Raw genomic sequence first — 56882 nt, forward strand, 5'->3', positions numbered from 1 at the left:
TCGGTGTACAACTGGATCATACGCTCTGCGACACCAAGGGAGACCGCCGAAAAGCAGCTGGCAAAGACGTAGATGAACGGCACATGATAGGTTGTGCTGTCGGGGTAAAGGTCCCCCCCCGCCGAGGTCAGCGTCATCAGCGCAGGCACGCTTTCGATGCGGTGTTCGGGGACGAAAGCGTCCTTGACCACGATGGTCTTGGACCCGGTGCCGCGCATCCCGGCGGTGTACCAGGTATCCTTGATCTCGTAATCCGCGCGCGGAACGATGGCAAAGCTGTAGACCTTGCCCATCTCGGCGTCGTCGCGCAGGAAGCCGAGGATCGCCCATTGGCCATGGTCGCAGCCCGACGACCAGCCGAACTCCCCTGAGAAACGGATGCCGCCCTCGACCTCTTGGGACTTGCCGTAGGGCGCGATGGAGGAGGAAACCACCGTATCGGGATCGTCGCCCCAGATCTCTTCCTGCATCTGCTTTGAATAAAGCGCGATCTGGTGCGCGTGTTCGGCCAGCAACGAGAAGGCCCATGCGGTGGACCCGCAGGCCGTGGCGATCAGCGCGATGCAGTTCTCGAAATCGGGCACCGCCATTTCGAGGCCGCCGTAGTCTTTGGGCTGAAACGCCCTGTGCAGGCCGGTGCCCTTGAGCAGGTCGATGTTCTCCTGCGGCACCTGCCGCATTTCCTCTGCCTTGGATGCATTCGCCGCGATCTGCGGCAGGACCGCGCGCACGCGCTCGATCATCGGGGTGGTATCGTCGAACATGGGTCTTCTCCTCCCTTGGTGTATCAATCAGTCAGGAATGCGATGGCCGCCTCGCAAAAGCGGGCATCGGATGTGAGCGCCACGTGGCCGGGGCCGTCGATCAGCTGGTGGCTGGCTTGCGGCAGCGCCGCGCGCAGCCGGTCATCGGGTTGCGCCACAGCGTCGTCGCGGCTGTTGAAGATCAGGATCGGCGCTTTGGCCGCGCTCAGTCGATCTTCGGTCAGGACCGGGTTGGCGGGCCGCTCCAGCACGGCGGCCAGACAGGCCGGGTCACTGCCGCTTTTCTCGGCGTAGGCCAGCAGGGCTGCGACCTGTGGCGGGTGATCGGTCGTCTCTGCGCGCAGGGCCGCGACGATGGCCGGGCCAGCGGCTTCCGGCGCAAAGAGGTTGTCGCCAATGCCGCCCAGAACAAGCCGGCCGTTGGCACCGGGGGTGCGGGCCTCCAGTTCCAGCAAAAGTTTAGTGCCGAGGGAAAAGCCGATGGCGCCGTGCAGCCCCTTGGGCAGCTTGCCCGCCAAGTCGCTGGCAAGATCGGCGTAGTCGGTCGGCTCGTGCGATCCGCCCCCTGCCCCGTGACCGGCAATGTTCACGCCGACAGGCTCGAACCCTGCGCCGCGAAGAGCCTCGGCCCAGCCGTCTGCCTCCCAGGTCGCGGCATAGGAGCCACCCCAGCCGTGGATCAAGGCCACCTGTTTCATGACGGGTCTCCCTTGGCTGCTGCGGCGGCTTTTTTCAGGTCTGGCGTGTCGCTGCCCGCAAACACCAGGGCGCCGTACACCGCGCGAAAACGCCAACCGTCCGACGTTTCGACGCACTCAAAAGTGAAGTCCGCCAGTGAGGACGGCGCTTCCAACGGCAACGGGCGTGCGCCGGTGCCTGAAAAGACCGTCACGGTGGCCGCCATCCGCACAGCTTCTCCGGGCAAGAACCGGAGGTTGCTGCACAGGTGCCGGGTGCCGCGCTGGCGTTCGACGGACAGGGCCCGGCGGGCGGTGAAGTAGCGGGTCAGCTCCTCCGTGCCGGTGGCGCGAAAGCTCTCGATGCCGAGCGTGCCGTCGGCACTGAAAAGCGACGCCCCGAGCGTGTCATCCACCTCGTCCACCACGGCCCAAAAGCGCAGGACAAGGTCCTGCACCTCCAGATATGTTTGTGCCGACAGGCTCATGAGCCGACCGTCATGAAGGTTTCGGCCATCTCGTATCCCCAACCGTTCATCACGTCGGTCAACTGCTCCGGCGCGATGTTGCAATCGAGCGGTGCCGCATCGTCCGCGAACTGCTCCATGCCGGAGGAGAACTCGTTGCGGTTGCCGAACGGGTCAAAGACATAGGCGTAATTGTTGGTGCCAAAGCCGGAGGATTTGCCAAGGCCCGCGTTGTGGCGGCCCGGACCGAATTCCCAGCGGTGGCCGGTTTCCATCAGGCGGTCCGAGAGGCGGAAGTAGTGGTTGCCGTCCTCCACCGCGAAGGCCACGTGGTGCAGGCGATCGGCTGGGCGCACGGCCTTCATGTAGGCGATATCGTGATCGTAGGCCGAGCCGCGCAGCCAGATCCCCGCGAGCTGACCGCCCACAGAGATGTTGAGCGAGGATTTGAAGCCGATCATCATCAGGAAGTCGCGCATCACCGCCGGATCGACTTCGCCCAGCAGGTTGATGTGGTCCATATCCGTCGGAATGTGCGACCCCTTCGCATCGAAGTCACAGATGCCCGCGCGGCGCTCCGCACCGCCGGTGCATAGCCGCAGCTCGTGGCCTGACGGCAGGTGGAATTTCAGCGCCGCACCTTCACCCGGACGACTGTCACCGGTCAGACGTTCGGAGGCGACGCCTTCCTTGGTCAGGATGCTCTCGACGCGGTCAAGATCGTCCTGATCGTCCACGCCGAAGGTGAAGTTCTCCAGCGATTGCGTGCCCTTCACCAGCGTGATGTCCGCCGCCGTGCCACGGCAGGCAAGGTGAACGGTGGTGTCGTCACGGGACAGGACGGTCAGGCCCAGCACGTCTTCGTACCAGGTCAGCGCCTTGCCCAGGTCGCCAACTTGGATTGCGGCGTGGTCGATGCGGTTGATCCCCATGGTGTGATCCCTTTCTTCAGACAATGATGTTTCGGGCGGCGACCGACGCGGGTCGCCACAGGTGCACGCCCGCAGCTCCGGGCGACGGGTGTCGGACACGACGAGGCCGGTCGGACAAAGGTCCGCTGCCGGGTGGCGTCGCGACATTTGATGGGTCAGGTCAGGGCGCGCTCATGGCGGCGCCGCACCGGTCAGCCCGGTGGTTGTCGTCTTGTCATTTTGCAATCCTCCCTGTGGGCTCTCTCAAGCCCGAATTGAAAGCAGCCCTCCTGCCGCCTTGACCAAACACTACGCCAAATTCCAATTTGAACAAATAGTCATTTTAGCAATTTCATTTGGTGGAATTCGCACAGCTACACGTTGTGGGGTGGCACTTGCTTCGCAGCTGCGGCATATTTTGAGCGTTCCGCACCCGAGGACACGACAGAAGGCCCCGCCCCGCTCATGGCAGACAACATAGAGAACGCAGACGACGCCATTGCGCGGATGGGCTATCGCACCTCCCACTCTGGCAGGCGTGCGGAAATCGGCGCGGCGCGACGGGCGAAGTCGCGCAACACCATCTTGACGGCTGCGTTTGAATGTTACGGGCGCGAGGACGGACGCATTGTGCGGATCGAGGATGTCTGCAAGGCAGCCGGCGTGGCGCGCGGCACCTTCTACAACCACTTCGACGATCTCGAACAGCTTCGATACCATCTGCTTGAAGAGATGACCGGGGAATTCGACCGCGCCGTCCACCACATGTTCAGCGCGCTGGAAAACGCAGCCGAGCAAAGCGCGGTCGCCATCCGCTACTACCTGCACGCTGCCGAAAAGAACCCCGCATGGGGCTGGGCCATGATTCACTCAAGCGCGCCGGGGCACACCTTTGGCGAATTGGTCTGGCACAATTCACTGGTCACGATCCGGCGCGGCGTGGACGAGGGTCTGTTCACGATCCCCACCGCCGAGATCGGGCGCGACATCCTGATGGGGTCGGTCACCGCGGCGATGGTGTCGATCACGCGCGGCACCACGCCCGCAGACTACCCCGAGCTGATCTCGACTCATGTGTTGATGGGGTTCGGCATGTCGGCACAGGCCGCACGGGAGTTGTCCTATCGGGCCCTGCCCGCCCTGCCCGCCATCGCCCATGACACCGTCGTCATCGCCTCCATGCCTGCGCTGGGCGACATCGGCGATTGATTATTCGATAGAGGTCTGCGCGCGCGGATAGTCGGCGGCGTTCAGAACCCAGTCGTCCTTCAACGAAAAGTCCATGCGCGGCGGAGAGAAGATATCCACGATCTGCGTCTCCTCCGACACCCAGAGCGTCGTGTGAATGGCCGGGGGCGGCAGCACCGCCATGGACGGGCTGGCGCAGCGCAGATGCATGTCCTCGCGCCAGTCAGACATGTTCGCGGTCCAGGGCCAGCGCAGGAAATGCTCAAAATCGCCGTCCAGCGTCAGGCTGATCTGTTCAAAGCTGGCGTGGTAATGCGGAGAGACCTTGGCCGTATCGCGCGGCTTTGTGAATCGCGGCAACACGTTCACCATCATCGTGGTGCAGCGGAAGATGCGGCCGAAGCGTCCCGGCGTGTCCGGCACATCCAGATCATAAACCCGCAATCTGTACCCGCCCACCGGGTCAGGCCATTGCTGAAACGGCGGAATGACAGGATTGATCGGAACCTCGGGGTTGCTGCATCGCGCGACAAGATCCGCAGACCGGGTCGTGAACAGAAAGGTCGCGGAGCCCTTGCCGGAGATCCGGACGCGGCTGTCACCGGGCGGGATGATGAACAGATGGTTGCCGGGATGGTCCGCGACTTCGCCCGCGTCTGTTTCAACAGAGAAGCGCAGGTCCGGGTCGGTCGAAAATACGACGTATTCATCCCGCTGACCGTGCCGCGCAAACTCTGCCACGCCATCCAGGGCGACCAGCCGCACGACAAGGTTCGTGGACCGCATCATCCAGGCGCGCCAGCCGTCCCCGCGTTCCTGGGGTTCAGTCTGCGAAAAATGGCCGACCTCGGGACCGCAGAATGGGCCGGAGAACGCCTCAGAGGCGCTCTGATCCGGTTTGCGGGAAAGGGACTTGCGCGGGTCACTGTCGTCGAACATTGGCCATCTCCTTCGTCATTGGTGCGTCGGACGTCGCACGCCGGGACCCGCTGCGCACGCGATACGCGCACCGATTTCGCACCGTGAAATTGGCAAAAGCCTTGCTTGTGGCGCGGTCGAGGAATGCGCCACCTTTGCGCGCAGGAGGACATCATGACCAAAACCCTCGTCATTGCAGCGCATCCCGACATGGCCCACAGCCGGGTCAACGCACTTTGGTGCCAGACGGTGCGCGACAGCGGCACGATTACGCTTTGCGATCTCTACGCAACTTATCCGGACGGGCGTATCGACGGCGCCGCCGAACGCGCCCTGCTGGAGACGCACGACCGGATCATCCTGCAATTCCCGCTGACCTGGTATTCTTGCCCGCCGTTGCTGTCACAGTGGCAGATCGCCATTCTGAAACGCGGTTGGGCCTACGGTCCGGGCGGGCGGGCGCTGCGGCTCAAGACCTTTGGCATCGCGTTCAGCACCGGGTCAAACGGGGCCGATTACCAGCCGGACGGCCGCTATGGGCGCACTCTCGAAGAGGTGACGATCCCCTTTGAGCTGTTGGCCAAGCACACCGGGATGCACTACCTGCCGCCATTCACGCTGACCGGCGTGCGCGCGCTGGACGACAGCGCCGTGGCGGCCTCTGCGCAGGACTATTTGCACCATCTCAGGCATGCGGAGCCGGTCATCGTCGCGTCCGGCACCGACGACAATCGCGCCACGACCGTTTATCCCACAGGCTGATAGGCGCTGCCTGCCGCGCAGGCCTCTGCGGCGGCGCTGAGCTCTGTCTTGAGGGTGTTCACATTGACCTGCGCTTTCGCGAAATAGGTTATCCCCAATGTGCCAACCAGTTTGGCGCCCATCCGCAGGGGCGCAGCGATGGAATGCGTTTCCGGCTGGATGTTGCCGGTGCGCTCCCCGAAGCCGCTTGCGCGAGTCAGGGCAACGACCGCCTCGGCGCGTTGCGCGATGGCGACGGCCTCTTCGTTGGTTTCCGCCGATTGCTGAAGCAAATTCACCAGATGTTGTCGCTCTTCCTCCGGGCAAAACCCGAGATACGCGCGGCCATGGGCGTAGTCCAGCAGCGTCATGCGCCGGTTGATTGTCGACTGGTAGTGCGACAGCGGGCTCATCGGGATCGTACTGAACCGAATGACCAGCGCATCCACGTCCAGCGTTGCCACCGCCGTCGGCCAGAGTGTGTGCGTGGTCAGCGCCTCGGCCGCCTGACGTGCCACGTCGAAGACCTGAGGCAAACCGTGATGCCCCGCGCCCAGCGATGCGACCTTTTCAGTCACGCAATAGCCCGCCTGCCGCCCAATCTTGCGCACGTAGCCAGCGGCCATCAGCGTCTCCAACAGGCGCACCACGGTGGGGGCCGGCAGATCGGTCTGAGCGGCGAGATACTGCACCCGAACGACTGGCGCCCGGTTCATCAACTCGAGGATTTGCAGCGTGCGCTCCACGGAACGAACGGTTTTGGGGAGGTTGGTCATGTGGCCTGTAACGAAGGAAGCGTGATGACCCATCTGACACTGGTGCACAGGCAGGATCAAGCCACCAAGCGTCCGAGGCCATCCCAAGCGCGTTTTGTCCGATATTTCAGAAGCCTGTCATCGGTTCATGTCTGTGGCGGCAAAATAGTCCGGGTTGCTGATCGGGCCGGTATGAAGACATTGCTCCGCGGCGTTTTATCAATCCGGGCTTCTCTGCGCGCGGCTTTGACATCGGCTGCGCCCTCGACGCGGACACGAGCCACCGCGCCATCGCGGACGCCACAGGTGCAGAGCGATGGACGCCCGAGGCGGCGGCCGGAGTGACTGAACGCCTGGCCGGTTTTGTTGTGCATGCTCTGACTTGGCGAAACAAGACAGGTCTTCAGAAGACCTTCCGGCGACTGCGCACCTTTGTACACAAGGTTGACCATCTGGTCTGAAGCGTGAGCTGCGCAACCCAAGGTCCAAGGCGATTTCGTTCGAAGTGCAGGCTCCAATACTTCACCCTGACGTGTTCCCACAGCCCGTTGTTAAAAGCTGTCGAACCGGGCCGTCGCCGCGCGAAGGATGAAGCTCTCCTCCGCGAGACCACTCCAAGGGTTTTTATGGGAGGCAGCTTCCTCTGTGTGGTATGCGTGGCCTGTGATCACGATCAACCCGATGTCGTTAATGAATTCCTTGAGAGGGAGTTTTCGGAACAATGCGCAAGCTGCGGTCTATTGTGCAAACTCTAAGCCATCTCTGGACGTCAGGGCGGCAATGCTGCGCATGAATGCACCCGCAGGGGAATCCAATACATTTGCAGGTGGCATTGTCTTTTCGTGCCGCTCTACGCGGCCGCACTTTCAGTAGCCTGATAAGTGTTGGCTCGGTCGTCATCTATCTTGAACCGTCGAATGAGCGCCGCCAGTTTCGCGGCCTCCTCTTCCAGCAGCTGCGTCGAGGCCGAGGTTTCTTCCATTACCGCGGCATTCTGCTGTGTATTTTTATCGAGTTGGTTCATCGCGACGTTCACCTCGCTTATGCTGTCGGCTTGCTCGACTGTTGCACTGGTCACCTCATCGACGACGGTTACCATCCGGTCCATACTGCCGACGATCTGTGCAAGCGCGGCCGAACTGCGACCAACCTGCTCGACGCCGCTGGAAACCTCTATTTCATTGTGTTTTATCAGCTCGTTGATGTCGACGGTGACGTCTGCGGACTGTTTGGCCAAGGTCCGAACCTCTGACGCCACCACGGCAAAGCCCGCGCCCGCCTCTCCGCTGCGAGCGGCCTCGACCCCGGCATTGAGCGCGAGCAGCTGGGTCTGGAAAGAAATATCCTCGATGACGCGCATTGCCTTGGCGATCTTGTCTGACACCACCTTGATACGCATGATGGAGCTGGTGGTTTCGTCGCCAACGGTGATTGCCGAACGACCGGTCGCTTGCGCGCTCTTGACCAGTGCATCGGCGCTCTTTGCGTTGGCAGAGGTTTGCTTGACCTGGTCGCTCAGCATCTGGAGCGCCGCTGTCGTCTCTTCGAGCGACGCGGCGTTAGACTCGCCGCGGCGTGACGCATCCATCGAGGCCGCGGCAATCTCGTGTGACGTATTCTCGAGCATCGAGCTGCTTTCCGCGAGTTGGCGGATGATCCCTGCCAAGGTATCGGCCAGTTCGTCGGCGGCCTGCGCGATGTCTGCAAAAACCCCCTTGTGGCCGCCGTTCATACGCTCGGTCAGGTCACCTGTTGCCAGCGCCGCCATTGTCAGGCGCACGTCGGACAGCCCCGATTCCACGATTTCAGCAATTTGGTTGATCCCTTGTGTCATCTTCGCGGAATCGTTTTCTGTTTCCGACACATGGATGCGGCTCGAGAAATCCCCTTCGGCGAATGCGTCGATGACCACGGCCATCTCGGCATTCAGGCGCTCGCGCTCTTGCTGGCTTTGCCGTGAGACATGGACGGCATGGCTGATTGCGGCCACTTCGCTGATGCGCGATTTCGGCAGGAGCGCGTCGAAACGACCATCGGCCATGTCCCTGAGCGCCAGTCCGATTTGCCTCATGGGTCCCGAGATCAGGTGGCTGAGGTAAAAGGCGATGACCATAAAGACGACAATACCTGTTAGGCTGGCCACGATCGAGCGGCGCTCGGTCAGGGCTTTTTGCTGTTCGCTCTCGGTCACGAAGGCGTCGGTAAACTCCCCCACCGAGGCGATCAGTGCTTCGAGGACCGGTTCTGCGGCAGCGAACCGGTCGGACAGATCGGTGGTCAGGTCATTCACTTGAAGCGTGCGCTCAACAAAGGCGGCGAAAGCCGACTGGTAGGTTTCCATCAGCGCCTGAATTGTCGCGCGCTGCTCCTCGTCCCTGTACCAATAGGCCGGGAAAGCCTCGAACTCCTCGACCCGCGCGTTCAGCCGATCGAGGTACTTGGTGTCCTCACGCATAATGAAATCCTTTTCATGTCTGCGCATCATCAGCATCTTCACTTGCATTTCCGGTCGCGCGAGTTCGTCGAGGGCTTCCTCGACCTCTTGCACGGCGCTGCGTAAAGTTCCTTCAAGACCGAGTGTCTCATCGAGCCCCAGATCAACCTTGGCCGCGACCAATTCGGCAAAGATGCCAGTGTAGGCGTCGATTTCACTCTCGATCCTGTCAATCTCGGAACTGGCGGCTGCGAGGCCATCAACGGCCATCACCCGCCCGCGAAGGGTTTCGAGCAGAGCTGTCAGGTCGGTGCTGATGGCGGCGTGGCGTGCGATATATTTCTCGTCCTCGCGCAGCAGGAAATCCTTTTCCGCGCGCCGTGCACGCAGAAATTGGTTTTCGACGTCTTTCAATGTGGCCTGCAGATCAGCCATCTCTGAAAGCGCGGCCTGATTGGCATCGCGCACATCGCTTGTATAGACAGAAAGCCCGATCAGCGCGCCCATGCCGAGCGTGGCCAGAGCAACGAGCGATAGCACCGCAAAGCGAATGGAAATCTTAAATGGCATTGGCCTGCACTCCGAACCCCGCAATCTGTCCATCAAAGACCTGGCATGTGAGTATGAAAGATCCCCTAAATGCGTTGGTGGGTTTGGCGCGTTGCTTGCTTAATAATGTAAGCGTCTACTGGGACATCGCGGAGGCGACGGTTTCGCACGCGGGCACTGCTGATCTTACGAAAGCCGACTTTTGCCCGGTATCGCGTGCGGGTTTGGGGTGGCAGCGCCATGGAAAGTGTGGATTTTTCCAGAGCTTGCGACATCCGCTTTCACGAGGAAGCGCCGTCTGCATTCAGCGCAATCCGGCCAAAAGCGCCGTCGTGATCGACCACAAAGCTGAGGTGTGGGGCCGGCGCGGAAAAGCACACGCCTTCGCCCCGGACTGTGGACTTGCCGCCCGCCGATTTTCAGGAATGACCTTTGTTGGCACAGGTTGGCCGAAATCGGGGGAGCAGGGATGCGGGAGGACCGCACAGCAGGCCGGTCTGCTTCAAAGTCGTGCAGCCCCGCCGAAACAGGGCTGCACCGTCCTGAAGATCAGGACCAGGGCGTAACGAGGTATTTTTCGCCCGTTTTCATGGCGCTATAATCCATCAAAGCGTCTTTGGTCAGCATCTCTTCGAGGTTCACCCGCTCTTTGTAATGGCTGGCGAAGGTCGTCGTGAGGTTGTCGCGAACGCGCTGACGCATCCGGCCCATGACGTCTTGTCCGACCGATTGCAGGAACGGAAACAGCAGCCAGCCCGACAGAGTCCACCCGAACCCGTAGCCGGGCGTCAGAATGGTCGCGCCGGTGTCCAGCCGACCGTAAATGAACATGCGCTTGGGCTGGTTGGAGCCATAGCGCGAATATTCGGTCATTCGCGAGACAGCGACGCGCTCCATCGCCTTGAAGGCGGTGTCCACAAGCTTGCCACCGCCCACGGGATCATAGCCGTAAAACGCGCCCGTCGCGTCGATGGCGGAGGTCAGCTGATCCATGAAGTCGTCATCGGAAGAGTTGACCACATGGGTCGCGCCGATGTCTTTCAACAAGTCCACCTGGTCGCTTTTGCGCACGATGTTGACGAGGCCGATCCCGTCCTCCTGGCAGATGCGCGTCAGCATCTGACCGAGGTTGGAGGCGCCAACCGTGTGCAGGATCGCCTCCTGCCCGTCCATTTTCGCGTTTTCGACGAAGCCGAGCGCGGTCATCGGATTGACGAAGGCGCTGGCGCCCTCTTCGGCAGAATGATCGCCGAGCGGCAGACACATGCCCGCATCGGCGATGCAGTACTGGCTGTAGGCATTGCCCGGAACGCAGGACACGCGCTGCCCCATCAGCGCCTGCGCCGCCTCGTCGTCCCCGGCGGCAATCACCGTACCGGCACCTTCATTGCCGGCGGGCAGTTTCATGCCGTGACGCGCCTTGGACCCCTTGTTGGCCTGCTCGGGCATCTTGGCCACGAACTTGCCCTCGGAGTATTCGGCGTTTTCCAGATCCGCTCCGCCCACGAGGATCGCCAGATCAGAGGGGTTGATCGGCGCGGCTTCCATCTTGACCAGCACCTGCTTGCCGGTGGGGTCCGGGAAGGACACCTCCTCGATTGCGACGGTCAGCGTGCCGTCCTCTTCCAATGTGGTGAAAAGCTGCTTGCCTGTGGTGGCCATGTCAGGGGGTCCTTTCTTGAAGATCATCTTGAGCCGTCAGGTAGGACGAAGTGCGCCGATGTCCCACCGCGAAAGCGACCCGGACGGGCGACGGGCGAACACGTCTCGGTGAACATCGGTGGCAGCGGCCGCTGGGACAGGAACCCAATCGCATCGGCCGTGTTGTTACCGGAATGCAAGGAGCGAACATGTCCACGATCACGACGACCAACCCGGCAACGGGTGAGACCATCAAAACCTATCCGATGATGACCCGCGACGAGGCCGAGACGAAACTGAAAGCGGCGCATGAGGCCTTTCTGGACTGGCGCAGCCTGAGCCACGCCCAGCGCGCGCCCTACCTGACAAAAGTCGCCAAGACGTTGCGCGACCATACCGATGAGCTGGCCGAGCTGATGACCCGCGAAACCGGCAAACTGCTCAAGGACGGCAAGACCGAAGTCGAGCTTTGCGCTGCAATCTTTGAATACTCGGCGGAGCACGGACCCGACGTTCTGGCGGACGAGGAGCGCACCCACGGTCAAAAAGGGTCGCGCGGTGTCGTCACCCACCAGCCGATCGGTGTGATCTACTCCATCCAGCCGTGGAACTTTCCACTGTATCAGCCCGTCCGCGTGCTGGCGGCCAACCTCATGGCGGGGAACGCCTGTGTTCTGAAACACGCCAGCATCTGCACCGGGTCGGGCCTGCGTCTGCGGGAGCTGTGCGTCGAGGCGGGTCTGCCGGAGGATCTGTTCCAGGTTATCCTGATCGACCACGACACCAGCGATGCGCTGATCGAGCACCCCCTCGTGCGTGGCGTGACCATGACAGGCAGCGATGGCGCGGGTCGCCACATCGGCAGCGTAGCTGCGAAAGCGTTGAAGAAAACCGTGCTGGAGCTGGGGTCCAACGACGCCTACCTCGTGCTGGAAGACGCCGACATCGAAACGGCGGTGAAGTTTTCGGTCATGGGTCGGATCTACAACAACGGCGAGACCTGCGTATCTGCCAAGCGGTTCGTTGTGGCGGACAAGGTGTATGACGCCTTCGTCTCTGCCTTCACCGATCAGATGAAGGCGATCGAGATGGGCGACCCCATGGACAAGGCCACCAAGCTTGGCCCGCTGTCCAGCGACGATCAGTTCGAAACCGTCCGCGATCAGGTGGAAGACAGCGTTGCCAAGGGGGCCAAGGCGCTTTGCGGTGGCACGGTGCCGGACCGCACCGGCGCGTACTACCCCGCGACCGTTCTGGTGGACGTAACCCCCGGGATGCCGGCCTATGACGACGAGATCTTTGGCCCGGTCGCAGCGGTAATCCGCGCCAAGGACGACGAGGACGCCATGCGCATCGCCAACGACAGCCGGTATGGTCTGGGCGGCGGGATCTTTTGCAAGGACGAAGAGCGCGCTCTGAAACTTGCGCGGGACCATTTCGACACAGGGATGGTGCGCATCAACTCCTTTGGTGCGGCAGATCCGGACATGCCCTTCGGCGGCGTCAAGGACTCAGGATACGGCCGCGAACATGGCGGCTTTGGGATGAAAGAATTCACCAACGCAAAGGCGATCTTCCTGCCATGATTACATTGCATGCTCTGAAGTATTCCCGCGCGACCCGCGTGCTCTGGTTGCTGGCCGATCTCGGCCAGCCCTGCAACCGGGTGGATTACGACCGGACCGAAGCCTTTCGCGCGCCGGACGCGCTGGCGCAGGTTCACCCCTTGGGGAAATCCCCGGTGATCGAGGACGACGGTGAGCTGATCGCGGAATCTGCCACGATCCTGCGCTATCTCGCGGCCAAGTATGACGACAGCAGCCATACACCGCCGCAAGGCACCCCCGCCTATTGGCAGCATGAGGCGCTGCTCGATTACGTCGAAGCGTCTTTCGCAGAAGTTGCGCTGCGGGTGATCATGCCCGCTTTTCGCGGCAAACCTGTGCCGGAGTATGCGCGCGACGCTTTGAACCGCCACCTCGACTACATCACGCAAGCCATCGGCGACGGGCCTTTGTTGTTCGGAGAGCGCGCGACGCTGGCAGACATCCAGCTGTCCTACATCATCGCCCTGTTGGCACGGCTCGACCTGCTGAGCGACCACCCCAAGGTTGCGGCCTATTGGAGCGCTCTGCAACAGCAGCCCGGCTACATCGCCGCCACGCAGGCCGCAGGCCCCATGGCCCCGCCAGCCTGAGATTTTAGGAAAGACGACGAATATGACCAAGACTATCCTCATCGCCGGTGCCACGGGCAAGACCGGCCGCATCCTGACGCAAAACCTGTTGGATCAGGGGCATAATGTGACGGCTCTGGTTCGCGATGGCTCGGACACCAGTGTCCTGCCCGAGGCGACGACGCTGCGAAATGGCGACCTGACCGACCTGCAACCGGGCGTCTGCGACGGCGCTGATGTCGTTGTCTTCGCCGCAGGCTCCGGCGGGTCGACCGGACCGGAGATGACCGAGAAAGTTGATCGGCAGGGCGCGATGCGTCTGGTGGATCTGGCAAAGGACGTCGGGGCGGAGCGGTTTGTCATGCTCAGTTCCATCGGCGCGGATCAATCCAACCCCTCCGGTGATCTGGCGCACTATCTGAAGGCCAAGCATGACGCGGACGAGCATCTGAAGGCCTCCGGGCTGACCTATGCCATCCTGCGGCCCGTGGCGCTCACCGGCGATGGCCAGAGGGCCGACGTCGTGCTCGGGGATGATGTGGACAAAACAGCCAAGGCAAGCCGCGCAGATGTCGCTGACGTCCTCGGCAAAGCCGCCACGACCGGACGTTTCGACGGCATGGCCCTGAACATGCAATCTGCCTGACGCAGGGTGCTTTGGCCTCCTCTCGTGCGGCAGGCTTAACTGCCGCACGGACCCACGCGGGGTGAGTTGCGCGTGCAGGTGCATCGCTAAGATAGTGCGTAGACGCACCCGCCTACGAAGTCCGCGCCGGACGAGCTGCGATGAGACGGCTCTTATGTCGCTGCAACGGACATTGCAGATCGCATCAGCGGCGCAGGATGATGTTGCTCGCTTTTCGCTGGGCACTTGACGCCTGCCGCCTCCGATTGCGAGCGGCGCAGCCCCTAGAGTGCCCTCTCGGGACCAAAGGGCGGCTTGATCGACTTTAACATCATCGGACCACCCGTTGGCTGCGCCGGTGTCATGTCCTTGAGTGTGCAGGATCCGGTCCCGCCATTCTCTCGTTAGGACGCCTGCCCTAACAGCGGGCCATGCGGACTTGGAGGGTCAGTGGACCCGACGACTTTGGATGGCGCGAGACCTCGAAGAGGTTCCGCGCCACGTATCCGATCACTGCGCGGCGGCGTCCTTGCCCCGAACCGAATGCCAGATCGGCGCGATGATCTTTGTTGCGATGGGGATCAGGATCAGGCCGATCACGAAGCCAAGCACGAAGTCCACAGCTGCCGTCACGCTCCATTCCAGCGCGGCGTTTTCGCCCGCAACCGAAACTGCAAGATCATGGATGATGTGTTCCGGCGTATCCATACCCATCTCCGCCAGGGAGTGCACGATGATCGACCCGCCGACCCAGAGCATGGCGGCCGTGCCGACCACGGTCAGCGCCTTCAGCAGCCACGGCATGAAGCGCACGATCCCACGGCCGAAGGAGCGCGTTGCCCCGAGATTGGCGTTCTGCGACAGCCAAAGACCGATGTCGTCCATCTTCACGATCAGCGCGACGGAGCCATAGACAGCCGCCGTGATCAAAACAGCCGCGATGGCCAGTGCGCCCGCCTGCATCCAGAAATTCGGCAGGTCGCCGAGGTTGGACAGCAGGATCACCATGATTTCAGCGGACAGGATGAAGTCCGTCTTGATCGCACCCTTGATCTTCTTTTCCTCAAGGCGGGCGGGATCTTTGACATCGTGACTGCCGTCAGGCCCGCCACTGTGTTCGTCATGCGGCATCAGCACATGCACGATCTTCTCTGCCCCCTCGAAGGCCAGGTAGCACCCGCCGAGGATCAGCAGAGGCCAGACCATCCACGGCGCGAAGGCGGCCATCAGAAGCGCCGCTGGCATCAGGAACACCAGTTTGTTGATGACCGACCCCCGCGCAATGCGCCAGATGATCGGCAGTTCGCGTGCGGGCGCGAAGCCGTGCACATACTTGGGCGTCACTGCCGCGTCGTCGATCACGACGCCAGCGGTTTTCGATCCCGCCTTGATAGCCGCCACGCTGATGTCGTCGACAGAGGCCGCCGCCACCTTTGCAATGGCCGCCACGTCGTCGAGTAGCGCTAGAAGTCCGCTCATACCTGTTCCCCGTTCCTTGTTGGATTGGAGGTTAGCGCGCGGCTTTGAAACCTCAAGCGCCAAGGGCCGGCCCCGTGCACGGCAAGCATCAGGCATCCGCCCGCGATGGCCCAGTTCTTGACGAAAATCGTCATCTGCCAAGGGTCATCGGGCAGCAAGTGAAAGAAGGAGGTGAGCGCACAGTAGCCCGCCAGCGACAGCGCCACGGGCCGCACCGCAACCCCCGCCACCAGCGCAAGCCCCGCGAGGAGGTTGTAGACCATGGCCCCCCAGATCAGAGCGCCGGGCAACCCCCACCCCATCAGCAGAGCCATCGCAGGCGCGGGATCCGATAACTTTTGCACGGCTCCCCCAAGGAACAGGGCGGCAATCAGGCAGCGCCCGGTGAGCGCGCAGAGGGCATCGAACGTGGCCAAGTGATTCTCCTTTCTGGAGGATGCAGAAAACCCATGCGGCAGCGCAGCATCATGTTTGCGCAAACCTTTACAAAAGGTTAGCGCCACCATGCCCCAAAGCGAGATGTTTAACGCTAACACACTGATGAAATTGACCTTTTCACCTAGCCGCGAAGGGGATGCCTTCGTATACGAAGGGCGAACATATATTTTCAGGAGAGTTTCAATGACCGTCACCGTGGGCATCAATGGCTTTGGGCGCATCGGCCGCTGTACTCTGGCACATATCGCGGAATCCGCGCGCAACGACGTGCAGGTGGTCAAGATCAACGCCCCCGGCCCGCTGGAAACCCACGCGCACCTGCTGCGCTACGACAGCGTGCATGGTCGTTTTCCCGGCGATGTGACGGTGAAGGACAAGGCCATCGACCTGGGACGCGGCCCGATCGACGTCATGTCGTCCTACGAGCTGAGCGCGTTGGACTGGGAGGGCTGCGACGTGGTCCTGGAGTGCACCGGCCAGTTCAACGACGGTGACAAGGCAAACGCTCATCTGGCGCGGGGGGCGAAGTCGGTGCTGATTTCCGCGCCCGCAAAAAATGTACAGCGCACCGTGGTCTACGGCGTGAACCACCGGGACCTTGTTCCCGGCGATGTGATGGTCTCCAACGGATCGTGCACCACGAACTGCCTTGCGCCGCTGGCGAAGGTGCTGGACGAGGCATTCGGCATCGAAAGTGGCATCATGACCACGATCCACAGCTACACCGGCGACCAGCCGACGCTGGATCGTCGTCACAAGGACCTGTATCGCGCGCGGGCTGCTGCCATGGCGATGATCCCCACATCCACCGGCGCCGCTGCGGCCCTTGGGGAAGTGTTGCCAAACATGAAAGGCAAGCTGGACGGGTCATCGGTGCGGGTGCCGACGCCCAATGTGTCCGCTGTGGACCTGACGTTCTACGCCTCCAAGGACGTGACGGTAGACGACGTGAACGAAGCGATGGAGGAGGCCGCCGCCGGTCGCATGGGCGCTGTGTTGTCGTATGATCCGGAGCCCAAGGTCTCTGTCGACTTCAACCACACCACGCATTCGTCGATCTTCGCACCGGACCAGACCAAGGTCGTGGGCAAGCGTATGGTGCGCGTGATGGCGTGGTACGACAACGAATGGGGGTTCTCGGCGCGTATGGCCGATGTGGCCGGTGCCATGGGCCGTTTGCTGCACTGACCACGGGTTTGGCGGGACATGAAAGGCGCGGCGCCGCAATGCCCCGCGCCTTTTTCGTCACAGGTCAGCAGCGACGGCTGCACAGGTTTTCGCAAGGAATACCGTCATGATCGCCATCCCGCACGCTTTGCCCGCATTGCAGCAACTTGAAACAAGCCTCTTCGCAGGAGCGCAGGCGTTTGCAGCTGACATTGCGACAGTCAAAGGCCTGCGCCGTGCGGTAGCTGTCCAGCGTGTCGCGCAAGGAGGGTGATGTTGGGTCCGCCGAGACAAAGCTCGCCTGAACAATCAGGGCACAAACCAGGAAAACACGCATAATCGAGTCCGTTCATAATTATGAACAAACTGTTAACGTTCCTGCGCGTCACGGCAAGCGCATACCTGCTCAGCGCTTTTTGCGCTTGGCCGTGAAGGTGCTTGTGGGCTTGGGCTTGACCGGGGCTTTGGCCGGAGCGTTGGTCGGCGCAGGCTTTTCAGGCTTCTTCTCCGGCGTCCGCTTCTTGATCGCGCCGGCCTGTTCCGCCAGATCGCGCGCAATGGCAAAGGCGCCCTGGATCTTGTCCTTGTCGCTTTTCCAGTCACGCAGCACGACGATCTTGTTGTCCTTGATCTTGGCCATGCCTTTCTGGTCGGCGATGAACTGCATCAGGCCCTCGGGCGAGGCGAATTTGTCGTTGTGGAACTGGATGGTGGCGCCTTTCGGCCCGCCATCGAGCTTGGAGATCCCGGCGCGTTTGCACATCGCCTTGATCCGCACCACCAACATCAGCGTGTTGACCTCGCGCGGCAGCTTGCCGAAGCGGTCGATCAGCTCGGCGGCAAAGCCTTCGAGCTCGACCTTGGTGGTCAGGCTGGACAGACGACGATAGAGGCCAAGGCGCACGTCGAGATCGGGCACGTAGTCCTCCGGGATCAGCACCGGCACGCCGAGGTTGATCTGCGGTGCCCATTGGCCATCGTCCTCGGTCAGACCTTCCATGTCGCCGGATCTGATCTTGGCGATCGCCTCTTCGAGCATGGATTGATACAACTCGTAGCCCACGTCCCGCATCTGGCCGGACTGTTCTTCGCCCAGCAGGTTGCCGGCGCCGCGAATGTCCAGGTCCTGGCTGGCCAGTGCAAAACCGGCGCCCAGCGTGTCGATGCTGCCCAAGACGCGCAGACGTTTTTCGGCGGTGGTGGTCAGCTTGGCACGTGGTTTGGTCGTCAGGTAGCAGTAGGCGCGGGTTTTGGACCGGCCCACCCTGCCCCGGATCTGGTAAAGCTGGCTCAGGCCGAACTGATCGGCGCGGTGCACGATCATGGTGTTGGCGGTGGGAATATCGAGACCGCTTTCCACGATGGTCGTCGCCAGAAGCACGTCGTATTTGCCGTCATAGAACGCGTTCATGCGCTCATCCAGCTCGCCCGCTGCCATCTGACCGTGGGCCACGACATAGGTGCACTCCGGCATCTGTTCCTTCATGAACTCCTCGATCTCCGGCAGGTCAGAGATCTTGGGCACCACGTAGAAGGATTGTCCGCCGCGATAGTGTTCGCGCAGCAGCGCCTCGCGGATGGTCACGGGATCGAATTCACTGACGTAGGTGCGGATCGACAGGCGGTCCACCGGCGGCGTGCCGATGATCGACAGGTCGCGCACCCCGGTGAGCGACAGTTGCAGCGTCCTCGGGATCGGCGTCGCCGTCAGGGTGAGCACGTGAATGTCGGAGCGCAGCTGTTTCAGCCGCTCCTTGTGCTGCACGCCAAAGCGCTGCTCCTCGTCGATGATGAGCAGGCCAAGGTTCTGGAAGCGGATGTTCTTGGCCAGCAGCGCGTGGGTGCCGACGGCAATGTCCACGGTGCCCTTGGTCAGCCCCTCGCGGGTGAGCGCGGCCTGTTTGGTGCCAACGAACCGAGACAACGGCGCGACGTTCAGCGGGAAGCCACGGAAGCGTTCGGCGAAACTGTTGTAGTGCTGGCGTGCGAGCAGCGTCGTCGGGGCGATCACCGCCACCTGCTGCCCCGACATGGCCGCCACAAAGGCCGCGCGCATGGCGACCTCGGTCTTGCCAAAGCCCACGTCGCCGCAGATCAGCCGGTCCATCGGCTGCCCGCTGTGCAGATCGTCCATCGTGTCATCGATGGCGCTGAGCTGGTCGTCGGTTTCTGTATAGGGGAAGCGCGCGGCGAAGCTGTCATAGGATCCGGGCGGCGGGTCCATGATGGGTGCCTTGCGCAGCGCCCGTTCCGCGGCAATACGGATGAGCCGGTCGGCCATCTCGCGGATGCGTTCCTTGAGCTTGGCCTTCTTGGCCTGCCATGCGCCGCCGCCCAGCTTGTCGAGCAAGCCTTCCTCGTGGCCGTATTTCGAGAGCAGTTCGATGTTCTCGACCGGCAGGTAGAGCTTTGCGTCCTCGGCATATTGCAGCGTCAGGCATTCGTGGGGCGAGCCTGCGGCGGTGATCACCTCCATCCCGAGGAAACGGCCGATGCCGAAGTCCACGTGGACGACCAGATCGCCGGGGCTCAGCGATTGGTGTTCGGTCAGGAAGTTCTCGGCCTTGCGGCGCTTGGCCGGCTTGCGGATCAGCCGGTCGCCCAGCACGTCCTGTTCGGATATGACGGTCAGTTTCTGGTCGTTCCACGGCGCTTCGAAGCCCGCCTCCAGCGACCAGACGGCCAGATGCAGCCCGGATTTGCCGACCCGCGTGCCGTTCTGGATCGGGATGGCCTCGGCGACGCCTTCGTCTTCGATCAGGCCGGTGAGGCGTTCGCGTGCACCTTCTGAGTAGGAGGCGATGACCACCGGACCTTCGGTCATGCGGGTCTTTATGTGGCTGGCGAGACTGCCAAAAAGGCTGATGCTTTCCTGCTGCCGTTCGGGGGCAAAGCTGCGCCCGATGCGCCCGCCCGCATCCACCACGCCCGGTCCGGGGGCCTGTGACAGCGGATGGAATTGTACGCGTCGACGTCCGCCGACGGCGGCTTCCCAATCGGTGTCGTCAAGGTACAGAAGTTTGGGCGGAATTGGCTTATAGACCGAGCTGCCCAAGGTTTGTTTCTGGCTCAGCGCGTGTTTGCGCGTGCCGTATTGGTCGTCGATCTGCTCCCACCGCGACAGGCGCGAGGGCGTCAGCTGATCGTCCATCAAAACCGGCGCATCCGGCAGATAATCGAACAGCGTTTCCAGAGTGTCATGAAAGAACGGCAGCCAATGTTCTATCCCGGCGTGTTTGCGGCCCGCGCTCACCGCCTCGTAGAGCGGGTCATCCGTCCCGGCCGCCCCGAATTCGATGCGGTAGTTCTGGCGGAACCGCAAAATGGCGGAGTCGTCCAGGATGACCTCGGACACAGGGGCCAGTTCGACAAGGTTGAGCTTTTCCGTGGTACGCTGAGTGGCCGCGTCAAAACGGCGCGCGCCGTCCAGCGTGTCGCCGAAGAAGTCGAGGCGCACCGGACCACCATCGCCGGGCGGGAAAATGTCGATGATGCCGCCGCGGATGGCGTAATCGCCGGGTTCCGTGACCGTGGGGGCCTGGCTGAAACCCATGCGCACAAGGAAATTGCGCAAGGCTTCCTCGTCGACGCGGTCGCCGACCTGGGCGCTGAAAGCCGCTTCGCGGAGCGTGCTGCGCGGCGGGATGCGCTGCATGGAGGCGCTGAGCGTGGTCAGCAGGACGTAGCGGTCCGGCATTCCATGGACGAGGCCGGCCAGCGTCGCCATGCGCGCCGCAGAGATATCCGCATTTGGTGACACGCGGTCATAGGGCACGCAGTCCCACGCCGGGAAAATGACGACCGGCATGTCCGGTGCAAAGAAGGCCAGCGCCTCGCGCATGGCCGCCAGCCGCTTGTCGTCGCGGGCGATGTGAACCACCGGCCCTTTTGCGCGCGCCACTTCCCGCAGCACGAGTTGCGCGTCATACCCCTCTGGGGCGCCACCGATCGTTACTTTGTCCGCCATGGCTGCTCACATGGCGCGCGACGCGTCCGGCGTCAAGCGCAGGAGACGTCCGTCTGCCAGATCACAGGATCCCGGTGGAGAGGTTGTAGAACATGCCCCACAGCGCAGTGACGAAGATCGAGATCATCCCGATGACCTGCGTGGCCAGGCGATGATTGCGCAAGCGGCGCCACAACGGCTCCCCCGCGTTTTCACCTGCTTGGACGCAGCGCGAGGTGTAGACCGTCAATAGCGCCACAAGCGTCATCGGAAACGTCAGCAAAAACAACGCCTGAGCGGTTTCCACGTTGTAGACGAACCCCAACAGGCAAACGCAGGTCAGAAAGGCCGCAACCAGCCCGGACAAAAACAGACCGGATTCGTCGACGATGAACAGCAAGCGGTTGGAGTTGATACGGACCAGATCCTCCAGGTCCTGCTCTGCCTGGCCTCCGTCGCGGCGGGCGCGGGCAACCATATCGAAGGGCACCCCCAGCACCCAGTGAGAGACCGAGGACCACAGGACCGCCAGCACGATCCAGAACCACAGGTTGGAGAAGGACCGCATGTCGATCACTTCGAAGACAGTTCCGTACCAGCCCAAATCAATGCTCTTTTCGATTGTTGCCTCTGCGCCTTATGACAAGGGCAAGCCGGGATGCGCAATGGGGGACTTGTGAAAGCGCTTCAATCCGTGCCACCCAAAGGTGAACGATTTTAGAGGCACGCCCATGCAACCGACCCTGGCACCCTACCCTTCGCTCCGCCTGCGCCGCCTGCGCCGCACCCCGGCCATCCGCGCGCTGGTGGCAGAAACCACCTTGTCGCCACAGGATTTCATCTGGCCCGTGTTCGTGCGTGACGGCGAAGGCGTGTCAGAGCCGATCGCCTCCATGCCCGGCGTCAACCGCCTGTCAGTGGACAAGGTGGTCGAGGCGGCCAAGGAAGCGCACGCGCTGGGGATCCCGTCGATCTGCCTGTTCCCCTACACGGATCCGTCGAAAAAGACCGAGGACTGCGCCGAGGCCTGGAACCCCGACAACCTGTCGAACCGCGCCACACGCGCCATCAAGGACGCGGTTCCCGATATGGCGGTGATGACGGATGTTGCGCTAGATCCCTACAATATCAACGGCCACGACGGCTTTGTCGAAAACGGCGTAATCGTGAACGACCGCACCGTCGAGGCGCTGGCCAAGCAGGCTTTGAGCCAGGCGCGCGCCGGGGCCGACATCATCGGCCCGTCGGACATGATGGACGGGCGCATCGGCGCGCTGCGTAACACATTGGAAAGCGAAGGTTTTCAGGACGTGCTGTTGCTGTCCTATGCGGCGAAATACGCCAGCGCCTTTTACGGGCCGTTCCGCGACGCGGTTGGCGCGTCGGGCGCTCTTCAGGGCGACAAGAAAACCTATCAGCAAGATCCCGGCAACTCTGACGAAGCGATGCGGCTGATCGCGCGCGACTTGTCCGAAGGCGCGGATATGGTGATGGTGAAACCGGGGATGCCTTATCTCGACATCTGTCACCGGGCCAAGGAGATGTTCGGCGCGCCGACCTTCGCCTACCAGGTGTCCGGCGAATACGCGATGCTCGCAGGCGCGGGAGAGCGCGGCTGGGTCGATGGCGAAAAGGTCATGCTGGAAAGCCTGATGAGCTTCAAGCGGGCGGGCTGTGATGGGATGCTGACCTATTTTGCGCCGGCAGCGGCCAAGATCCTAAACGGATGATTGCATTTCGGGAACGGCGGCGGGGTGCCTTGTGCGCCTATGCGATCGCCGCTTCCGCCGTCAGCCGCGCGCCGCATGCCTGAAAACATCGCTATCTGTCGCGATGACTTGCCTATTTGCCACAAGGGAAGGTGACAACTGTTTCTCTTGCGCGTATAAAAATGGCAACCGGCGGTACAGCCGGACGTACGAGGCAACCCCGATCACAAAAACCGATCGACAGAAAAGAGCAGTGATATGACATTTACCCGACGTGAGGCCCTGCTGGGCCTAGGCGCGACCTCCCTTACGGCCGCTTGCGCAAATGGTGTGGGTGGAGCCGGTCCGCAGACCATTGACGCCCGCGTGAACCAGACCTTGGCACGACTTTACGCGGATTATCCGGGCACTCAGACCCTGGCCGGAAAATCGGTGGGTATGCTGGTCATGCCGCTGGTCAGCGAAGTCGGTCTGGGTTTCGGCGGCGGCTACGGAAATGGCGCGCTGCGCATCGGCGGCGCGACCGTCGATTACTACTCGATGGTCAAGGCGTCCGGTGGTTTGCAAATCGGGGCGCAGCAATATAGCCACGTCCTGTTCTTCATGACAAACAACGCTTTGGAAACCTTCCGACGGTCCGGCGGCTATGCGGCGGGCGCAAACATCCTGTACGCCACACCGGGCAAGGGCGAGACATTGTCGGCAGAGACGACAACTTCGCTTGCCCCGATCATCGCTGTGGTCTTTGGCCAGTCCGGCCTGCGCGTCGGTGCGACCCTGGAAGGCGTGAAGTACACCCGCATCATTCCCTGACACCAGGGTGGTCTGCCGGGACCCGATTGCATCGCGCGGCCGGGGTGACCGAGGACTTTCGCTTGAAGGGCGAACCGCCGTTTACCACGGTGGCTCGCCCTTTTTTAGTATCGACGCCATTTTGGAGCGTCTTGGCATTCGGCGGGTTGGTGTCGGGTTAGCGCACCTTGTGTTGCATTAGGCCAAGCGACTAAAACGTTTTCATATGTGATTTAATTCAGTAACTTAAAGAGATAAGTTAACGCTTCACACGAACAGCGCCCTATTGAAAGACCGCAGCTGCTTAGAAGCTGAATCCTACCGGCAAGAATTTTCAAAAACGTATACCTAAACAACGTTACGTTTTTACGTTAGCGCCCCCCTTTCCACAAAGCGGTTAGTGCGCTATATGCCAATCATGTCCTCGCACAGGGGACCTTGCCCCAGCAATTGGAACGGCCACAGGCACGACCAATCGGCGCTGGGGAACACCACTACAGATTGGAGACCTACCGTGGCAGCTTTTGCAGGCGGCAATGCCGCACCGACAGTCGTCCCCAACAAACCGGCCAACACTGCTCTGAAGCCGAAAGACTCAGCGGCGTAACGCCACCCGTCGGAGCGCGCACCCAAGCAGGGTGGCGCGCTTCGTTGCGATATCCTCCCCCCACCAAGGTCGGATTTGCGCGTTTCAACTACGGTTCTAACGTCGCGACATGGGAGTGTTTTTCTTGCGCACCGCGTGGCTTTGTCTCACGCTCGCGCTCACCGCATCATTATCGTTGGCAAAGACCATTTCGGACGCCGAGATGGGAGAGCTCATCCGTGCGCCCATGTCGCTGGGCGCGCAGATTTCAAACGACGGCGTCTTTGAGCTGTTGAACTCTGGCGGCGCGCAGGCGGGCTACGTGTTTCAAACCGAACCGATGGCCGCCCTGCCCGGCTTTTCCGGCGCACCGATCAACATGCTGGTGGTGCTCGACCTCGACGGTCGCTTCATCGACGTGCAACTGCTCGATCACAACGAGCCGATCTTTGTTTCCGGTTTGGGGCAAGCGCCGTTCCACGCCTTCATGGAACAATATGGCGGCCTGAGCATTTCGGACAATATCGTCGTCGGCTCGCCTTACGGCGGGTCCTCTGACGGCACCGGGCTGGTCTACCTTGACGGTGTGACCAAAGCGACGGCCTCTGTCCGGATTGCGCATGAATCGATCCTTGCGGCGACACTTCAGGTCGCGCGCGAGAAGATGGGCGGGATCAGTGCCGGGCCACCGGCCGCCCCAAATCCAGAGATCGACGAAGATCTCAGTTGGCAGGATTTGCGCGATCAGGGGCTGGTGACGCGGCTGCGCGTCAGCAACGCCGAGGTCGATGCGATGTTTGCCGGAACACTCTGGGCCGATGACGATCCAGACGCCCAGGATGACCCGGAGGCGTCCTATCTGGATCTGTGGGTGGCGGACCTTGGTCCCGGCAGCATCGCAAAGACGTTGCTGTCCGCGGACACATTGGAGGAACTGGCGCGTTTCAAGGAGATCTCCACCTTCGACGAGCCTGTCTTGATGATCGAAACGGCACGGCACGGGCTGGTGTCGGCTGATTTTGTCCGCAACACCACGCCGGATTGGATCGGGGCGGAGCAGTCGGGGTTTCCAGTCGCCTTGCGCGACGCGGATTTGTTTGTCGAGCTGTCCGATCACGTTCCTGAGGCGCTTCACGATGGCACAGCCATGATCCTGCGCACGGATCGGCGCTTGGGCTTTGATCCGGCAAGCCCCTGGACGCTGAAAATAAAAGCTGTCCGCCAACATGGTATGTTCCAACCCGAAACTGGATCCGTCACCTTGAGCACGGAAATCCGCACGGACGACCGGTTCTTTACCCGGCCCAGTCAGGTCGCGCGGCTGTCGCCATTCGAGGAAGCCATCCGCAACCGTCTGCCTGACGTGATCTCGCTTGCGGCGTTTCTGGCGCTGCTGATCCCGGCGCTGCTGTTTGCCCAATCGAGGCTTGCAGGGCTGCGCGCCTATACGCCCGTCCGTCTGACGATCCTGGCCGTTGTCACGGGCTTCATCGGCTGGTGGGGTCAAGGGCAGCTGTCCATTGTTACGCCGCTGGCTACAATGCAGGCGGCATTGACCACACAGCATTTCGCTTTCCTGCTGTATGATCCGTTTTCACTGCTGATCTGGGCCGTGGTTCTTGTGGGGTTCGTGCTTTGGGGGCGCGGGCTGTTTTGCGGCTGGCTTTGCCCCTTTGGAGCGCTGCAAGAATTTGCGCACCATCTGGGTCGGCTGCTGCGCCTGCCGACGTGGGAGCCATCGCGCCCTTGGGATCAACGTCTGAAATGGGTGAAATACGTGGCTTTGGCCGGGCTGGTTCTGGTGACGCTCTTTGCGCCGTCCTACATGGACAGGGCCGCCGAAATCGAACCATTCAAAACCGCGATTACCACGTTTTTCGTGCGGGAATGGTATTACGTCGCCTACGCGTTGTTCTGGCTTGGCCTCGGACTGTTCACCTTCAAGGGATTCTGCCGTTACGCCTGCCCGCTTGGGGCGCTCATGGCGATTGGCGGGTTTCTTCGGCTGCGGCGCTGGATACCCCGGCGGGCAGAGTGCGGCACCCCTTGCCAGCTGTGTGCGGTCAAATGCAATTATGGCGCCATCCGAAAATCCGGAGAGATCCAATATGACGAGTGTTTCCAGTGCCTTGACTGCGTAACGATCCACGATGACGACGCGCAGTGCGTGCCATTGATCCTGAAGGCACGCGCTACGAAACGCGCGCCGCGTGCCACTGGGCACCCCAACATGACGGCCGCCGCAGAATGATGAAACGACGCCGCTTTTTGTGCCTCACCGCCGCTTTCGCAACGGCACCTGTCCGGGCATATGCGGGCACGTGGCGCGGGCGCGCTTTGGGGGCGGAGGCTTCCGTGACCCTGACCGGCCCGCGCAGCGCGGTCGACCGCGCTTTGACCGCCCTGCCAAAACGGCTGGAACAGATCGAGGCCACCTTCAGCCTGTATCGCGACGACAGCGCGCTGGTGCAGTTGAACACAAGAGGCAGGCTCCGCCCATCGTCGGACTTTCACGCCTTGATGACACTGGCCGCGCAGGCCCACGATCTGACGAATGGCCTGTTCGATCCGACGGTGCAGCCGCTCTGGCACGCACTGGCACGAGGCACCGACATCGAAGCGGCCCGGCGCCTGATTGGGTTTGACCGTGTCCGGATCGCGCCAGACGTCATCACGCTGGGCCGGGGTCAGGCGCTCACCTTGAACGGCATCGCCCAAGGCTACGCGACAGACCTGATCAAGGATGATCTGGCCCGGCACAGCTTCACCAAGGCACTGGTGGATATAGGCGAAGCAGCCGCCCTTGGGGGGCCGTTCCGCCTGACGTTGAACGATCCGCAGCACGGCGCGCTGGGGCATGTAACGCTGCAAAACGCTGCGCGCGCCACTTCCAGCCCCGGTGCGCTGCGACTTGGAGCAGAGGCGCATATCCTCGGGCCGCGCGGACAGGAACCGCTTTGGTCCACTGTCAGTCTCGAAGGGCCGTCCGCAACATTGGCCGATGCGCTCTCGACCGCGGCGGTGTTCATGGATCACCCCGCCTTGCGACAGCTCAAGATCCGCGCAGGTCTGTCCAGCATCACCACCATTGACGCGAACGGCGCTCTCAGAACGCTCTAGCGGCGCTCGAACGCAAAAACCCCCGACCCTGTGGATCGGGGGTTTCTTTCGTTGCTAACGACGCGCTCAGCCGTTGGCTTTGGCCACGGCGCGTTTGGTCATCACCTTCACCAGATGCGCGCGGTAGTCGCCCGAACCATGCAGATCAGAGATCATGTCAGCGCCCGACGGGGCCGAAAGTGCCTCAACCGCGTCAGCGGCGAAGTTGCCGTTCAGCGCCTCCTCGGCCTCGGACCAGCGGAACACGCCGTCGTTCGAGGCCCCGGTCACGGCCACACGCACGCCGTCGGCGCCCTTGGAGACGAACACACCGACAAGCGCAAACCGCGACGCGGGTTGCTGGAACTTGATGTAGGCGGCTTTCTCCGGGATGGGGAATTTCACCGCGGTGACAATCTCGTTCTCATCCAGAGCGGTGGCAAACATGCCTTGGAAATAGTCGTCAGCAGCGAATTCACGGGTGTTGGTCACGATGGTCGCACCAGACCCAAGAGCCGCCGCCGGATAACATGCCGACGGGTCGTTGTTGGCCAGCGAGCCGCCAATGGTGCCACGGTTGCGCACCGCCGGATCACCGATCTGACCGGCCAGCGCGGCCAGCCCCGGATAGGCGCCAGCTTCGGCCGCCACTTCGGCATGTGTTGTGCCGCCGCCGATGGTCAACGTGTTGCCGTCAACAGACACGCCCTTCAGCTCGGCGATGGCCGAGAGGCTCACAAGCGTTGACGGCATGGCAAGGCGCTGCTTCAGCGTCGGGATCAGCGTCTGGCCACCGGACAACGGCTGCGCATCCTCCTGCCCCAGCGCCGCGACCGCATCTTCCATGGATGTTGGACGCACTAGATCAAATGAATACATTCTCTTTCCTCCTCGAACAGGCGCAGACCTCTTGGTAACTCCGCTGTTCAAATACCCTTTGGGGTCCGGGGGGCGAGCCCCCCGGCGCACTCCACTTATGCCTGCATGGCAGCCCAGACACGCGACGGCGTCACGGGCATGTCGATGTGCTCCACCTTGTGTCCGCCCGAATGCAGCGCGTCGATCACGGCGTTCACCACCGTCGGCGGGGAGCCGATGGCACCGGCCTCGCCGCAGCCCTTCACACCCAGCGGGTTGTGCGTGCACGGTGTCTGGCAGGAGTGGTCCACCACGTAGTTCGCCATCATCGGCAGGTCATCGGCACGCGGCATTGCGTAATCCATGTAGGACGCGCTCAGCAGCTGGCCGTTCTCGTCGTAAGACGCGTTTTCCAGCAGCGCCTGACCGATGCCCTGAGCGATGCCGCCGTGGACCTGACCTTCGACGATCATCGGGTTGATGACATTGCCGAAGTCGTCGGATGACACGAACTTTTCGATCTTCACTTCGCCGGTTTCGGGGTCAAGCTCCACTTCGCAGGCGTAGGCCCCTGCCGGATAGGTGAAGTTGGCCGGATCGTAGAACGCCGTCTCCTCCAGGCCCGGCTCGATGTCCTCAAGGGGATAGTTGTGCGGCACGTAGGCGGCGAGCGTCACATCCCCCCAAGCCACGGACTTGTCCGTTCCTGCGACCGAGAACTGACCATCCTTCAGTTCGATGTCGGCCTCGGAGGCCTCGAGCAGGTGGGCGGCGATCTTCTTGGCCTTGTTGATGATCTTCTCGGTCGCGCGGACCATCGCGGAGCCACAGACCGCCAGAGAGCGCGAGCCATACGTGCCCATGCCGAACGGGATCTTCGAGGTGTCGCCGTGCACGATGTCGATCAGGCTGTCGTCAATGCCGAGCATCTCTGCGACGACCTGCGGGAACACGGTTTCGTGGCCCTGCCCGTGGGAGTGCGCGCCGACCATCACGGAGATGGAGCCAGTGGCGTTCACACGGACCGTGGCCGCGTCATACAGACCGGCGCGCGCGCCAAGCTGACCCACGAGGTTCGACGGCGCAATGCCGCAGGCCTCAATGAAGCAGTTGATGCCGAGGCCGCGCAGCTTGCCCTTCGCTTCGCTTTCCTTGCGGCGCGCGTCGAAGTTGCCGAGGTCCATCAGCTCTTCCATCTTGTCCATCGTGGCGACGTAATCGCCGGTGTCGTATTCGACAGCCACCGGGGTCGCGTAGGGGAACTGGGTGATGAAGTTCTGACGGCGCAGCTTGATCGGGTCGACGCCCAGCTCGCGGGCTGCCTTATCGATGACACGCTCCAGCGAATAGGTCGCCTCGGGGCGTCCTGCACCACGGTAGGCGTCCACCGGCACGGTGTTGGTGAAGACGGCCTTCACGTTCACCTGCACGGCGGGCGTGCGGTAGTTGCCGGCCATCAGCGTGCCATGCAGCCAGGTCGGCACCGAGGTCGAAAAGGTCGACAGATAGGCGCCCATGTTGGCGTAGGTATCGGTGCGCAACGCGGTGAAGTTGTTGTCCGCGTCGAGCGCCAGCTCGATCTTGGTCACGTGGTCACGGCCATGCGCATCGGACATGAAGGCCTCGGAGCGTGTCGAGGTCCATTTGACAGCGCGGTTGATCTGGCGTGCGGCGAAGGTGCAGAAGGCCTCTTCGGCGTAGTGGAAGATCTTCGTGCCGAAACCGCCACCCACATCGGGGGCCACAACGCGCAGCTTGTGCTCGGGAATGCCAAGGACAAAGGCCCCCATCAGCAGCCGGATCACGTGCGGGTTCTGCGAGGTGGTATAAAGCGTGCTTTCGTCATTGGCGCGGGCATAATCCCCCACTGCCACGCGAGGCTCCATCGGGTTGGCAATCAGACGGTTGTTCACCAGCTCCAGCGTGGTGACATGCGCGGCCTCGGAGAATGCCTTTTCGACAACCTCCGTGTCGGAGCCGAACTGCCAGTCATAGCAGAGGTTGTCGCTCAGGTCGTCATGCACAAGGGAGGAGTCGGATGTGAGCGCGGCCTTCATGTTGACCACGGCGGGCAGATCTTCGATGTCGACCACGATGGCTTCGGCAGCGTTGCGCGCCTCCTCCAGGCTGTCCGCGACAACGGCGGCGATCGGATCCCCCACGTGGCGGACCTTGCCCTGTGCCAGAACCGGGTGTGCCGGCTCCTTCATCGGGTCACCGTTCTTGTCGGTGATTTCCCAGCCGCACGGCAGACCGCCAATGCCTTCGAAGTCCGCGCCGGTGAAGATGCGGACCACGCCCGGCATCTCTGCCGCCTCGGTGGTGTCGATGTTGGTGATCTTGCCGTGCGCCACGTCCGAGCGCAGGAAGTGCACGTAAGCCTGGTTGTGAATGTTGATGTCGTCGGTGTACTGACCGGCCCCGGTCAGGAAGCGGGCGTCCTCACGCCGCTTCGGGCTTGCGCCAATGCCATGATCCTTCGGCATAGTATTCCTCCCTTGGATGGTGGGACAAACCCACCCTACGCAATGTTTTGGACGGGTCGCCCCGTCATGAAAGTCTTACTCGGCTGCGACTGCGGGCACGTCCTGACCGGAAGCCGCCAGAATGGCACGGACGATGTTGTGGTAGCCGGTGCAGCGACAAATGTTGCCTTCGAGGTGGTGGCGCACCTCGGCTTCGGTGGGCTTGGGGTTGTCCTTCAGCAGCGAAGAGGCCGCCATCACCATGCCGGGGGTGCAAAAGCCGCATTGCAGCCCGTGGTATTCCTTGAACGCAGCCTGGATCGCGTTGAGCGTGCCGTCAGGGGCCGCCTGCCCTTCGATGGTGCCGATCTCCGCGCCGTCACATTCACCCGCGAACATGGTGCACGCTTTGACCTGCTTGCCGTTCACATGAATGGTGCAGGCGCCGCATTGCGAGGTGTCACAGCCCACGTGGGTGCCGGTCAGCCGCAGCTCGTCGCGCAGGAACTCGGTCATCAGGGTGTTGCCCTTGACCGACTTGGTGACGGACTTGCCGTTCACCTTCATCGTTACTTCTGCCATCGTTTCCCTCCCTGGAAATCTCGTATCTGGGTAAAGGCGTCCCGCGACAGCGGCGTGACGCCCGGATCTGGGGTCAGCCGGTGATCTTTTTCAGCCAGCTTTTCTTTTCTTCGGGCTCGGCCTCGGTCACGTCGCCGGGGCCTTCGACCGCGTTCTGGAAGTTCTCAAAGAACTGATCGGCCATCTTCTTGGCAAAGCCGTCGATGATGCGGGAGCCAAGCTGCGCCAGCTTGCCGCCGACGTTGGCTTCGACATCGTAGTGCAGCTCTGTGCCGTCCTCGACCTCGGCCAGGGTCACGACCGCGCCGCCCTTGGCAAAGCCCGCCGCGCCGCCCTTGCCCTCACCGGACAGCTTCAGGGCTTCGGGGGCGGTCATGTCGGTCATTGCGACCTGGCCCTTGAAGGTGGCCTTCACCGGGCCGACCTTCTGGACGACGGTTGCCTCGTAGCCCTCCTCGGGGGAGCCGGACATCTCGGTGCAGCCGGGCACGCAGGCCTTGAGCACTTCGGGGTCCTGGATTGCCGCCCAGACCTGCTCGCGCGGGGCCTTGATGATACGGGAATCGCTCATTTTCATGGGTGTGTCCTCTCTCTTGTGCGTCAGCCTAGGCGTGTGGCCCGCGACGTCATATTAGACCAATGGATGATTTCACCATTCGGGCGGAATGTGTGTCAGCCCGTAGGTGTCAAAGATTTCTGCGATGCGCCCGTCGTCTAGTGCTTCTGTCACCGCGTCGCCCACGGTGTAGGACAGCCCGCGATAGGCAAAGTGTACGGCGGTCCCGATGGGCCATTTCGATTTGGCCAACCCAGCAAGCGGCGGCTGGTGGATCGCCACCCCCTCGCCCGCAAAGAACTCCAGTTGCGCCAGCGGACCCATCGCGGCCATCGTCTCCCCCGCGTTCAGCGCCTCCATCGCCAGTTGCATGGATGGATAGCGTCGCACGCCTTGGGCAGTCTGACCACCGGCAAAGCTGGTCAGGTAGAAATCCGCGATGGAGTCGTTTTCCACGGCGACGGTGTCAAAGCGGAAATAGGCGGGCACCGGACCGCCGTCAGGATAGTCCGCCTCGCGGTAGGCGATGGCCACCTGTTCCTCGTGGTACTGCCCGGGAAAGACGACCTGCTCCACCCGGCACTTGAAGGCAGAGTCGTAAGGCACGCGCATCATGACGTTGGAGACGGCCCCACCGACGATGCCACCCTGCCAGATGTTGAAGCGCAAATCGGCGTCCAGGTTTTCCCCAGCCGCAACGAATTTGAAACTGGGTTTTACACCGATGTAGCCGGCGATCAGCCGGGCGATGTCCACGTCAATGCCGCGGGGTGTGCCGCCCTCCTGAAAGGAATAGGGCGGATAGTCGTCATAGAGCGCGAAGGTCATGCTGCCACGCTCCATGATGGTGTCGAGGTCCTGGCCGACGATATCGCGGCCGGCGTTCTGGGGTTTCGGCTGTGGCACATAATCGGCGCACGGATCTGCGGCACGGGCTGTGCCCGCAGGCAGGGAGGCGGCCAGAGCGGCCAGCAAACACGCGCTTGCCACCCGGCCCAGCCAAGTCACGAAACCTGTCGAGATCATCCGCAGCTCTCCTCCCCCGAAACCTGTCAGATCAATCAGTGCGCTGCGGACAGGCCGATGGTCAAGGCTTCGGCCGCCTTCTGTGCGCCGTGTTCCGTGCCGTCGAGCAAGGCCGCCGCGCGCGAGGCCGCGCTGTCGGCCACCGGGGCACCTGACATGGTCTCGATGTTCTCGGCGATCTCGGTGAGGCGCTCCTTGGTCGCGTCATCTGCGGTGCCGTCTTCCACGATCTGGTCGCGGATGGCCTTCAGCTCGTCGGCATATTCAGCAGCGCTGTCGTCGTCGGGACGCGTCTCGATGTAGGTGCGGATCGCCCAAGCCGCCTCCTGGCCAAGCAGCTCCCCGAAGGCGGGCATCTTGGTCGTGCCGTTCTGCGTGTAGCCGGTGCGGAACCGTTCGATGAACCACTCGTCGCCGTATTCTTCGGCCTCCAGAAAGCGCAGGTCGGGGGCGAGGCCGCCAGAGATCACTTCGAGCCCGTGGCACCGCGCGCAGTTCTGGTTGTAGCCAGAGGAGCCGATCTCAACCGCTTTGGACCAGACCTCCTCACCCGCTTCCTCGACACGATAGGGGTTTTCGGTCAACCACTCTTCGCCCACGGCGGGCAGGCCTGCGGTGTCCACCGCCTGCGGGGCCACGTTACCATGCGCCAAGGCAACAACCGGCAGCGCCAAAACAAGGGCACCAAGGGTAAACGTCTTCATATTGTCCTCCTCCCATTCAGGATGTTCGCGTTGCCGAGACCCTAAGCGGAGAGCGTCAGACGCCACCATTGGACTTTCGTGGCGCGCAGCCCCCCGTCCCGCGCGACGAAGGTCGTATTGAGGCCTAACGGCGCATGGTTAGCCTGCCACCGAGGGAGGATTATTCATGCGTTCCATCGCCAAAACGTTGGCCTGCGCCGTGCTGTGCGTGGGAGGCATGTCCGCGCCTTCCGAGGCCGCAGACATTCGTTTGCATTACCTGCGACAGGAGGTTGAGCAGCCTCCCACCCTGTCGAACCTGGAGCCTGTTCCCACGGATGAAGGTCGCGCCGGTGCCGAGCTTGCCCTTGCAGACAATGCCACCACCGGCTCCTTCATGGGACAGACATGGACGCTCCAAAGCACGCACGTTGCCGTGGGCGGAGATTTCACCGCCGCCGTACAGGAGGCCCTGAAAACCACGGACCTTTTGGTGCTGGATGCGCCTGCTGATGACGTGCTTGCCGCCGCGGACCTGCCAGAGGCGCAAGACGCACTGCTGTTCAACACGGCTGCGCCGAAACGCGCGTTGCGAGACGATGCCTGTCGCGCCAACGTGCTGCATACGTTGCCCTCCCGCGCGATGCTGACAGACGCGCTGATGCAGTTCTTTGTTGCGCGCCGCTGGACGGCCATCGTGATGATTGAAGGCACCAAGCCCGGTGATCTTGAGCTTGGGCAAAGCTATCGGGACTCTGCCGCGAAATTTGGACAAAGCGTCCGGCGCACGCAAAGCTGGGAGGACTCAGGCGATTTGCGCCGCAATGCGTCCCAGGAGGTGCCGATTTTCACCCAGGGGTTGGGCAAATACGATGTGCTGGTGGTGGCCGACGAACTGAACGACTTTGCCCGGTACATTCCCTACAACACATGGATGCCCCGCCCGGTCGCGGGCAGCGAAGGCCTGCGTCCCTCGGCGTGGTCCCCCGTGGTGGAACAATGGGGCGCGGCCCAGCTGCAAAGCCGGTTCGAGGACGCGGCCGGGCGCCAGATGCGCGACCGCGACTATGCCGCCTGGGCCGCAGTGCGCGCCGTGGGCGAGGCCGTCACGCGGACCGGCGCGTCCTCCGCCCCGGAGCTGCGCGCCTACATGCTTGGTGACAGCTTTGAATTAGCAGGCTTCAAGGGGCGGCCCCTGACCTTTCGCCCCTGGAACGGCCAATTGCGGCAGACAATTCCGCTGACCCACCGTGGCGCGGTGGTGGCCAATGCACCGATTGAAGGCTTTCTGCATCCCAAGACGGAGTTGGACACCCTTGGCCTCGACGCGCCCGAAAGCCGCTGCATCGCCTTCGGCACATAACCGAAGACCCCATTTTATCGCCCCACATCGTTTGGGGACCGTGGCCGCGCCCGGATCCCGTCGTTTTATGCATAGGACACACCATGAAATATACGCCGCTTCTCGCCGCCCTTTTGCTGGCCCAGCCTGTGCAGGCCGATGAAATCTGGGTCACCAACGAAAAGGACAACACCGTCAGCGTGATAGATGTCGACACGCAGGAGGTTACGCACACCTACGAGACCGGCGAACGCCCCCGTGGCATCATATTCAGCCATGACTATTCGGTGGTCTATATCTGCGCCTCTGACAGTGACTCCGTTCAGGTGATGGACCCAGACACCGGTGAGATCCTGCACGATCTGCCGTCTGGTGAAGATCCGGAGCAATTCGCCCTGCACCCGGACGACCGTCACCTTTACATTGCAAACGAGGACGACGCGATTACGACCGTTGTGGACACGCAAACACGCACCGTGGTCGCGCAAATCAATGTGGGGATCGAGCCGGAGGGGATGGCCGTGTCGCCCGACGGCGCCATCGCGATCACCACGTCGGAAACGACCAACATGGCGCATTGGATCGACACCGTAACGCAAGAGTTGTTTGCCAACACTCTGGTGGATTCGCGCCCACGTCATGCGGAGTTCGTAAAGGACGGCAGCGAGCTTTGGGTGAGCTCTGAAATCGGCGGTACGATTTCGGTGTTTGATGTGGCGACGCAGGCCGAAAAGGCAAAGCTGGAGTTCAAGATCAAGGGCGTGCACCCCGACAAAGTGCAGCCCGTGGGGTTTGAACTGACCGCGGATGACACTCATGCCTTTGTTGCGCTTGGGCCGGCGAACCACCTGGCCGTGGTCAATGCCGAGACTTACGAGGTTGAGGATTACATCCTGGTGGGACGACGCGTCTGGCATATGGCCTTCAACGCGGACAAATCGTTGCTGTTCACCACCAATGGCGTGTCCGGCGATGTGACAGTGGTGGATGTCGCCGGTCGCAAAGCCGTGAAAACCATCAAGGTGGGGCGATTTCCCTGGGGTGCAGCCTTCAGACCGACCGAATGAGGGCGGGCACCCGGCATTGGTCGATCGACCGGCGATGCCTGTGGGATTGGCGACAACAGGAGTTCGGTGGGTCAGGCTGTGCGTTGCTTGCCCGGCGGCCCACGCTGGGACGTGTCGACACGTCAGAAAATTGCCATGTCAGGAATTGAGACTTGGGTCGCGCTTGCGCACAAAGCGGTTTCGGATGCAGGGTCTCAGATATGCTAAGTGTATCTGACCTTTCGTTTTCCTATGACACCAAGCAGGCGTTGAAAGATGTGTCCTTTCGCGCCGAGCCGGGACGCTTTACCGCGTTGCTTGGCCCCAATGGCGCTGGCAAATCGACGCTTTTTGCTCTGCTGACCCGGTTGTTTACGACCCGCGATGGACAGATAGAGATCGCGGGACATGATCTGGCGAAAGCCCCGCGGGAGGCCTTGGCGGTGATGGGGGTGGTGTTCCAGCAGCCTACTCTGGATCTGGAGCTGACCATTCGCCAGAACCTGTCCTACTTTGCCGCGCTGCACGGATTGTCTAGCAAAGACGCCGCGATGCGCATCGACGCGGCGCTCGACCGGCTGGATATCCGCGCCCGTGCCGGTGAAAAAGCACGGTCCTTGAATGGCGGGCACCGACGCCGCACCGAGTTGGCACGTGCGCTGATCCATCAGCCGAAGGTTTTACTGTGTGATGAACCGACCGTGGGACTGGATGCGCAGGCGCGTGCGGCCATCACGGCGCATGTTCATGATCTGGCAGAGGACGGCTTGACCGTGCTTTGGGCGACCCATTTGACCGATGAGGTGCGCGAAAGCGATGATGTGCTGCTCTTGCACCAAGGCGTGTTGCGGGCGTCTGGGACGGCCCGTGATCTGACCGGTGCGCAAGCATTGAACGACTGGTTTCTGGAACAGACAGGCACATCCGTATGACCCGCCGGTTTCCCGCCTTCAAAGCCATAGTACTGCGCGAAGTGCTGCGTTTCATCCATCAACGCGAGCGGTTCCTGGCGGCGTTGGTGCGGCCCCTGATCTGGCTTTTGGTCTTTGCTGCGGGGTTTCGCGCGGCGCTGGGCCTGTCGATCATCCCGCCATACCAGACCTACATCACCTACGAGACCTACATCGTGCCCGGCCTGTGCGGCATGATCCTGCTGTTCAACGGGATGCAGACGTCGCTGAGCCTTGTCTACGACCGGGAGATGGGGTCCATGCGACTGCTCCTGACCGCGCCACAGCCTCGATGGTTTCTTTTGTTTTCAAAGCTTTGCGGGGCGACCTTCATCGGAATCCTTCAGTGTTACGCGTTCCTGATCATCGCCCGTCTGTTCGGTGTGGAACATCCACTGCTTGGGCATCTCACGGTTTTGCCGGCTTTGATCCTGGCCGGGCTCATGCTGGGGGCGCTGGGACTGGCGATTTCGAGCTTCATCAAGCAGTTGGAGAATTTCGCCGGGGTCATGAACTTCGTCATCTTCCCAATGTTCTTCCTGAGCTCCGCGCTCTATCCCCTTTGGAAGATGCAAGAATCTTCAGAATCCCTGTATTGGATCTGTCGTCTGAACCCCTTCACCCATGCGGTTGAACTGATCCGGTTCGCGCTGCATGTCAGCCTGTCGCCCTGGGCTCTTCTCTGGACGGTACTGGCGGGCGCGGCATTCACCGTACTGGCGCTTTGGGGCTATGACCCGGCCCGTGGTATGATCCGCAAGCGTCGTTAAAAGGAGAACCGCCATGTATCGCATCATCGCCGCATTGCTGATCCCAACCGCCGTGATGGCCGAGGAGGACGCGCTTGGCACGCTCAACCCCGAAGAGCTGACCTGGGGCAGCATGCTGGACCGCGCCGAAGAGGGTGAGACCTCCATGACGCTCTGCGCCTCTGGCTACATGCTGACGAAATCCGGCCGCCACGCGGCGGCGCGCACCCTGTTCGAGAATTGCGCCGAGGCCGGGTACACCGGCGCGATGACCTGGATGAGCCAAATGGACAACAACGGTCTGGGTGGCGACTACAACCCCGATGCCGCAGCCGAGTGGGACCGGCGGGCAGCGGATCTGGGCGACCCGGTGGGCAAGTTCAACCACGGTTTGAACCTGATGCGCGGCCATGGCGTCGCACAGGACGAGGTGCAGGGGCGCGCGTTCGTCGATGCGGCAGCAGCGGAGGGTCTGGAAGTGGCGCGTCGTTTGCAAGGTGCAGGATACGATCTGGATGAGGTCACACCAGACGCGGACAACTGGAAATACGCACCGGCGTTCTGAGCAAAATACGGCGCGACCTTCCCGGATCTGTTGGTCCATGGCTGTAAGCCCGCAGGGTCGTACGACCAAAGCACAAGAGACCCTGTTGACGTGAATCAAGTCCCTGCCGTTCCGCCCCTCCTAGGCTGATGCGAGACATCACACAGGAGACCCGAAATGTCCCGCTTCCCTCTTGCCGCCGTCGCGCTTGTCCTTGCTGGACCTGCCCTTTCCGATACCTTTGAAGAGGTGAAAGTGTCCGCCGGGCAGACGTTATTCGAAGGTGAATGCAAACGCTGTCACGCCGTGAACAGCGACGATCCCTCTTACGGACCGCCGTTGGAAAACGTGTTGAACCGCGCGGCCGGGGCCTATCCAGACTATGACTATTCCATCGCACTGGAGGCCTCTGGCATCGTGTGGACGCCCGCGGCTTTGCGCGCGTGGATGGAGGATAATGACGGCTTCATGCCCGGCACTAAGATGCGCCATGTGGGGATTGAGGACCGGACAGTGCAGGATTTCATCCTTGCCTATCTGACCTCGATCAGCCCACAGGACAACACCGCCATTGATGGAGAGTAGATCTCTGGGAGGGGCGCTTCGGTGTCCCTCCGCGTTAGGGGTGCGCGTCTCTTGATTTATGTGTCGGAAGTGCCGTTGTTTCACTGAAGACCAGAGCACTTCGACATTTTCGTTTCTCGGCCAACGCAAGACTTTTCTTCAGGCGTGCAAAGCAGCTTTCGGGGTTAAGCCTTTGATCCAGTGCCGGATCATGATGTCGGATGTCTTCTTGGCGTAAGGCGCTGTCGCGTGCTGCGACGCGCCTGCGCCCATGTAAGCGGGCGCTATGAAGCACGACAAGAGAACGCCCATCCCTCCCGCATACCCTTGGCGCAGACTGAATGGCTCGAATCGCGGCCAAACCCCCGCGGGCATTCGGTCAAGTGCCAAAGGGTCGTACGACTTTGGCCGTCTATGACCCTGACGCGCGTCTCTTATAGTTCTCTTAGAAATGCCGTGAAGCCGCTGGAGGAGCCGACCTGTGCCAAGGTCCGGTCAGCGCGCCCCACCCGCATCGACAGAACGACCAAACCTATGTTCATGGGAGGAACTGATGAACAAATTTGTTGCAGCCGTCACGCTCGCGCTGCTCGCCACCGGCGCGCAGGCAGAAGTGACCGAAGACATGCTGGCCAACGACGCCACGATGACCAATCAGGTTGTCACGAACGGCATGGGCCGCCACCTGCAGCGCTACACGCCGCTGGAGACGCTGAACAAGGACAACGTCAAGAACCTCGTTCCGGCCTGGGCGTTCTCGCTGGGCGGGGAAAAGCAACGTGGGCAGGAAACCCAGCCGATCATCTATGACGGCATTATGTATATCACCGGCTCCTACTCGCGCCTCTACGCTATCGACGTGACGACCGGCAAGGAGCTGTGGCAATACGATGCGCGTTTGCCCGAAGGCATTTTGCCCTGCTGTGACGTGATCAACCGTGGCGCGGCGATCCATGGAGACAAGGTGATCTTTGGCACGCTCGACGCGCGCCTCGTGGCACTGGACCGCAAGACCGGCGACGTGATCTGGCGCGACAAGATTGCCGATTACAAGGCGGGTTATTCCTACACCGCCGCCCCTCTGGTGGTGGGCGATCTGGTCGTGACCGGCAACTCCGGCGGTGAATTCGGCATCGTCGGCGAAGTACAGGCACGCAATGTCGAGAACGGCGATCTCGTCTGGACCCGCCCCGTCATCGAAGGCCACATGGGCACGCTGAACGGCGAAGAAAGCACCATGACCGGTGAACTGAACGCCACTTGGCCCGGCGACATGTGGAAGACCGGCGGCGGCGCGACGTGGCTTGGTGGCTCCTACGACGAACGCACCGACACGCTGATCTTTGGCGCGGGCAACCCGGCGCCGTGGAACTCCTGGCTGCGCAACGCAGGCGACAAGAACGATGGCTCCGGTGACAATCTGTACGCCGCCAGCCGCATCGGCATCGACCCGTCCAATGGCGAGATCAAGTGGCATTACCAGACCACGCCGCGCGAAGGCTGGGACTATGACGGCGTGAACGAAGTCGTCGCCTATGATGACCGTGAGGGCAACCAGCGCCTTGCGACCGCCGACCGGAATGGCTTCTTCTATGTTCTGGATGCGGCCGACGGAGGTTTCATTTCCGCTGACCCCTTCGTCAAGGACATCACCTGGGCTGAGGGCATCGACGACACCGGCCGCCCGATCTTCAACGAGGACGGTCGCCCCGGCAATCCTGCCGAAGCCGCGGACGGCAACAAGGGCGATGTGGTATTCGCCTCTCCGTCCTTCCTTGGCGGGAAAAACTGGATGCCGATGGCGTTCAGCCAGAAGACCGGGAACTTCTACGTGCCGTCCAACGAATGGGGCATGGACATCTGGAACGAACCGATCACCTACAAGAAGGGCGCGGCCTACCTCGGCTCCGGCTTCACCATCAAGCCGAACTACGAGGACCACATCGGCTCGCTGAAGGCGATCGACCCCGACACCGGCGAATGGGTCTGGGAATACAAGAACGATGCACCGCTTTGGGGGGGCGTCATGACCACCGCGGGCGGCCTGGTGTTCTTTGGCACACCCGAGGGTGAGTTCATCGCGCTCGACGACGAGACCGGCGAGAAGCTTTGGTCCTTCCAGACCGGCTCCGGCATCGTCGGCCAGCCCGTCACATGGGAACAGGATGGCGAGCAATATGTCTCCATCATCTCCGGCTGGGGCGGCGCGGTTCCGCTTTGGGGTGGTGAGGTTGCCAAGAAGGTGAACTACCTCAACCAGGGAGGTCTGCTCTGGACCTTCCGTCTGCCCAAAGAGATGGCTTCGGCCAACTGATCTGCCCTCCCGGATCAGGCGTGACGCCCGGTGCCATGTGCACCGGGCGTTTTGCGTGAGAGGGTCTTGTGCCTGTTAGCGATAAACTCCAGCGTCTGCGCCATGTGGAATCACTCCCCCCGTCTGGCTGTTTCGGCCGCCTTTGCCTTGAATGGAACGCTGTTTGGCACATGGGCCGCCCGCGTGCCTGCCGTCGTTGACCGCTTTGACCTAAGCGAGGGCGCTTTGGGTCTGCTGCTGTTGGCCATGGGGATCGGTGCACTGGTGTCCTTTCCGCTGGCCGGCGGTCTGGCCGACCGGCGTGGCGCCTATCAGATGAGCTGTGCGCTGGCGGTCATGTATCTGGCCAGCGTGGTTGCCATAGGTCTGGCACCTGGCGTCTATTGGTTGGCGGCGGCACTGTTTGTCTTTGGCGCGGGACACGGGGCCATGGACGTGACCATGAACAGCTGGGCGTCCGAGGTGGAACGCGCCTCCGGCAAATCCATCATGTCACGGTTTCATGCCATGTGGAGCCTTGGCGCAGGCATAGGGGCTGCGGGTGGGTGGCTGGCAACCGGCCTGTCGGTGTCGTTGGAGGCGCACTTCGTAATGTCTGCCCTGTTTTCCACGCTGGTCTACGGCCCGCTGATGCGGGTCACCTGGGCCTCGCGTCGCAGCACGCCGGGACAATCCACGCCCCTGTTCGCCCTGCCCCGCGGCGCACTTGTTCTGGTGGGGTTGGTGGCCATGTGCGCGGGCCTCGGCGAAGGCGCTGCCGCGGACTGGAGCGCGGTGTACCTGCGCGACGTGATAGGCACATCAGAAAGCCAGGCAGCCCTCGCCTACGCCACATTCTCTGTCACGATGGTGGCGATGCGGATCTGCGTTGATCCCTTGATCACCCGCTTTGGCGCTGGGCGCGTTGCCCGGATCAGTGGCTTGTTCGCGGCCACCGGCTATTTGATCGCACTTGGACTGCCCAGTCTCGGCTTCGCCCTCACGGGATATGTTCTGATGGGAATCGGCTACGCCGCCATCATTCCGCTGGCCTTCTCCCGCGCCGCTTCTGATCCGGACGTTTCGGCGGGCAAAGCCATCGCCTCTGTCGCGACGCTTGGGTATGGCGCGATGCTGCTGGGCCCCCCTGCCATCGGCTTTATCGCCGAGATTTCCAACCTGCGCGTTTCGCTTGCGATGATCGGCGTGATGGCGCTCCTGATCGCCGCCCTGTCCGGCCATCTGCGCCGGCCGTAAGCTTTGCTTCGGAGCCGTCCTTCGCCTGTCATCGCAGGGACGGGTCCTGTGCGCCGGGACAAGGAAAATCGCGGATGGTTCCCGCCTGCGGGATACCGCTATTTTGCTTGGCGCGGTGTGCGGGATCTGTCACCAGAAGATCAGTCGAAGGACGGCTCCGAAGCTTTTGCTTTGGTGGGTTCCCGAGCTGCTCCTGCACCGCTCTGGTCACCCCTGATTTCCCAATTTTTCAACGCGCCTTGAACAGCCCGCCAAGGATCCCGCGCACAATCCGTCGCCCTGTGGTGCCGGTGAGTTCCTTCATCACCATCTTGCCCATAGCCTCGCCAAAGCTGTCGCCTTTTCGATCCCGCCGGGTCGACGCCCCAGAGGTGGATCGGCTGACGCGCTTTCCAGTGTAGCGCCGTGCGGAGCGATATTCGCGCTCCTGCGCTGCCAGTTCCTCTTCCTCGCGCTCGGCCTCTGCGGCGTCCTCCGCCGCGCTCTTTGCGCGTTCTGCCAGAATCTCATGAGCGGAGCGCCGGTCCACCGCCGTTTCGTATTTGCCCTTCAGATCCGACGCGCTGATCACGCGGTCGCGTTCCTCTGGCGTGATTGGACCAAGTTGCGACGACGGCGGTCGGATCAGGGTCCGCTCTGCCATGCCGGGCACGCCCTTGCGTTGCAGAAACGACGTCACGGCCTCCCCGACGCCCACATCGCGGATGGCTTGCGCCACGTCGAAGGCGGGGTTTTCGCGATAGGTTTCGGCCGCCAGTTTGAGCGCCTTGCGGTCGCGCGCAGTGAAGGCGCGCAGCGCGTGTTGGACCCGATTGCCGAGCTGGCCGAGAATATCCTCGGGGATGTCATCCGGGGACTGCGTCACGAAATAGACACCAACACCTTTGGAACGGATGAGGCGGGCCACCTGTTCGACCTTCTCGACCAAGGCATCCGGCGCGCCGTCAAACAGCAAATGCGACTCGTCAAAGAAGAACACGAACTTGGGTTTTTCGGGGTCGCCGACTTCGGGCAATGTCTCGAACAGCTCGGACAGCAACCATAGAAGGAACGTCGCGTAAAGCCGCGGCGACGACATCAGCACGTCGGCGGCAAGAATATTGACCTGGCCACGCCCCTGTGTATCGACGCGCATCATGTCCGACAGGGCCAGCGCGGGTTCGCCAAAAAAGTTCGCGCCGCCCTGGTTTTCCAGGACAAGCAGCCGCCGTTGGATCGCACCTATGGAGGCGGTGGACACATTGCCGTAGCGCAGCGACAGATCTTTGCGGTTCTCGCCCATCCACACCAGCATGGAGCGCATATCGTCGAGATCGAGCAGCGCCATGCCCTCCTCGTCGGCAAGCCGGAACGCAATGTTCAGAATGCCTTCCTGTGCCTCTGACAGTTCCAACAAACGAGACAACAAGAGCGGCCCCATCTCGGCCATCGTGCTGCGCACCGGATGGCCCTGATCGCCGAACAAGTCCCAAAAGGTGACAGGAAAACCCTGATAGCCAAAGTCGTCAAACCCGATGGTCTGCGCCCTCTCGGTGAAGGACGCGTGCAGCTTGTGTTCGGGGGTGCCCGCCTTGGCCATTCCAGACAGGTCCCCCTTCACATCCGCCATGAAGACCGGGACGCCCGCGTTGGAAAACCCTTCCGCGAGGATTTGCAGCGTCACCGTCTTGCCCGTGCCGGTCGCCCCTGCGATCAGACCGTGCCGGTTGGCATAGCCCAGCGAGAGATGCTGTTTTTCGCCGTAGCCCGCGCCGCCGCCCCCGACAAAGAGATCTTTCGTCATGTGTCCGCCCTTTTTCTGCGCGGTGACCATACATCCTTAACCTATGGATGCCATAGTCACTCTCGGTCCGGGGCGTCATGTCCTCTCCTGCCCCGGCCAGACTTCCTCCCTGTCAGACTTGCCGCACCTTCGGGTGCGGCTTTTTTCCGGGGACACACCACACCGGAATCCATGCGTTTCACATCCATCTGCGCGCGCTGAAAACATGCGGTCAGCATGCGCTTTCGGGTGCGAAGGGGCGTTGGATCTGACCGCCAGTCTCAGTGCAGAATTTCCAGTCAAAAAGCCTGTTGACCAACGCATCGGCTTCTCGTAGCGTCCCACCCAATGACAAAGTCGGCCAGTCCGACAGGGAGCGAAATTGAAAGGGGCCGTGCGGCCCCTTTCGTCAATTTCAGGCCCCACCGTGGCTTTGCGGCAAACCGCTCATGCGAGGAACAGGGCAGGTATTTCCGTCCTGACACTTCGCGGCACGCGTGGTAACCAGCACCAACGCTACTGATTTCAGAGGATTTCCATGACACACCCCAGGCTTCTCCTGTCCCTGATCGCGGCTCTCGCGGCGACGCCCGTCTTTGCTCAAGACGCGGAAACGCCCGCCGCCGACGTTCCGGCCGCGGAAGCACCTGCCGAAGCACCTTCCGTCGGTGGCGATCTCGACCTCGGGCAATCCGACGCGCCGGCACAAGATCAGAGTCCCCAGCCCTATATCCGCGAGACTTTCGACGATTGGTCGCTGCAATGCGTCGCTGTGCCGAACAATGAAGAAGAAGTCTGCCAGATGTACCAGCTTCTGAAAGATTCCGAAGGCTCGCCAGTGGCTGAGACAAGTATCTTCAAGCTGCAGGACGGCGGTCGCGCCGTAGCAGGCGGCACCTTCATCGTACCGTTGGAGACGCTGCTGACGCAAAAGCTGACCGTGGCTGTGGATGGCAGTCAGGGCAAAAAATACGACTATTCCTTCTGCGCGCAGATCGGTTGCTATGCTCGTGTCGGTTTCACCGCCGAAGACATCGCGCAGTTCAAGGCTGGCAAGAAAGCTGACGTGACCATCGTCCCCGCCTTGGCCCCGGACCAAAAGGTCACCGTGTCCATGTCGCTGTCGGGTTTCACTGCCGCGTTCGATGCGGCTTCTGCCCTGCAGCCGTAAGAATTTTGAACGAGCATGGAAGGCGCGTCCGAGTGGCGCGCCTTTTCGCATCCCGACGAGACCGCCTGTCAAAAACCTCGGACTCCACGCGATAGATACGCGGACATATTGGATTGATCGCCAAGCCGAGTTCTGGCTGACCAAGATCAGCGCAGATTTTCGTCAATGGTAGGTGAATTCGCCAACGACGTTGCGCCACTCGCCGGGTGAGATCATCTTGCGGTGCGTAAAGCGGACCGAATGCAATGGCCCCTCGATTTTCTCCTGCCAGAATTCAATGAAGCCAAAGAGTTTCGGATGATCCGGCGCGAGGTCGTATTCCTGCCAGACAAAGGTGTTCAGGACATTCTTATAGTCCGGCATCCGGTAAAAGACTTCGGCTGTGGTCAGCCCGTAGCCCCGAAGCATCATTTCCGTTTCACTCATCTGCATCTTGAGACCTCGCATTTTCTTGTAGGATGAATGCTGCGCCCAGATTTCTTACTTTTCAATGAAAACAATGTGTTATCAGGCCATACAGGCGGCTGCCAAGTTAACCCTCCCCCCTGCCATTGCACCCCATATCCTGTCTCTGATATACCTGTCCGCAACTAGATATGGCACAATGACGGACAGGCACACAACGTGAGCGATACGCCGGAAACCCCTGAAAACGAAGAACAAAATCCGCCGACCTATGGTGGCCCTTCGATTTCCATCGAAAATGAGATGAAGGCGAGCTATCTCGATTACGCGATGAGCGTGATCGTCTCCCGTGCGATTCCCGATCTGCGAGATGGCCTCAAACCTGTGCATCGGCGTATTCTTTACGCAATGTACGAGGGCGGTTACACACCCGACAAGTCTTACCGCAAGTCGGCGAAGTCTGTTGGCGAGGTGATGGGCAACTACCACCCGCACGGCGACTCTGCGATTTACGACGCTCTTGTTCGGATGGCGCAGGACTTCTCCATGTCGCTGCCGCTGATCGACGGCCAGGGCAACTTTGGGTCCATGGACGGCGACAGTCCAGCGGCGATGCGCTACACCGAAAGCCGTCTGGCGAAAACCGCGCTGGCCCTGTTGGTGGACATCGACAAGGATACGGTGGATTTTCAGGATAACTATGACGGCAAGGAACGCGAACCCACGGTTCTTCCTGCGCGTTACCCGAACGTGCTGGTCAATGGTGCCGAAGGCATCGCGGTCGGCATGGCCACCCGCATTCCTCCGCATAACCTTGGCGAAGTCATCGATGCCACGCTGGCTTTGATTGAAAACCCCGATCTGTCCAGCGAGCAGCTGATTGAATACATTCCTGCGCCGGACTTTCCGACAGGTGGCGTGATCCTGGGCCGCTCAGGCGCGCGCAAGGCTTATCTCGAGGGGCGCGGCTCCGTCGTGATCCGGGCCAAGACCTTTGTCGAAGAGATCCGCAAGGACCGCTGGGCCATCGTCATCTCGGAGATCCCCTATCAGGTGAACAAGGCCACCATGATCGAGCGCATCGCCGAGGCGGCGCGGGACAAAAAGATCGAAGGCATTGCCCACGTTCAGGACGAATCTGACCGCGATGGTGTGCGCGTGGTGGTGGAGCTGAAGCGCGACGCCACCGCCGAGGTCGTGCTGAACCAACTGTACCGCTTCACCCCGATGCAGACGTCGTTTGGCTGCAACATGCTGGCGCTGAACGGCGGTCGGCCCGAGCAGTTGACGCTGCGCGCGTTCCTGACCGCCTTTGTCGATTTCCGCGAAGATGTGGTGGCGCGCCGGACGGCCTACCTGTTGCGCAAGGCGCGTGAACGGTCGCATGTGTTGTGCGGTCTTGCCGTTGCCGTCAGCAACGTGGACGAAGTGGTCGCCACAATCCGCTCCTCCGCCGATGCACAGGAGGCCCGCCGCCGCCTGATGGAGCGTCGCTGGCCGGCCGAAGAGATCCTGCCCTTTATCCGGCTGATCGACGATCCGACCCACACCGCGAATGAAGACGGCACCTATAACCTGTCTGAAACCCAGGCGCGTGCGATCCTTGACCTGCGGCTGCAGCGTCTGACGCAGCTTGGTGTGAAAGAGGTGACTGACGAGCTCGAAGACCTCGCAGCCAAGATCAAAGACTATCTCGAAATCCTGTCGTCGCGCGAACGCATCATGGCCATCATCACCGATGAGATGACCGCGATTCGCGATGAATTCGCCGTGCCTCGCCGGACTGAGATCGTCGATTGGGCCGGGGATATGGACGATGAAGACCTCATCGAACAAGAGGACATGGTCGTCACCGTCACGTCGGGTGGTTATATCAAGCGTACCGCCCTGGCCGACTTCAGAGCGCAAAAGCGCGGCGGCAAAGGTGTCTCTGGCGGTGGGTTGAAGGACGATGATGCGGTCACCACGCTGTTCGTCGCGAACACCCACACGCAGTTGCTGTTCTTCACCACCGATGGGATGGCCTACAAACTGAAGACGTGGCGCTTGCCCCTGGGCAGCCGTGCCTCGCGTGGGAAGGCCATCGTTAACATTCTGCCTATCCCTCAAGGCGTTTCGGTTGCCGCGATCATGCCGGTCGACCGCGACGAGGATGATTGGGACGACTTGCAGATCGTCTTTGCCACCAACACGGGTCGTGTGCGGCGAAACCGTCTGTCGGATTTCACCAGCGTTCGGTCCAACGGCAAGATCGCTATGAAGTTCGAAGGTGAGCCCGAGGGCACCCGGCTGATCAATGCGCGTATCTGTTCCGAGGATGACGACGTGATGTTGGTGACAAACTCTGGCCGGGCGATCCGCTTTCCAGTGCCGGATGTCCGCGTGTTCAACTCGCGCAACTCCACCGGCGTACGCGGCGTGAAACTGGCGGGCGACGACGAGGTCGTGTCCATGTCCATCATCCGCCACTTCGACGCGGAGTCCGACGAACGTGCCAGCTACCTCAAGATGCGTCGCCTGATGGCAGGCGTCACCGAGGACGAGACTGCCGACGAAGACGGCGATGCCGACACGCCCCTGCCGCAGGAGCGTTATGCGGAAATGTCCTCAGCAGAAAACCTGCTTTTGACCATTACGGCAAAGGGTTTGGGCAAGCTGTCCTCCTCGCACGATTACCCGGTGCGTGGACGCGGCGGTATGGGCGTGACTGCGTGGGAAAAATCCATGCGCGGTGGTGAGATCGTGGCCTCCTTCCCGGTGGAAGACGGTGATCAGATCATGCTGGCCACGTCGAAGGGGCAATCGATCCGTGTGCCGGTGAACGGGATTTCTTTCCGCTCGCGCAGCGCTGGAGGTGTTAAAGTTTTCAACACTGGTGCCGACGAAACCGTTGTCTCTGTGGCTTGGATTGCAGAATCCGAAGAGGACGAGTCAGACGCGCCGGACGAAAATATCGAGAACTGACACCGGCCAACAAGGTAACATTCGGCCCGGTGATCCCCGCCGGGCCGATTACGTTCAGCCTTTTGGCTGCTCCCTTACGCCACCTCAGGTAGCGTCAAGTGAGCGAAACTAGATCCACAGCTTAATCCTATACTTCCGTATAGGTTAAACTATGTAAATACGACTTTATGTGGACTTAACCTCCCGTTTAATTGACTAATGTAACGTACTTGTGCGGCTCGCGCGTCTCGCGGCCTTTTTTTGTTTCCACCCAGTTTCAGAGCGTCACGACCAGATCAGAGGACCTGGCATAATGGATAATTGGGATGATCTGCGTTTCCTCGCGGCTTTGGCCCGAACAGGAACGATGAAGCTCGCGGCCCAAAAACTTGGTACCAATACAGCGACTGTGTCACGTCGCATTGATCGCCTGTCAGAGCGTCTGGGGGAACCTGCCTTCATCAAAACGCCAGATGGCTGGAAGCCGTCTAAAGCAGTCGAAGCGTTGATCCAGGTTGCACAGAGCTTTGACGGACAAATCCAATCTGCCCTGCACTCTAGAGCAGCGCCGCCGGACGCGCCCGTGCAAGTAAAACTGGGCTGTACCCCCTTCGTCTTGCGCAACATTTTGATCCCCGGCATGGAACGCCATGCCGGTTTGTTGGACGGAATTGGCCTGCTTTTTGCGGACCGCCTTATGAAGGACGGGCTGGGCGACAATGATATCGTCGTGCAGGCAGAGCGTCCCGAACAAGGCCGCGTCATCACCCGCAAAGTTGGCTCTTTGGGATTTCGGTATTACCGCCCACGCGAGGTCAAATGCGATAAAAATTGGGTCGGCTTCAGCGATGCGCTGGACGACAATCCTTTGCAACGCATCGGGTTTGACCATTTTGGGCGCCCGCCGAGGATGCGTGTCGACAGCATGGATGCTTTGAAATCCGTGATCAAGTCAATGGGGATGGCAGGGCCGTTGCCCGATATCATAGCTGCTGGCGACCCCGATCTTGAGTTGCTTGACAGAAATGTCGAGCCAATCGTTTCGGAATTCTGGCTGCTTTATCACGAATCCCGTCGCAGCGATCCAGTGATCCGGGCCACGGCAAATTTCGTTCTGCGTTGTTTCGAGGATGAGGCGTTGGCCGGTCGCCGTTTGGCAGCTGAATAAGCGCAATAATGCAACCCTCGTGTTGTGCTCATCGCCGTTGCAAACACTCTTAACGTGCATCAGCATAGCGTTGATAGAAAACGATAATGCCCGAGCAGGTTACTTACATGATACTGTCCTTTGATGGGCTTCACTATGACCGCCTGATGCTGGCCTGGCCTCTTTCGCCACGGCGCACATTTAGATGACCGCTGACATCGGTCGTGCGCTTTTGTTTGTCCATCCGGTTCGATCGACCGGTAGCTGCATCTTGGCGTCCCTGCCTAGGGTCAACGCAGTTTCGCTGGCATTCGGGTCTCGCACCCGTGTCATCGCCGCGCTGGCTTTCTCTTTGTTTTCTGGATTTCTTCCACTGCTTCCACTGCTTGGACTGCACCAAATGTCCATGCGGTCCCTGATTGCCATTGCGCTTGTTGGCGTGCTGGCGGCTACCCTGATAGACGCGCACGGTGCGCGGCTCAGACTCTGGCGATGACGCCTTCGCATCTCGCATCAGGCGTTTGTGATGTAACGATTACTTTAAGCTCTAACCTGACTGGCGGCCCCTCGTGGGCCGCCCTTTTTCATTTCAGCCGGGTTTTACAGGCTGTACAGCGCAGAGAATTTCTCTTCGAGATAGGCAAGCAACGGCTCTTCTGTCGGCGCCTCGCCAGCCGCTTGCGTGATCAACTCGCGTGGGGCGCGGAGGGAGCCATGCTGCTGTAAGCTTTCGCGCAGCCATTCCACGGCCTGCGTCGCATCCCCTTTGGCAAGTTGGTCATCCAATTGCGGCACGGCACTGCGCAGCGCCTTGTACAGACAGCCGGCGTACACGTTGCCCAGAGAATAGGTCGGGAAGTAGCCAAAGAGCCCTGCCGACCAATGCACATCCTGCAAGACGCCGTTCGACGCTTTATCCACGCCAAAGCCAAAGTCAGCCTTGAACCGGTCATTCCAAGCGCTTTCCAGATCTGCCACGGGCAGATCGCCAGAGACCAGCGCGCGCTCCAGATCAAAGCGCAAAAGCACGTGCAGGTTATACTGCAATTCGTCGGCCTCGGTCCGGATATAGCCGTTCTTCACCCGGTTCACTGCGCCGTAGAAGGTATCCTCGTCCGCAATGCCAAAATCCCCGAAAGTGTCGCGCATCTGACCATAGAGCCAGCCTGTGAATGCACGCGAACGTCCAAGCTGATTTTCATAAATCCGGCTTTGGGATTCGTGCACGCCCATGGACGCGCCCTGCCCGATCGGTGTCAGACGGTACACAGGGTCGACATTCTGCTCGTAGGTTGCGTGACCGACTTCGTGGACCGTTGAATACAGGCAGTTGAATGGATCAAGCGGCACAGTGCGCGTGGTGATGCGCACATCGTCCCCCGAGCCAGAGCTGAAGGGATGCACAGCCTTGTCGACCCGGCCGCGTTTGAAATCGTAACCGAAGGTCTCGGCGAGCAGCCGCGCCAGCTTCATCTGCCCTTGTTCATCGAAGGACTGGGTCAGGCCGGGCAGTTCCGGCTGCTCCAGAACGGCTTCGCGCAGCGTCACCAGGCGGGGCCGCAATGCGCCGAACATCTCGTCCAGCCTGGCGGCCTTTGCCCCCGGTTCGTATTTGTCGAGAAGCGCGTCATAGGGATCACCGCCAGCGGCCAAAGCCGCAGCCTCCTGCTGGCGCAGGTCGAGGATCTCGCGCAGGATTGGCGCAAAGGATGCGAAATCATCATCTGCGCGCGCTTCGGCCCAGATCACATGCCCACGCGAAACCGTGCGTGCAATCGCCGTTGCGAGGTCTGCCGGGATCTTGGCTGCGCGGTCGAAATCACGCCGTATCAAACGCACCTGAGCTTGGGAAACCTCGTCGAGCGCGCCCATGTCCAAGGCTGACAACCACTCTGCAATGCGTGGATCCGTCCGGCGCTGGTGCAACGTGCTTTCCATTGCGGCGCTTTCGTCACTGCGCTGGTCGGCAGCCCCACGCGGCATCATGGTTTCCTGATCCCAGCCCAATCGACCTGCCACCTGGGCCAATGCCTCTGTGTCGCGCTGAAAGCGCATCAGGTCATCGAAAGCCTGTACCATTCGTATTATCCTCTCACCGATTGCGGTGCCGGATACCGTGCGGCAAATCGCGCCCGCAGGATCAGCGCCCACAACAGAACGGCGCCCAGCTGGTGCACAATCGCGATGTGTACCGCAGCAGACGACACAACCGTAACGATACCCAACACCATCTGGAGGAACAACACAGCAAAGACAGCATTGAACCGAAAAGCCGTATCTCGGTTGGCGGATCGTCGCCCACGAAGCCAGACCACCACGCCAAACGCGAACAGAATGTAGCCCATCATGCGATGCATGAATTGTACAAGCCCCGGATTCTCAAAGAAGTTTCTCCAAAGGGGTTCCAGCGCAAACATGTCGGAGGGCCACAGACCGCCTTCCATCAGCGGCCAGCTGGGATAATTGCGACCGGCATCGATCCCCGCCACCAGTGCGCCAAGCAATATCTGCAGGAACGACGCGTGCAACAACCCTGTGGAGAGCGAGAAGAGCTTTGGCTCGGCGCTGCGGCGGGCCTGCATAAGCTCGCGTTCCGGTCGTTTCAGCGCATAGGTGTACCATGCGATGAAGCCCAGAATGATGAAGGCCAGCCCGAGGTGCGTTGCCAGACGATAGGAGGCGACGGACACCATTTCACCGCCCAGACCAGAGGACACCATCCACCATCCGATTGCACCTTGAACGCCACCAAGGGCGCCGATGAGCATCAATCGGCCCGTCCAACCGGTCGGGATTTTGCGTGTTACAAGGAAGCCAAGGAAACCAAGAGCCCAGATCAGTCCGATCACGCGACCAAGCTGCCGATGCCCCCATTCCCACCAGTAGATTGCCTTGAACTCTGACAGGGTCATCCCCTTGTTCAGCAATTCATACTGAGGAATTTGTTGATATTTCTCGAATTCGGAGTTCCAGGTCGCGGCATCCATCGGAGGAAAAGCGCCCGTGATCGGCTTCCATTCCGTGATCGACAAACCGCTTTCCGTCAAACGGGTCAGCCCGCCCACGACGATCATCGCCATCACCAGAGCGAACAGCACCATAAGCCAGATCCGGATCGCGCCCCGCGCACCGCGGCTGGCGGAATCTATCATTCCGCCGGTGGGCACCTGTCGCGGCGTTTCACTGCCAACCTCTTCGAACAGCTTACGTTTCTGGGCCATCTCGCTCTCCTCTGGTCTCGCGCCAACATAGACGGCTGGCGGGTGGCTTCAAGGCTCAGCCGCCGGCTCTCTCTGGGCAGGTCGGCCGTTGCGTGGGATCGGCCAAAGCGCTTGGTCCCGCTGGGGCCTTCTGACCAATGTTTCGAGGCAACGGTTGTTGTGCATACGGCTGAGAAGCGGGATCAAAAACACCCAGTAGGCATTTGAAATTAAACGGATAAAAAATGCCTAACGTCAGACGTGGCAGGCAGGTCGGATACCAACGGGCAGCCACCCCGGCGGGCCCCGCCGTGCAGCACTAGCCGATCTGGGACCGAGTGCCGCAGCACGCAATCATCGCAACGGATATCAAGGCCGCGGCCAAGAACCACATTCGGTTTCCCGCTCCCTCGCCCTTGGGTGACCAAGCAACGACACGACAGGTCCTTGGTCGAGGCTTCACTTGTCTGACGGGGTGCGTGCCCAGCGGGCCATCTGGCGCATCATGCCATGCATCATCTGAACGTCAGCACGGGTGAGCGGCATCCGCGACCACATGTTGCGCAAATTCGTCTTCATGCCTTGGGCCTTGGTTTCCGGAAAGAAAAAGCCTGCTTCGTCGAGGCGGTCCTCGTAATGGCGCGCAAGATGCTCGACCTCGTGCCCCTCGGCCCAGTCGGTTCCGGCGAGCGTCTCCACCTTGCCCGCGACCTCGCCCTGCGCGCGTTGCCATTCGTACGACATCAGCAGCACACATTGTGCGAGGTTCAGCGAGTAGAACTCCGGGTTCACGGGAACCGTGACAATGGCGTTGGCATGGGCCACGTCCTCGTTCTCCAACCCCGCACGCTCCGGTCCGAACATCACAGCGACCTTCTGGCCTTCGGCGATGCGGCGCGCGGCCTCGTTCATGGCTTCGCGTGGCTCATACACGGTTTTGGTCAAGTCGCGGGAACGCGCAGTCGTCGCCAAGACAAAGTGACAGTCGGACAGGGCTTCGGGCAGCGTGTCCACATGCTGCGCCTCATCGAGCAAGCGCCCCGCGCCAGACGCCATGGCCACCGCCTTGGGGTTTGGCCAGCCGTCGCGCGGCCCCACGACACGCATCCGGTCGAGGCCAAAGTTCCACATCGCCCGCGCCGCCGCGCCGATGTTTTCGCCCATCTGCGGGCGCACCAGCACGATGGCCGGTTGCGGTGTCCCTGTCGGCATCACGCTCTCCTGTTCAATTTGGCTTCCGCCTAATCTGCAAGGCGTCCGGCCTCAAGCCCTTGTGCCCCGACGCGCCACATTCTTATCGACATGCATACCGCTGACGGACCACGTCACATGCGCTTACAGCCGTTGACCCCATGGTCAAACCAAATTGCCTGAGCTATGAGACCTTCCGTCAGGAGGACCAACATGACCGACCAGATTGAGACCCCTCAGATTTACCTTGTGACCCCGCCAGAGTTCGAATTGTCGAGCTTTCCCAATACCCTGAAGCGCGTACTCGACGGTGTCGAGACCGCTTGCCTGCGTCTCAGCCTCGCCACCCATGACGAGGACCGCCTGATGCGTGCGACCGACGTGATCCGCGAGGTGGCCAATTCGGTGGATGTTGCGATGGTGATCGACACCCATGTGCTGTTGGCAGAGCGCCTTGGTCTGGATGGCGTGCACCTGCCGGATGGTGCCCGCACTGTACGCTTTGCCCGCAAGACGCTCGGCCCTGACGCCATCGTCGGGACCGGAAACGGCACATCGCGGCACGATGGCATGAACGCTGGCGAGGCTGGGGCGGATTACGTCAGCTTTGGTCCGATCGGCGGCGCATTGGGTGACGGCGAGCTGGCGGAGTTGGACCTGTTTCGCTGGTGGTCTGAGGTCATCGAGGTGCCCGTTGTGGCCGAAGGCGGCCTGACCGAGGACAACGTGCGCTCGTTGGCGCCTTTCACCGATTTTTTTGCCATCGGAGAGGAAATCTGGCGCGAGGAAGATCCGTTGGCAGCCTTGAAACGCCTGACAGCGGCGATGTCGTAATTCACGCCTTGGACAAAGCCCGTGCGTGCCCTTCGCGCACTTGCTGTTCAAGATGACGCGCAAGGCTCTTGCGGTTGGCGAAATCGTCGACCGCAACAGCCGGGTGATATATCAGATCAACAAAGCCTTGCCGACGTTGCGCCAGTAGACGCAACATCGACGGAGCAAAGTCCATGTCGCCCCACCACCCATAGAACCTGCGGTCCCGCCCTTCCGGCGCATGATAGACGACACTAAGCGCCTGAAGGCTCACTTCATGCAGGAGTTTCGCGTCAAAAAATGCTTCGAACAGTGTTGTTTTGAACGGCAGGACCCGCAGCCCGTCGGTTGACGTGCCTTCGGGGAAGAACATCAATCGATGTCCTTGCATGAGGCGATTCTGGAACACTTTTGTCTGCTGCGCGGCCTCACGGCGGTTGCGGTTGATAAACACGGTTCCTGTGGCCCGTGCCAACAGGCCAATGCCCGGCCAGCCCGCGACCTCTGATTTCGAGACGAAATACACCGTTTTGCGGCTGTTCAGGACAAAAATATCGAGCCACGAGCTGTGATTGGCCACCACGGCGCCGCGCCGTTCGGACGGCCTGCCCTCGACGCGGACACGCAGCCCCATGATCCGCAGAACCGTGCGGCAAACGGCTTTGGTGATCTCAGGCGTCCATGGGCGGGCAATCCCGAACAGTGGCCGCTCGATCAGACGCAGCAGCAGCGACAGCGTAAGCCCGCACAGCAGAACAAGCACAATAGGAAGACTTCGGAACACGATACGAAGCCAGTCCAAGGCTGCGAATTTCCGATGCTGCGGCGGTGGGTCGCCTTGCCAGGTCGGGCTCACGCGCCGCGCCCACGGGTATACAGGCTGCGCTGCCGGTCGGTCATACGCGCCGTGTCCATCACGAGGCAAACATCGGTTGTATTAAAGGCATGGTCGACATAGGCGCCCTCGCCCACACAACCGCCAAGCCGCAGGTAAGCCTTGATCAAGGCAGGCACCTCCAGCATGGCTTTGCGACGATCGATCTCGGCTTCTGGAACGAGGTTCATATCCTGAAACTGTCGGGCCCGGACGCGCAGCGGCGCCGGCGCGAGGTGCCGATGATGCAAAAGGGCCAAAGGTTGCGCCAGCCGGTCGACGTCGGTGCCATGAAAGCTCGCCGTGCCAAAGAGCACTTCGATCTGATGCCGCAGCACGTAGTCCGCAAGTCCTTGCCACAACAGGAACATGGCAGCCCCGCCGCGATAGTCTGGATGCAAGCAGGACCGCCCGAGTTCCAGCAGTCGTCGACCGGAGGCGCGCAAAGGCGCAAGATCGTATTCATCCTCGGAGTAGAACTGCCCTGCATCCCGGGCGCGGCTGTCGCGCAGCAGACGGTAGACGCCCACAACCATGTCACTGCGCGCAGGGTCGCGCACCAAAAGGTGATCATAGAAGGGGTCAAACGAATCTTTTTCCAGCCGGTTGACGTGATCCACCAAGGGTCCATCGCCCCCCAGCTCGGCCACAAAGACGTCGTAGCGCAAGCGCTGCGCTGCCACTACGTCGGCCTCATCCTCCGCAAGGTGAACGCGCAGCCCGGTGTCCGTCGGCTGCGCCCGGTCCAATGTCGTGGTGTCGATCATGACGTTTGCCCGCGCGTCTGTTCCGTCCTGTCGCGCTCCTTTTATCTGCCGACCGCGCCCCACGCAACGTCAGCGTTATTGAAAAAACTGCAACCATAACGAGAGCTTGACATAAAGCACGCACACAGGCCTACTGCCGTGGTTAACGATTTCTCAACTGTCGGCCAACTAGGTTAGTTTTCGAAAACAGGGATCAAGGCGACCACGCGACCGTCAAGGACGACTTTTCCCTCTTCACGAAAATTGACGGTGACGCGACCGTCTATGTTGGACTGCACCTGGCCCAAACCCCAATCGGGTTGGTCCGGATGCTTTACCAGCATACCAGGTTCGAGAAAGGCATTGAGATGATCCATGTGACGGGTCCCGAGTTGGAGAACGTGATGCAGAAGGCCAGCGTAGATCTGGCGGCATTGGTCGGCTCACGCCTGTGCCATGACCTGATAAGCCCGATAGGCGCCATTCAGAACGGTTTGGAGCTGATGGCCCTGACCGGTGGTGGAAAGGATAGTCCGGAACTTACCCTGATCCAGGACAGTTGTGAAAGCGCCGCGGCGCGCATTCGGTTCTTTCGCGTGGCCTTCGGTCATGCTTCAGGAACACAATCCATGTCGCGGCGCGAGATCGCCGGC

General features: G+C 61.4%; 50 protein-coding genes (2 of these 50 only partly in view). 23 read left to right on the forward strand and 27 right to left on the reverse strand.

Annotation, left to right across the window (positions count from 1 at the left end; all coding sequences use genetic code 11):
* The 4 genes in view from J4E08_RS18670 to J4E08_RS18685 are tightly spaced (at most 23 nt apart) and all read right to left on the reverse strand, a layout consistent with a single transcriptional unit that may run on beyond the window.
* On the reverse strand, positions 1-764 hold the 5' portion of the coding sequence (locus tag J4E08_RS18670) for a p-hydroxyphenylacetate 3-hydroxylase oxygenase component (protein ID WP_349539767.1). Its footprint begins 409 nt before the window's first position; the window shows 764 of its 1173 coding nt (coding positions 1-764); it begins with the start codon at positions 762-764; its stop codon lies off the left edge, out of view.
* 23 nt (positions 765-787) lie between these two features.
* On the reverse strand, positions 788-1462 hold the full coding sequence (locus J4E08_RS18675; RefSeq protein ID WP_349539768.1) for an alpha/beta fold hydrolase: 675 nt from the start codon (positions 1460-1462) through the stop codon (positions 788-790).
* A complete protein-coding gene (locus J4E08_RS18680) occupies positions 1459-1929 on the reverse strand; it encodes a nuclear transport factor 2 family protein (protein ID WP_349539769.1) in 471 nt (156 codons plus the stop codon). Before J4E08_RS18680 ends, J4E08_RS18675 begins: the two co-directional genes overlap by 4 nt.
* Entirely contained in the window at positions 1926-2840 is a 915-nt protein-coding gene (locus J4E08_RS18685) for a VOC family protein (protein WP_349539770.1), read from the reverse strand. The genes J4E08_RS18680 and J4E08_RS18685 overlap by 4 nt, the downstream gene beginning before the upstream one ends.
* Before the next feature lie 444 nt (positions 2841-3284).
* Here J4E08_RS18685 and J4E08_RS18690 point away from each other — a divergent pair, with 444 nt between their 5' ends.
* Positions 3285-4028, forward strand: a complete 744-nt coding sequence (locus tag J4E08_RS18690; protein ID WP_349539771.1) for a TetR/AcrR family transcriptional regulator — start codon at positions 3285-3287, stop codon at positions 4026-4028.
* On the opposite strand, the gene J4E08_RS18695 is transcribed toward J4E08_RS18690, so the two are convergent.
* A complete protein-coding gene (locus J4E08_RS18695; protein WP_349539772.1) occupies positions 4029-4946 on the reverse strand; it encodes a cupin domain-containing protein in 918 nt (305 codons plus the stop codon).
* Between the two features lie 153 nt (positions 4947-5099).
* On the opposite strand from J4E08_RS18695, the gene J4E08_RS18700 reads away from it, so the two are divergent.
* On the forward strand, positions 5100-5687 hold the full coding sequence (locus J4E08_RS18700) for an NAD(P)H-dependent oxidoreductase (RefSeq protein ID WP_349539773.1): 588 nt from the start codon (positions 5100-5102) through the stop codon (positions 5685-5687).
* On the opposite strand, the gene J4E08_RS18705 is transcribed toward J4E08_RS18700, so the two are convergent.
* The 3 genes from J4E08_RS18705 to J4E08_RS18715 form a co-directional block, all read right to left on the reverse strand.
* The gene (locus tag J4E08_RS18705) at positions 5672-6442 is read right to left on the reverse strand and encodes a DNA-binding transcriptional regulator (RefSeq protein ID WP_349539774.1); all 771 of its coding nucleotides are present in this window, start codon (positions 6440-6442) and stop codon (positions 5672-5674) included. The two genes, J4E08_RS18700 and J4E08_RS18705, sit on opposite strands and share 16 nt — an antisense overlap.
* Before the next feature lie 829 nt (positions 6443-7271).
* Positions 7272-9125 carry a methyl-accepting chemotaxis protein gene (locus J4E08_RS18710; RefSeq protein WP_349539775.1) on the reverse strand — a complete coding sequence of 618 codons (1854 nt, stop codon included), beginning with the start codon at positions 9123-9125 and terminating at the stop codon, positions 7272-7274.
* Positions 9126-9953: 828 nt separating this feature from the next.
* Positions 9954-11066, reverse strand: coding sequence for a zinc-binding dehydrogenase (locus J4E08_RS18715; RefSeq protein ID WP_349539776.1), 1113 nt, complete (start codon positions 11064-11066; stop codon positions 9954-9956).
* Between the two features lie 188 nt (positions 11067-11254).
* Here J4E08_RS18715 and J4E08_RS18720 point away from each other — a divergent pair, with 188 nt between their 5' ends.
* From J4E08_RS18720 to J4E08_RS18730, 3 genes are read left to right on the forward strand one after another with little or no spacing between them, the layout of a single operon-like run.
* Positions 11255-12631 (forward strand): NAD-dependent succinate-semialdehyde dehydrogenase, encoded by a 1377-nt coding sequence (locus J4E08_RS18720; RefSeq protein WP_349539777.1) that lies wholly within the window; start codon positions 11255-11257, stop codon positions 12629-12631.
* Positions 12628-13242, forward strand: a complete 615-nt coding sequence (locus J4E08_RS18725; protein WP_349539778.1) for a glutathione S-transferase family protein — start codon at positions 12628-12630, stop codon at positions 13240-13242. Before J4E08_RS18720 ends, J4E08_RS18725 begins: the two co-directional genes overlap by 4 nt.
* A 22-nt stretch (positions 13243-13264) precedes the next feature.
* Positions 13265-13867 (forward strand): SDR family oxidoreductase, encoded by a 603-nt coding sequence (locus tag J4E08_RS18730; RefSeq protein ID WP_349539779.1) that lies wholly within the window; start codon positions 13265-13267, stop codon positions 13865-13867.
* A gap of 489 nt (positions 13868-14356) precedes the next feature.
* On the opposite strand, the gene J4E08_RS18735 is transcribed toward J4E08_RS18730, so the two are convergent.
* Positions 14357-15325: a DUF808 domain-containing protein gene (locus J4E08_RS18735; protein WP_349539780.1), complete on the reverse strand. Its 969-nt coding sequence runs from the start codon at positions 15323-15325 to the stop codon at positions 14357-14359.
* The gene (locus tag J4E08_RS18740; protein WP_349539781.1) at positions 15322-15741 is read right to left on the reverse strand and encodes a DoxX family protein; all 420 of its coding nucleotides are present in this window, start codon (positions 15739-15741) and stop codon (positions 15322-15324) included. Before J4E08_RS18740 ends, J4E08_RS18735 begins: the two co-directional genes overlap by 4 nt.
* A 205-nt stretch (positions 15742-15946) precedes the next feature.
* Here J4E08_RS18740 and gap point away from each other — a divergent pair, with 205 nt between their 5' ends.
* Positions 15947-16951 carry a type I glyceraldehyde-3-phosphate dehydrogenase gene (gene gap, locus J4E08_RS18745; RefSeq protein WP_349539782.1) on the forward strand — a complete coding sequence of 335 codons (1005 nt, stop codon included), beginning with the start codon at positions 15947-15949 and terminating at the stop codon, positions 16949-16951.
* 64 nt (positions 16952-17015) lie between these two features.
* On the opposite strand, the gene J4E08_RS18750 is transcribed toward gap, so the two are convergent.
* The 3 genes from J4E08_RS18750 to J4E08_RS18760 all read right to left on the reverse strand — a co-directional run bounded on the left by J4E08_RS18750 (position 17016) and on the right by J4E08_RS18760 (position 21480).
* Positions 17016-17267, reverse strand: coding sequence for a hypothetical protein (locus tag J4E08_RS18750; protein ID WP_349539783.1), 252 nt, complete (start codon positions 17265-17267; stop codon positions 17016-17018).
* Positions 17268-17336: 69 nt separating this feature from the next.
* Positions 17337-20897, reverse strand: a complete 3561-nt coding sequence (gene mfd, locus J4E08_RS18755) for a transcription-repair coupling factor (protein ID WP_349539784.1) — start codon at positions 20895-20897, stop codon at positions 17337-17339.
* 61 nt (positions 20898-20958) lie between these two features.
* The gene (locus tag J4E08_RS18760) at positions 20959-21480 is read right to left on the reverse strand and encodes a component of SufBCD complex (protein ID WP_349539785.1); all 522 of its coding nucleotides are present in this window, start codon (positions 21478-21480) and stop codon (positions 20959-20961) included.
* Positions 21481-21607: 127 nt separating this feature from the next.
* On the opposite strand from J4E08_RS18760, the gene hemB reads away from it, so the two are divergent.
* The 4 genes from hemB to J4E08_RS18780 all read left to right on the forward strand — a co-directional run bounded on the left by hemB (position 21608) and on the right by J4E08_RS18780 (position 27083).
* Positions 21608-22606: a porphobilinogen synthase gene (hemB, locus tag J4E08_RS18765; protein WP_349539786.1), complete on the forward strand. Its 999-nt coding sequence runs from the start codon at positions 21608-21610 to the stop codon at positions 22604-22606.
* Positions 22607-22843: 237 nt separating this feature from the next.
* Positions 22844-23398 (forward strand): lipid-binding SYLF domain-containing protein, encoded by a 555-nt coding sequence (locus J4E08_RS18770; RefSeq protein WP_349539787.1) that lies wholly within the window; start codon positions 22844-22846, stop codon positions 23396-23398.
* Between the two features lie 695 nt (positions 23399-24093).
* A complete protein-coding gene (locus tag J4E08_RS18775; RefSeq protein ID WP_502949297.1) occupies positions 24094-26214 on the forward strand; it encodes a 4Fe-4S binding protein in 2121 nt (706 codons plus the stop codon).
* Positions 26211-27083, forward strand: a complete 873-nt coding sequence (locus J4E08_RS18780; protein ID WP_349539790.1) for an FAD:protein FMN transferase — start codon at positions 26211-26213, stop codon at positions 27081-27083. The genes J4E08_RS18775 and J4E08_RS18780 overlap by 4 nt, the downstream gene beginning before the upstream one ends.
* A gap of 66 nt (positions 27084-27149) precedes the next feature.
* Here the strand turns inward: J4E08_RS18780 and J4E08_RS18785 are convergent, their stop codons facing one another.
* The 6 genes from J4E08_RS18785 to pedF all read right to left on the reverse strand — a co-directional run bounded on the left by J4E08_RS18785 (position 27150) and on the right by pedF (position 33253).
* Positions 27150-27941 carry an FAD binding domain-containing protein gene (locus J4E08_RS18785; protein WP_349539791.1) on the reverse strand — a complete coding sequence of 264 codons (792 nt, stop codon included), beginning with the start codon at positions 27939-27941 and terminating at the stop codon, positions 27150-27152.
* Between the two features lie 95 nt (positions 27942-28036).
* On the reverse strand, positions 28037-30406 hold the full coding sequence (locus tag J4E08_RS18790) for a xanthine dehydrogenase family protein molybdopterin-binding subunit (RefSeq protein ID WP_349539792.1): 2370 nt from the start codon (positions 30404-30406) through the stop codon (positions 28037-28039).
* A gap of 75 nt (positions 30407-30481) precedes the next feature.
* A complete protein-coding gene (locus J4E08_RS18795; RefSeq protein ID WP_183968844.1) occupies positions 30482-30967 on the reverse strand; it encodes a (2Fe-2S)-binding protein in 486 nt (161 codons plus the stop codon).
* 73 nt (positions 30968-31040) lie between these two features.
* Complete coding sequence (locus J4E08_RS18800) at positions 31041-31544, reverse strand: SRPBCC family protein (protein WP_183968843.1); 504 nt, start codon at positions 31542-31544, stop codon at positions 31041-31043.
* A gap of 72 nt (positions 31545-31616) precedes the next feature.
* Positions 31617-32549 (reverse strand): substrate-binding periplasmic protein, encoded by a 933-nt coding sequence (locus J4E08_RS18805; protein ID WP_349539793.1) that lies wholly within the window; start codon positions 32547-32549, stop codon positions 31617-31619.
* A gap of 35 nt (positions 32550-32584) precedes the next feature.
* A complete protein-coding gene (gene pedF, locus J4E08_RS18810) occupies positions 32585-33253 on the reverse strand; it encodes a cytochrome c-550 PedF (RefSeq protein ID WP_349539794.1) in 669 nt (222 codons plus the stop codon).
* A gap of 166 nt (positions 33254-33419) precedes the next feature.
* Between pedF and J4E08_RS18815 the strand changes: the two genes are divergently transcribed.
* The 8 genes from J4E08_RS18815 to J4E08_RS18850 all read left to right on the forward strand — a co-directional run bounded on the left by J4E08_RS18815 (position 33420) and on the right by J4E08_RS18850 (position 41977).
* The gene (locus J4E08_RS18815; protein WP_349539795.1) at positions 33420-34595 is read left to right on the forward strand and encodes a lanthanide ABC transporter ABC transporter substrate-binding protein PedA1; all 1176 of its coding nucleotides are present in this window, start codon (positions 33420-33422) and stop codon (positions 34593-34595) included.
* Positions 34596-34678: 83 nt separating this feature from the next.
* On the forward strand, positions 34679-35641 hold the full coding sequence (locus J4E08_RS18820; protein WP_349539796.1) for a YVTN family beta-propeller repeat protein: 963 nt from the start codon (positions 34679-34681) through the stop codon (positions 35639-35641).
* 200 nt (positions 35642-35841) lie between these two features.
* The gene (locus tag J4E08_RS18825; protein WP_349539797.1) at positions 35842-36552 is read left to right on the forward strand and encodes a lanthanide ABC transporter ATP-binding protein PedB/LutE; all 711 of its coding nucleotides are present in this window, start codon (positions 35842-35844) and stop codon (positions 36550-36552) included.
* A complete protein-coding gene (locus J4E08_RS18830) occupies positions 36549-37340 on the forward strand; it encodes a lanthanide ABC transporter permease protein PedC (protein WP_349539798.1) in 792 nt (263 codons plus the stop codon). Before J4E08_RS18825 ends, J4E08_RS18830 begins: the two co-directional genes overlap by 4 nt.
* 13 nt (positions 37341-37353) lie before the next feature.
* Positions 37354-37884: a tetratricopeptide repeat protein gene (locus J4E08_RS18835; RefSeq protein WP_349539799.1), complete on the forward strand. Its 531-nt coding sequence runs from the start codon at positions 37354-37356 to the stop codon at positions 37882-37884.
* A gap of 156 nt (positions 37885-38040) precedes the next feature.
* The gene (locus tag J4E08_RS18840) at positions 38041-38448 is read left to right on the forward strand and encodes a c-type cytochrome (RefSeq protein ID WP_349539800.1); all 408 of its coding nucleotides are present in this window, start codon (positions 38041-38043) and stop codon (positions 38446-38448) included.
* A gap of 532 nt (positions 38449-38980) precedes the next feature.
* On the forward strand, positions 38981-40741 hold the full coding sequence (locus tag J4E08_RS18845; protein WP_349539801.1) for a PQQ-dependent methanol/ethanol family dehydrogenase: 1761 nt from the start codon (positions 38981-38983) through the stop codon (positions 40739-40741).
* Positions 40742-40843: 102 nt separating this feature from the next.
* Entirely contained in the window at positions 40844-41977 is a 1134-nt protein-coding gene (locus J4E08_RS18850; RefSeq protein ID WP_349539802.1) for an MFS transporter, read from the forward strand.
* A gap of 229 nt (positions 41978-42206) precedes the next feature.
* Here J4E08_RS18850 and J4E08_RS18855 read toward each other — a convergent pair whose 3' ends face one another.
* Positions 42207-43760: a helicase HerA-like domain-containing protein gene (locus tag J4E08_RS18855; RefSeq protein WP_349539803.1), complete on the reverse strand. Its 1554-nt coding sequence runs from the start codon at positions 43758-43760 to the stop codon at positions 42207-42209.
* A 517-nt stretch (positions 43761-44277) separates the two neighbouring features.
* On the opposite strand from J4E08_RS18855, the gene J4E08_RS18860 reads away from it, so the two are divergent.
* On the forward strand, positions 44278-44910 hold the full coding sequence (locus J4E08_RS18860) for an invasion associated locus B family protein (protein WP_349539804.1): 633 nt from the start codon (positions 44278-44280) through the stop codon (positions 44908-44910).
* 162 nt (positions 44911-45072) lie between these two features.
* Here J4E08_RS18860 and J4E08_RS18865 read toward each other — a convergent pair whose 3' ends face one another.
* Positions 45073-45342 carry an usg protein gene (locus J4E08_RS18865; RefSeq protein ID WP_183968816.1) on the reverse strand — a complete coding sequence of 90 codons (270 nt, stop codon included), beginning with the start codon at positions 45340-45342 and terminating at the stop codon, positions 45073-45075.
* Positions 45343-45534: 192 nt separating this feature from the next.
* Here J4E08_RS18865 and gyrA point away from each other — a divergent pair, with 192 nt between their 5' ends.
* Positions 45535-48279 (forward strand): DNA gyrase subunit A, encoded by a 2745-nt coding sequence (gene gyrA, locus J4E08_RS18870; RefSeq protein WP_349539805.1) that lies wholly within the window; start codon positions 45535-45537, stop codon positions 48277-48279.
* A gap of 292 nt (positions 48280-48571) precedes the next feature.
* Positions 48572-49426 (forward strand): LysR family transcriptional regulator, encoded by an 855-nt coding sequence (locus J4E08_RS18875; protein WP_349539806.1) that lies wholly within the window; start codon positions 48572-48574, stop codon positions 49424-49426.
* Between the two features lie 579 nt (positions 49427-50005).
* On the opposite strand, the gene J4E08_RS18880 is transcribed toward J4E08_RS18875, so the two are convergent.
* The 3 genes from J4E08_RS18880 to J4E08_RS18890 all read right to left on the reverse strand — a co-directional run bounded on the left by J4E08_RS18880 (position 50006) and on the right by J4E08_RS18890 (position 53817).
* Positions 50006-51484 (reverse strand): carboxypeptidase M32, encoded by a 1479-nt coding sequence (locus J4E08_RS18880; RefSeq protein ID WP_349539807.1) that lies wholly within the window; start codon positions 51482-51484, stop codon positions 50006-50008.
* A gap of 5 nt (positions 51485-51489) precedes the next feature.
* The gene (ctaA, locus tag J4E08_RS18885) at positions 51490-52626 is read right to left on the reverse strand and encodes a heme A synthase (protein WP_349539808.1); all 1137 of its coding nucleotides are present in this window, start codon (positions 52624-52626) and stop codon (positions 51490-51492) included.
* Positions 52627-53064: 438 nt separating this feature from the next.
* Positions 53065-53817 carry an RNA methyltransferase gene (locus tag J4E08_RS18890; RefSeq protein WP_349539809.1) on the reverse strand — a complete coding sequence of 251 codons (753 nt, stop codon included), beginning with the start codon at positions 53815-53817 and terminating at the stop codon, positions 53065-53067.
* Positions 53818-54009: 192 nt separating this feature from the next.
* On the opposite strand from J4E08_RS18890, the gene J4E08_RS18895 reads away from it, so the two are divergent.
* Positions 54010-54630: a thiamine phosphate synthase gene (locus J4E08_RS18895; protein ID WP_349539810.1), complete on the forward strand. Its 621-nt coding sequence runs from the start codon at positions 54010-54012 to the stop codon at positions 54628-54630.
* A gap of 1 nt (position 54631) precedes the next feature.
* Here J4E08_RS18895 and olsA read toward each other — a convergent pair whose 3' ends face one another.
* From olsA to J4E08_RS18910, 3 genes are all read right to left on the reverse strand, one after another.
* Complete coding sequence (gene olsA, locus J4E08_RS18900; protein ID WP_502949298.1) at positions 54632-55465, reverse strand: lyso-ornithine lipid O-acyltransferase; 834 nt, start codon at positions 55463-55465, stop codon at positions 54632-54634.
* On the reverse strand, positions 55462-56250 hold the full coding sequence (olsB, locus tag J4E08_RS18905; protein ID WP_349539812.1) for an L-ornithine N(alpha)-acyltransferase: 789 nt from the start codon (positions 56248-56250) through the stop codon (positions 55462-55464). The genes olsA and olsB overlap by 4 nt, the downstream gene beginning before the upstream one ends.
* A 173-nt stretch (positions 56251-56423) precedes the next feature.
* Positions 56424-56606 (reverse strand): DUF3553 domain-containing protein, encoded by a 183-nt coding sequence (locus tag J4E08_RS18910; protein ID WP_349539813.1) that lies wholly within the window; start codon positions 56604-56606, stop codon positions 56424-56426.
* On the opposite strand from J4E08_RS18910, the gene J4E08_RS18915 reads away from it, so the two are divergent.
* On the forward strand, positions 56598-56882 hold the 5' end (the start) of the coding sequence (locus J4E08_RS18915; protein WP_349539814.1) for a histidine phosphotransferase family protein. It continues 360 nt past the right edge of the window; only the first 285 of its 645 coding nucleotides appear in the window; it begins with the start codon at positions 56598-56600; the stop codon falls past the right edge of the window. The genes J4E08_RS18910 and J4E08_RS18915 overlap by 9 nt on opposite strands.

It is taken from the genome of Sagittula sp. NFXS13, assembly GCF_040148795.1.
Taxonomy (GTDB): domain Bacteria; phylum Pseudomonadota; class Alphaproteobacteria; order Rhodobacterales; family Rhodobacteraceae; genus Sagittula; species Sagittula marina.

What these genes read in the sequence shown, in the direction of transcription:
- J4E08_RS18880 (WP_349539807.1), bottom strand. Translation starts at nt 51,484, where the DNA reads ATGGTACAGGCTTTCGATGACCTGATGCGCTTTCAGCGCGACACAGAG.
- J4E08_RS18895 (WP_349539810.1), top strand. Translation starts at nt 54,010, where the DNA reads ATGACCGACCAGATTGAGACCCCTCAGATTTACCTTGTGACCCCGCCA.
- J4E08_RS18890 (WP_349539809.1), bottom strand. Translation starts at nt 53,817, where the DNA reads ATGCCGACAGGGACACCGCAACCGGCCATCGTGCTGGTGCGCCCGCAG.
- pedF (WP_349539794.1), bottom strand. Translation starts at nt 33,253, where the DNA reads ATGAAGACGTTTACCCTTGGTGCCCTTGTTTTGGCGCTGCCGGTTGTT.
- J4E08_RS18710 (WP_349539775.1), bottom strand. Translation starts at nt 9,125, where the DNA reads ATGGCCGTTGATGGCCTCGCAGCCGCCAGTTCCGAGATTGACAGGATC.
- J4E08_RS18830 (WP_349539798.1), top strand. Translation starts at nt 36,549, where the DNA reads ATGACCCGCCGGTTTCCCGCCTTCAAAGCCATAGTACTGCGCGAAGTG.
- J4E08_RS18845 (WP_349539801.1), top strand. Translation starts at nt 38,981, where the DNA reads ATGAACAAATTTGTTGCAGCCGTCACGCTCGCGCTGCTCGCCACCGGC.
- J4E08_RS18705 (WP_349539774.1), bottom strand. Translation starts at nt 6,442, where the DNA reads ATGACCAACCTCCCCAAAACCGTTCGTTCCGTGGAGCGCACGCTGCAA.
- J4E08_RS18795 (WP_183968844.1), bottom strand. Translation starts at nt 30,967, where the DNA reads ATGGCAGAAGTAACGATGAAGGTGAACGGCAAGTCCGTCACCAAGTCG.
- J4E08_RS18725 (WP_349539778.1), top strand. Translation starts at nt 12,628, where the DNA reads ATGATTACATTGCATGCTCTGAAGTATTCCCGCGCGACCCGCGTGCTC.
- J4E08_RS18780 (WP_349539790.1), top strand. Translation starts at nt 26,211, where the DNA reads ATGATGAAACGACGCCGCTTTTTGTGCCTCACCGCCGCTTTCGCAACG.
- J4E08_RS18770 (WP_349539787.1), top strand. Translation starts at nt 22,844, where the DNA reads ATGACATTTACCCGACGTGAGGCCCTGCTGGGCCTAGGCGCGACCTCC.
- J4E08_RS18775 (WP_502949297.1), top strand. Translation starts at nt 24,094, where the DNA reads ATGGGAGTGTTTTTCTTGCGCACCGCGTGGCTTTGTCTCACGCTCGCG.
- J4E08_RS18865 (WP_183968816.1), bottom strand. Translation starts at nt 45,342, where the DNA reads ATGCAGATGAGTGAAACGGAAATGATGCTTCGGGGCTACGGGCTGACC.
- gap (WP_349539782.1), top strand. Translation starts at nt 15,947, where the DNA reads ATGACCGTCACCGTGGGCATCAATGGCTTTGGGCGCATCGGCCGCTGT.
- J4E08_RS18860 (WP_349539804.1), top strand. Translation starts at nt 44,278, where the DNA reads ATGACACACCCCAGGCTTCTCCTGTCCCTGATCGCGGCTCTCGCGGCG.
- hemB (WP_349539786.1), top strand. Translation starts at nt 21,608, where the DNA reads ATGCAACCGACCCTGGCACCCTACCCTTCGCTCCGCCTGCGCCGCCTG.
- J4E08_RS18840 (WP_349539800.1), top strand. Translation starts at nt 38,041, where the DNA reads ATGTCCCGCTTCCCTCTTGCCGCCGTCGCGCTTGTCCTTGCTGGACCT.
- J4E08_RS18735 (WP_349539780.1), bottom strand. Translation starts at nt 15,325, where the DNA reads ATGAGCGGACTTCTAGCGCTACTCGACGACGTGGCGGCCATTGCAAAG.
- J4E08_RS18805 (WP_349539793.1), bottom strand. Translation starts at nt 32,549, where the DNA reads ATGATCTCGACAGGTTTCGTGACTTGGCTGGGCCGGGTGGCAAGCGCG.
- J4E08_RS18875 (WP_349539806.1), top strand. Translation starts at nt 48,572, where the DNA reads ATGGATAATTGGGATGATCTGCGTTTCCTCGCGGCTTTGGCCCGAACA.
- J4E08_RS18695 (WP_349539772.1), bottom strand. Translation starts at nt 4,946, where the DNA reads ATGTTCGACGACAGTGACCCGCGCAAGTCCCTTTCCCGCAAACCGGAT.
- J4E08_RS18675 (WP_349539768.1), bottom strand. Translation starts at nt 1,462, where the DNA reads ATGAAACAGGTGGCCTTGATCCACGGCTGGGGTGGCTCCTATGCCGCG.
- J4E08_RS18815 (WP_349539795.1), top strand. Translation starts at nt 33,420, where the DNA reads ATGCGTTCCATCGCCAAAACGTTGGCCTGCGCCGTGCTGTGCGTGGGA.
- olsB (WP_349539812.1), bottom strand. Translation starts at nt 56,250, where the DNA reads ATGATCGACACCACGACATTGGACCGGGCGCAGCCGACGGACACCGGG.
- J4E08_RS18730 (WP_349539779.1), top strand. Translation starts at nt 13,265, where the DNA reads ATGACCAAGACTATCCTCATCGCCGGTGCCACGGGCAAGACCGGCCGC.
- J4E08_RS18680 (WP_349539769.1), bottom strand. Translation starts at nt 1,929, where the DNA reads ATGAGCCTGTCGGCACAAACATATCTGGAGGTGCAGGACCTTGTCCTG.
- J4E08_RS18825 (WP_349539797.1), top strand. Translation starts at nt 35,842, where the DNA reads ATGCTAAGTGTATCTGACCTTTCGTTTTCCTATGACACCAAGCAGGCG.
- J4E08_RS18715 (WP_349539776.1), bottom strand. Translation starts at nt 11,066, where the DNA reads ATGGCCACCACAGGCAAGCAGCTTTTCACCACATTGGAAGAGGACGGC.
- J4E08_RS18720 (WP_349539777.1), top strand. Translation starts at nt 11,255, where the DNA reads ATGTCCACGATCACGACGACCAACCCGGCAACGGGTGAGACCATCAAA.
- J4E08_RS18855 (WP_349539803.1), bottom strand. Translation starts at nt 43,760, where the DNA reads ATGACGAAAGATCTCTTTGTCGGGGGCGGCGGCGCGGGCTACGGCGAA.
- ctaA (WP_349539808.1), bottom strand. Translation starts at nt 52,626, where the DNA reads ATGGCCCAGAAACGTAAGCTGTTCGAAGAGGTTGGCAGTGAAACGCCG.
- J4E08_RS18750 (WP_349539783.1), bottom strand. Translation starts at nt 17,267, where the DNA reads ATGCGTGTTTTCCTGGTTTGTGCCCTGATTGTTCAGGCGAGCTTTGTC.
- mfd (WP_349539784.1), bottom strand. Translation starts at nt 20,897, where the DNA reads ATGGCGGACAAAGTAACGATCGGTGGCGCCCCAGAGGGGTATGACGCG.
- J4E08_RS18700 (WP_349539773.1), top strand. Translation starts at nt 5,100, where the DNA reads ATGACCAAAACCCTCGTCATTGCAGCGCATCCCGACATGGCCCACAGC.
- J4E08_RS18800 (WP_183968843.1), bottom strand. Translation starts at nt 31,544, where the DNA reads ATGAAAATGAGCGATTCCCGTATCATCAAGGCCCCGCGCGAGCAGGTC.
- J4E08_RS18835 (WP_349539799.1), top strand. Translation starts at nt 37,354, where the DNA reads ATGTATCGCATCATCGCCGCATTGCTGATCCCAACCGCCGTGATGGCC.
- J4E08_RS18685 (WP_349539770.1), bottom strand. Translation starts at nt 2,840, where the DNA reads ATGGGGATCAACCGCATCGACCACGCCGCAATCCAAGTTGGCGACCTG.
- J4E08_RS18785 (WP_349539791.1), bottom strand. Translation starts at nt 27,941, where the DNA reads ATGTATTCATTTGATCTAGTGCGTCCAACATCCATGGAAGATGCGGTC.
- J4E08_RS18690 (WP_349539771.1), top strand. Translation starts at nt 3,285, where the DNA reads ATGGCAGACAACATAGAGAACGCAGACGACGCCATTGCGCGGATGGGC.
- J4E08_RS18820 (WP_349539796.1), top strand. Translation starts at nt 34,679, where the DNA reads ATGAAATATACGCCGCTTCTCGCCGCCCTTTTGCTGGCCCAGCCTGTG.
- J4E08_RS18790 (WP_349539792.1), bottom strand. Translation starts at nt 30,406, where the DNA reads ATGCCGAAGGATCATGGCATTGGCGCAAGCCCGAAGCGGCGTGAGGAC.
- J4E08_RS18850 (WP_349539802.1), top strand. Translation starts at nt 40,844, where the DNA reads ATGTGGAATCACTCCCCCCGTCTGGCTGTTTCGGCCGCCTTTGCCTTG.
- J4E08_RS18910 (WP_349539813.1), bottom strand. Translation starts at nt 56,606, where the DNA reads ATGGATCATCTCAATGCCTTTCTCGAACCTGGTATGCTGGTAAAGCAT.